The organism is [Phormidium] sp. LEGE 05292 (genome assembly GCF_015207735.1).
GTDB lineage: Bacteria > Cyanobacteriota > Cyanobacteriia > Cyanobacteriales > Aerosakkonemataceae > Floridanema.
The window spans coordinates 1-42,966 of the sequence record NZ_JADEWG010000049.1; the positions used below are offsets into that span (position 1 = coordinate 1).

The window sequence follows — 42,966 nt, forward strand, 5'->3', positions numbered from 1 at the left end:
CTCCCCATCTCCCCACCTCCCCATCTGCCTTTCCAGTCGGAATACTAAAATAAGTCAAATTCACTTTGTAGATTGAGGACTAAGAGTGAAACAATTTTTTAAACAGCTAACCAAAGATACCTTAGCTGCCGTAAATTCCTATTCAACTCGGTTGACTAACAAGAAGGAAGTTGAATTATTAGTACATAAATTACGACCGATATCCTCAGATAAGAAATTGATTCGTTTGGGGCCTAAGGGAGATGGGGGGTATCTGATTCCAGATGATCTTACAGGAATTAAAGCTTGCTTTTCCCCTGGTGTTTCCGACATATCTGGTTTTGAGAAGGATTGTGCAGATCTGGGAATGAGTGTATTCTTGGCTGATAAATCTGTAAAACAGCCAGCGGAGTTCCATGAACGCTTTCACTTCACAAAAAAACATATAGGTATTACGACCAACGATGAATTTATGACTATTGATGATTGGGTAACAACATCTCTTCCCGAATCGCAGGAGGATTTGTTACTACAAATTGATATCGAAGGATATGAATATGAAACATTTATCAGTGCATCGAATCTACTAATGAGTCGTTTTAGGATTATCGTTGCTGAATTTCATGACCTTCACGTACTCTGGAGTAAACCGTTTTTTCGCTTAGCTTCACATACATTTGAAAAAATTCTTCAGACACACACTTGTGTACATATCCACCCTAATAATTGTTGTGCTTCTGTTACTATACAAGGGTTAGAAATTCCCAGAGTAGCAGAGTTTACTTTCTTGCGGAACGATCGGGTGAAAAATCCATCATTTACTACTGTTTTTCCTCATCCTTTGGATGATGATAACCAGGCTAATAAGCCTCATCTTCCGTTACCAAAGTGGTGGTACAATCCCTAGAAATGCAATTATTGAGAATGTTAATTAAAATTGTCGTCGGGAGAAGATTACTGTGGCGATCGCTAACAGCAATACAATATAAACTATGCCATAAAGAAAGTTGAGGAATAAAGTTTGACTATTGGGTAGTAAAGTCAAACCATAAATTGCTTGATTTTTTAAATCTAACCGGGACAAATCTGGCAATATTAAGTATATTCCTTGTGTCACCATTTCCAGGGTCGGGTTTTTGGCTAAATTGCCTAATTTAACTATATCTGGGCTGAGATGTCCCATTAAATAAACAGCAAAAGTTAATAAAGTAGCTATTAAAGAACTAGTAAATACCCCCAAAACAATGGCTACGGCTGTAATTAAAGATAATTCTAACCAAAGGAAAAAAACTGCTGTCAGAATACTCAAAAATGAAAAGCTGGATTGAGTAAATAACAGCGATAACAAATAAATTGCTGACATGGAAATCAACAATGCAGCTAAAATGGCTGATAACCCAAGATGTTCTCCGACAATAAATTCTGCTGGACTAACAGGCTTGGAGATTAATACTAAAACTGTGCGTTTTTCAATTTCTTTATTTACTAACCCAGTGCCTATAAAAATCGCCACAATTAAACCAATAATTCCCATAGCTGCTAAACCAATGTCTAAGAGAATCTTATCTTGTGCGCCAGCAGCGACTAGGGGTAAAAATCCGGCACTTCCAATTAATATAATTGCAAATAAGCCAACTAAATAGAGTACGCGATCGCGAATTATTTCGCGGAATACATGAGAAGCAATTACCAAAATTCTGCCCAGAATACTATCAAATTTTGTCGGTTTATTTTCGTCTATATTCATAATTTTGGAGAATTTTTAAGCTGATTTTGTTCGATGATTTGTTTGGTAACAGATTGGCATTCAATCTTAGCAACTTTTACAGGTTTTGCTGTAATTATTACCTGTGGTGTCGTTGCTACCCTAGCATTATTATTTTTCCTCTCTCGCCTCAACTTAGCTTTAACTGGGGTAGGTTGTCGAGTCACTGCGTTAACTTGACAGACCTTTTTTAGGAAATAACCTTGAGGATTATAACTAGGCCCTTGCCATTCTGCTATCATCAACAAATTATATCCTGTTTTTTGAGCTGTAATTTCTGTGCGAAAATTCCATAAGTGCTTTTCTGCAACACCAGAAATCTCTTTCTTTGCTTCGGTTAGCAGTTTTTCTCGTTGATTGGTATTCTTTAACCAACTCTCAACTACTACCCAAAGTTTACCATCTATTTGTATTTTTAATTGTCGTTCCATTGCATTAAAAACTCTCTCACCTCCACTAATAGGACGAGAAAAAGGTTGAATTTTCACAATGAAATCACTCTGGCTTAAATTATCAGCTAAAAGGCTAGGATATTGCAATACCCAATCTTGAATAATTAAACTAAATTGTATCCAACAACTAATAATTAAGTGGCTTAAAATCCAAATTAACAGTTTGAAACGTTGTTCATTTACTAGATTTTTAATTTTCTTTTGCACGGCAAAGAATTCTGGCCACGCGGCAAAAATTGCTGATAATGCAGGCCAAATCATCCAAATAAATGGGGCAATATCTAGCCACCAACTAGCCACAAATAAACAAACTAATTCTACCCAAATCCAAGTACTTAAAGAAAATCCCTGAACAATTATAGGGTTTTCTAAGGAGAACCAACCAACACCGAAAATAACCGCTAGACATCCTAAGCTAGAGAAGATATTCTGTAATCTTAAATTATCACATCCTAACCCAACTAAAAATGAAATTACCCAGAAAAAAATGCTTATTAAGATTACTGTTTGCCAGCTAAAAATACGAGGTGGTTTAATTAAATTAATTAGCCACGCAAAGCTTTGGAGCAACTTAGTCATTGGTAAATTATGGTAGTTGAATTCATGTTACTATTAGAATTAAAGCAGAAATGAAAATATTACTACTAAAATTAGCCCAAAATGTAGCTTTGAATTTAATTTTATTTAATTGGCTTTCTCGATATTTTTGGAAACGACTCTTTTTATTTTCTGTTGCTTCAGGTTCCTTGCTACTAATTAAGTGCTTAATTTCTAGCTCTTGAGCCGCAATAAAGTTTAATAAAAAATCTAAACCAATTAATTCTATTATTAAAGCAATTAATATTATACAAATTCTAGCTAATAAAAAATAAAACCCATTTTGGAAATCAGAGAAGAGATTCGGAGAGATAAACCGAGCATAAAATACATAACGAATTAATTGTATTTGTAAAGTTTTTAGGGGAATGGATTGAATCAAGAAAAAGCATAACCAGCAAATAAATGTTGATAACAGATTTAGGATTGCTGAATATTCTGTGGCAGTTTTGCGACTAATATTTAAAATTCTTTGTAAAACTACACTTTCTATAGCAATTGATATGAGGAGCAGTAAACTTTGAAACACAACTGCTCGTAAAGGTAACACTAACCATAAATCTTCTATCATTATGATGATACGGAAAATAATAATTGTCGATCGAACAACCGATGACTCACGACTATTAACGATATATTAAATATCTGCAACAACAGCGACGAGAATCAAGCAAAATGACGAGAGTAGGAATAGGTATTCGCACAGCGCAGATGCGTTCGGAACGAATTACGGGACAAATCCATGTTTACGATGGTGCGGGAAAAGGTAAGTCTAGAGCAGCTTTAGGCGTAGTTTTGCGTTCAATTGGCTTAGGAATTAACTCCGGGGCGCAAAATCGGGTGTTGCTGCTGCGGTTTCTCAAAGGCCCCGGACGACAGTATGATGAAGACGGAGCTATAGCGGCTTTACAGCAAGGTTTTCCCCATTTGATTGACCAAGTTCGCACAGGGAGAGCGGAGTATTTTGCCAAAGAGGAGATTACTCGCTTTGACAGAATGGAGGCGCAAAGGGGATGGGATGTTGCTAAAGGGGCGATCGCATCTGGTTTATATTCTGTCATTGTTTTGGATGAACTGAATCCAGTGCTAGATTTAGGTTTGCTCAAAGTAGAGGAAGTAATCCATACATTAAAGAATAAACCAGAGGAAGTGGAAATCATTGCCACTGGGAGAGCTGCACCCCAAGCACTGCTAGATATCGCTGATTTACATTCGGAAATGAAACCTCACGATCACCCAATGTCTCTGGAAAAAGGGCTAGAGGGAATTGAAATTTATACAGGTGCGGGTAAAGGAAAATCTACCAGTGCATTAGGTAAAGCTTTACAAGCTATCGGTAGGGGAATCAGTCAAGATAAGTCTCACCGAGTATTAATTATGCAGTGGCTTAAAGGTGGGAGTGGTTATACTGAAGATGCTGCGATCGCTGCTTTACAACAAAGTTATCCTTCTCTGGTGGATCATCATCGTTGTGGTGGAGATGCGATCGTCTGGCGCGGACAACAACGAGAAATAGATTATGTAGAAGCAGAAAGAGGGTGGGAAATTGCGCGAAGTGCGATCGCATCTGGACTCTACAAAACGATCATTCTCGACGAACTTAATCCCACAGTTGACTTAGAATTATTACCTCAAGAACCGATCGTTCAAGCATTACTAAGAAAACCTCGTGATACAGAAATTATTATCACAGGTCGATGCCTCAATCCTCCCGCATATTTCGATCTTGCTAGCGTTCACTCCGAAATGATTTGTCATAAACATTATGCCGATCGAGGCGTAGAACTCAAGCGAGGAGTAGATTTTTAGGACAAGGGGACAAGGGGACAAGGGGACAAGGAGAGCAGGAAAACTCCTTAACTCAAAACTCTCTCACTCAAAACTTTCTTCCCACTCCCCAATCCCCAGTCCCCATACTTAACTTTCTAACTTTCTCCTTTGTCCTTTGAGCATCAAAGCAAAACTACCCAAGCCAAATGCTAACAAAGTGTTAGCTGTACCAGGTTCGGGAATAGCAATAGCAGAAGTAGGTTTAATTGACTCAACAAGAACTACCAAATCTTGGAAATCGCTATCAGAATTCCCTGGAATACTCCGCAGTAAATCTTCAAAAGCAATGATGAATTCATTATCTGTAAAAACTCCAGGTTGTCTACCTTGAATTTGCAGAGTTGTTTGATTGTTTCCTTGGTAAATTACAGCTTGTTGAGAACCATTTGGATTGCGGCTATTTTGAGTGTAAAATGTTTCTTGTTCAGTTTCTATATAAAACCCAAAAACATTACCAAAACCAGTATATGTTGTAATGCTAGGAGATGGTGCATTTCCTGGCGGAAAACCAATAGTAGAAATAGTTACATTGCCATTCCCTAAAAAGTTTACAGTTGCACCATCTGAAACATCGTTGCTTCCACCAAATAATTGAGCTTTGACACCGCTTTGATTGTAAATACCAAACTTGCTGATAGAAGCCTTGCTAGTTAGTTCAAACATGAAAGTGGCAACAGAACCACTACTGGCAGTGTTCGTAAACAGATCGAAACCTGTTTGAGCGTTTACTGTATCAATTTTGGGGCCATCTACTGTAATAGCGTCCAAAAGTTCTTGTAAGGACTTTTCCTCAGAAGACGGGCCAAAAGAAACTGCTGTTGCTACTTCGCCAGAACCGAATACTGTACCCAAGGCTAGCAGTCCTACTGTAGTAAAGGTGAAAAACCTGCTCATAAATTCCTTTGCTTGTTTAATTATGGTTTATCAGCTAAAAACTGGGAACCTCTACTAAAATTTCGGCAGAGTAAGTTCCGCACACACTATAAGAGATTCAAAACACAACCGTTTTGTTTCGGATTTTTTTAACCCTGTTTTTACTGAATTGTTACCTGTTGCATATAATCTAGAGTCAGCTTGCTTCAGTGTAAATACGTAGTTTTAGCACAATCTCCCAGGCTTGGAGTTAGGCCATCCGTGTAATTGACTGCTTTCTTTGGGGTGCAACTTTACTATACTATTTATTCAAAAAATTTTATTATTCTAGAGCAGATTTATAAAGATGAGGTCAACGGGTAAACATAAGTTTTCTCAACGAATGTAATTTATAATACAAAAATATACTGAAAGTAAAATTGTTAACGATGACGGAAGCAAAACCAATGCAGGAGTCTAGTATTTTGTGGAGACGCTTGGTTGAACAGACTGAGTATGCTCTCAAGTGCGGTGCATTGCAAAGTATTCCCACTAGTTATGAGTTTGTCGAACAAGGGAGAGTTCGGTTTTTGGTGCGAATTTTAGCTAATTTGGTACGGAAAGATGCTGCTAAATCGCCTGCGAAAAAGGATAAAGACTTTAATCCTTTTTTACCTTATGAGGAAGATTTATTTGTGGCAGATATTTCCGATTCTCATGTATGTTTGCTGAATAAGTTTAATGTTGTGGAGCATCATTTGTTAATAGTTACTCGCGCTTTTGCTGAGCAGGAAAGCTGGTTAGATTGGGCAGATTTTCAGGCGATGTGGTTAACTTTAGCAGAAATTGATGGTTTGGCTTTTTATAATTCTGGGGCAATAGCAGGAGCTAGTCAACGACACAAGCATTTGCAGTTAGTTCCTTTGCCTTTGGTTGATGATGGAGAGGAAATGCCGATCGCACCTTTGCTGAAAACTGCTAAATTCGAGGCAGGTATAGGGAAAATTCCCGATTTACCCTTTGTTCATGCCATAGCTAAATTCGATCCTAGTTGGATTAACTCGCCAGATGTTGCGGCAGAAATGACGCTCAAATGTTATTTTAATTTGCAGAAAGCTGTGGGTTTATTAAATGATTGTGAAAAAATTGGCGATCGCCCCAATGGTGCTTACAATTTATTAGCAACTAGAGAATGGATGATGATCGTACCGCGATCGCAAGAATTTTTTCAAGGCATTTCGATTAATTCTTTAGGTTTCGCAGGCGCTTTATTAGTTCGCAATCAAGAACAAAAACAATTGCTTCTGGACACTGGCCCTTTAAACATTTTGACAGCAGTTGCTCAACCTTGGAATTAAGGAAAGTTTTGAGTTTGTAGGGGCGGGTGAGAGCAGATAATTTTGTAATCACAGCAGACTAATTAACAACAAAACACGCCCTTACTCTTCTGCTCAGAGAACTCCCTTCGGTGATGTTAGTTACGGAATTTATTTAGAATGGGTTGCAATATTTAATTTGTGAAAACAATTATTACATATTGAAAGTTTAAAAGATAGGAGTACGATGCTAAAAGGTAAAATGTATTGCTTTCGAGCAGAATGGAAAAGTTCTAAAAACTTCGATCGACAGAACCTTCCAGATTGGTTGTGTTTAGATGCTGATTGGCAAGGGTTTAAAATTGCCACAATTCCAGAGGTAGCAGATGTTGCAGAAATTTTGGGAATTTTGCAAATTAATGACAGTCCAGATCGATGGATCTCTCACTTAGAAAGTTTGGGTTTAAAAGGTGTTACCCAAGTTTGCTGTGAGGAGATGTTCGAGGATAAAGGATACACTTAATTTATCTGTTGCTCTGTCCAGGCGATCGCACTCAAATGCGATTCCTCATGGTTTTTAATGGGTAAATTTCTGGTTAAGGGTGAGTAATTTTTGGATAATTTTTATACCCTACCACTCATTTGGTTTTCGCTCCATACTACGTAGGCGATCGCTAAAGTCATCGGCCCAAAAATCATTAAAATGGTCAGCATAATTCACTCTACTTAATAATAGTTTTTCTGTTGAAGTAGCTTAAGATAATTCTACCCTTACCAAGCCTTTTCTAGCTGTGTGCTAGAAAACATTTGACAGCAAATTAAGGTGTATATCAGCAAGTGCATTTTTAATCTGAATAATCAGCTCTGACATCAATAAAAAAGGGTTCTGAGCAGAGTCGAACTGCTTTCGCTAAATTTTCAAAACCGTTACAGACCCAGTAATTATTATCTCTTTTATCAAAAATTTAGGTAGTGAGGAATACCCTACCTAGTTTAGTATGGTTTTTACACCATTGATTTGTCAAAATAGTAACTGACGGAAAATGTGGAGACTTCTACTATTATTTTACGGTTCTCACCATAAACAATTATTGTTAGTTGGGACATCATAAAAATGTAAATCAAACCGCTAAACAAACAATAGCTAAGGAAAACAAGGAGACGCAGTTATGGCTATTCTTAGATGGAGTCCTTTCATTGAAGTAGAAACTCTCCACCGTCAATTAGATAAAATGTTTGACGACATTGCTGAAATTACTCCTACAAAAAACACCTTATGGAAGCCAGCAGTTGAATTGCAAGATAACGGCAATAACTTAACATTAAAAGCTGAAATCCCAGGAGTAGAAGCGAAAGATTTAGACATCAGCGTTTTGCGCGATGCAGTTGTTATTCGTGGTGAACATAACTACGAAAACAAAACTGAAAAAGAAGGTTTCTTCCGTTCTGAATTCCGCTATGGCAGATTTGAAAGAGTAGTTGATTTGCCTGTAGCGGTGCAAAATGACAAAGTTGAAGCTAATTTCAACAACGGTATTCTCACCCTGACTTTGCCAAAGGTAGAAGAAGCAAAAAACCGTGTGTTTAAAGTGAATTTAGCTGGTAACGAAGACACAAACAACACGGAAACAAATAATACTGAAACCAAGTAATAACGCAAGTTGCTAATTATTAATTCTTTCCTATTCCCCCCTTGAGTAAGGGGGGCTAAGAAAGAGCAGACTTGTAACTAGCAACTTAAATTAATAGTTTGTTTCTGTTTGGCACATCATTAGCTGAATAACTAATAAATATTACCTCTGTAATCTTCTTCCTAGAATTACAGAGGTGATATTTATTATGCAAAATGAACTGATGAATTAGAACATAAGAGAAATTTAGGTTATACTGTTCACCGTGATAGATCGATCTTTTTTTACTCAATAGTACGGGCATTTGCGTAGCCTCCCCTTCAATTAAAAAGAATATTTTTGCCCGTGCAGAGTATACATTCACACTTGGAGAATGGAGGATGGGACAATCATGTTAATGGTGCATCAACTAGATGGAAAAATCAGCCTAATTTTTCCATCGGACTGCAAATTTGAACTTTTTACCATAAATTTGTTTGTAAATTTATTTAATTAATGTAAATTTAAATAAATTAAATATAATTTGGTGAATACATAAGAAAAATAAAGTAAAATTAGATACAAAGTTATATAGTAAAAGTTTTTTCAGTATGCAATATAAGAGAAAATACTTAAATAGAGATAAGAGTATGATGATAGCTTATCGGAGTAATTAAATTAAGAGCATGGCTCAACAAGAAAGCGAAAGAACATCTCAGTTACAAGAAGAAACAGAGGCTGCTTCACTCAGTGCAGAGGAGAGCTTACTGAATCGAATTGCGACTAAAATTCGTCGTTCCTTAGAGTTACCGGAAATTTTAGCGACGACAGCAGAGGAAATCCGCGCTTTTTTAAGTACAGATAGAGTAAAAATTTATTCATTTCATGCTGATGGTAGTGGAGAAGTAATTGCAGAGTCTATCTATCATCATCGTTTACCTTCCTTGTTAGGTCTACATTTTCCCGCTGATGATATTCCTTACCATGCACGTCAGATGTTTTTAAAAGCCCGTCAAAGGGTAATTGTAGATGTAGCTGCTGGACGAAAAATTCTCAGTCAATTAGATTGTCCGAATACAGGAGAAAGCTTAATTTCAGAAGATATTAGTTACTGTCCAGTAGATGAGTGTCATATAGAATATCTATCTACAATGGGGGTGGGTTCTTCGTTAACTGTGCCAATTTTGCACCAAAATCAACTCTGGGGTTTGTTAGTTTCTCACCATGCAAAACCGCGCCGCTATTCAGAGAGAGAGTTAAAAATTATTCAATTGTTAGTCGATCAATTATCGATCGCGATCGCTCAATCTAATCTACTTTTTCGCGCTAGAAATCAAGCAGATCACGAAGCAACAATCAATAAAATAAGCCAAATTTTACACTCACCAATCAACAATTTAAAAATTCGCCAAACCGTCCTCGATCAAGCAGTTAAAGTCCTAGATGGTTCTGGTGGCAGATTATATATTACGCCCGATGGCATAGGGGAATCTGCACAAGTTTTTGTCTGTGGTGAACAAGCAAATATAGCAGAATTGGAAGAAAGTTCGTTTTGGCAAAAAATTATTGGCCTAGACAAAAATAAGCAGGCTGAATATCTTAATCCTGCTATTTTATCGCAATCATGGGGACTCATGAAACCACCGATCGCAACTAATATTTTCCCCAAAAATTCAAGTAAATCTCAAGCGTTAATAAATCAAGACCATCCAGATAATAAGCATCCTGTTTCGCAGATTTATATTATTACCGATATCTACCAAGAACCTCAATTTAAAGAATTAATACCTGCTTTTAAATCCACTGGGATTCGCTCTTTGTTAATTGTACCGCTGCAATATCATCAACAATGTGTTGGGTGTCTCACAATCTTTAGAAATGAAATAGAGACAGCAACATTATGGGCAGGAAGACTCAGAAAAGACAAAAGAAATTCTCGCCCTCGTAAATCTTTTCAAGCTTGGCGAGACATCAGAAAAGGACAAACTAAAGAGTGGAACCAAGATGAAATTAAGTTAGCGCAAGCTTTAGGATTACATCTTTATATGGCTGTAATGCAAAAGCGCGTGCAAGATACAATTAAACATCAAGCTTCCCATGATTTACTGACTGGTTTACCTAATAGATTACTATTTAACGATCGCCTTTCCCTAGAATTAGCTCACCTGCAACAAGGTAGCAAAATGCTGGCGGTAGTGTTTCTCGATTTAGACTTCTTTAAAAACATTAATGATACTCTCGGTCACGCTACAGGCGATCAATTATTACAACAAGTTGCCCAAAGATTGCAAGCTTGTTTACGCGATGGAGACCTAGTAGCGCGTTGGGGTGGAGATGAATTTACTATCTTGTTACCTGGGCTTCAGAGTGCAGAAAATGCTGTTCATATTGTAGAGCGAATTCTGCACGTAATTAGTGCTCCTTTTAATTTCAACGGTCAAGAGTTTTACGTCAAAGCTAGTATTGGAATTTCCTTTGCTCCTTATGATGGAGAAGATGCAGAAACACTGCTAAAGAATGCCGATGCTGCGATGTATAAAGCCAAGCAAAAAGGGCGGAATAACTATCAAGTATATACTCCGGCGATCGGAGATAAAGCCTTAGAACGTATGGTGTTGGAAAATAATTTATATAAAGCCTTACAAAGAGAAGAATTTTTATTATACTACCAACCCCAATTAGATATATTTACAGGTAAAATTGTGGGGATGGAAGCATTAATTCGTTGGCAATCTGTAGAGAAAGGATTAATTCGCCCCGATCACTTTATTCCAGTTGCGGAAGAAACTGGATTAATCTTTCAAATTGGTGAATGGGTGTTAAAAACTGCCTGTCAACAAAACAAACTTTGGCAACAAGCTGGTTTACCACCAATCCGCATTGCAGTAAATCTATCTGCTAAACAATTTCAGCAACAAGATTTAGTCAAAACTATTGCTAAAGTATTAAATGAAACAGGTTTAGACCCAGACTATTTAGAAATAGAAATTACAGAGAGTATTGCCATCCAAGATGTAGACTTTACAATTGCAGTATTGCATTCTTTAAGAAGTATGGGCATTCATGTTTCTATGGATGATTTTGGAATAGGTTACTCTTCTCTGTGGTCGTTAAAAAGATTTCCTTTAGATAAACTGAAAATCGATCGTTCATTCATTAATGATTTTATAAGTCATCCCAAAGATGCGGCAATTATTACTGCTATCATTGATTTAGGACACGCACTAAACTTAAAATTAATTGCCGAAGGAGTAGAAACAGCAGAACAGTTAAAATTTTTGCGATCGATAAATTGTGATGGTATTCAAGGTTACTTGTTTAGTCCGCCTGTCACCGCTAAAGCAGCTACAGAACTTCTCAATAATCAAACTCAAACCTTACTAAAGCCAGATAATTTAAACCCCGATAGTTTGGCATAAGCATAATACAGAACAAACGCACTTATCAAGGTTGACGATCAAATGAACGACCAAGAAGAAAATTTCCAGCAATCAGAAATATTTACTATCCCTGTGGCATCACCAGGGTTTAAATCAGGTTTTATCGGCATTATTGGTCGTCCTAATGTGGGAAAATCTACCTTAATGAATCTGTTAGTAGGACAAAAAATTGCCATTACTTCCCCAGTAGCGCAAACTACTCGCAATCGTCTGCGAGGAATTTTAACTACAGAAAAAGCCCAAATAATTTTTGTTGATACTCCTGGTATTCATAAACCCCATCACCGTTTAGGTGAAGTACTAGTAAAAAATGCCCAAGTAGCCATTCAATCAGTCGATTTATTGCTGTTTTTGGTAGATGCTTCCCAAGAGGCGGGAGGAGGCGATCGCTTTATTGTCGAACTCTTAGAAAAAACCAAAACTCCCATAATTTTAGGATTGAACAAATCAGACCAGCAACCCAAAAATTATCAAGCTATAGATGATAGTTACATTCAAATAGCTACAAATTATAATTGGCCTTTTGCTAAATTTTCCGCCCTGACAAGTGAAGGAATAGAAACTCTCCAAGACTTATTAATTAGCAAATTAGAACCCGGCCCCTATTATTATCCCCCAGATTTAGTTACCGATCAACCAGAACGTTTTATTATGGGCGAATTAATCCGCGAACAAATTTTGCTGTTAACTCGTGAAGAAGTTCCCCACTCAGTAGCGGTGACAATTGAGCAAGTAGAAGAAGCCGCAACAATTACTCGCGTTTGGGCAACAATCCATGTTGAACGTGATTCTCAAAAAGGGATTTTAATCGGTAAAGGTGGCGGAATGCTTAAAGCAATTGGTAGTGCCGCTAGGGAACAAATGCAAAAGTTAATTGCTGGGAAAATTTATTTAGAATTATTTGTGAAAGTGCAACCAAAATGGCGACAATCTCGCCTACGTTTGGCTGAATTTGGTTACAAAGTTGAAGAATAAAAGAGTAGGGACACGGCATCTATAATGTTTACTGAGATACAAAATATTAATGATGCGGTGTTCCTACTACCTGATAGGCAGATGAAGAATTTCGCGGAATTAGTTACTTTTGGCGAAAAATTAGTAAAATCGTAAGGTCAAGTGCAAAGTTTTCCTTAAGTGTGTAAGTTCTGATAAATTATGGCTCAATCTTCTAAAGTTCAGATATTTGGAGAATTCCTAGAAGAAATCCCTGTTAGTAATGACTATCTCACCTTGAATTTTTCTCCTACCTCGGCGGCGCGAAAGCGTCACTGGGAACACAATGGTATTTCGGCAGACTTTTTGGGCGACTATTTCGCTGCTTTTTTTCCTGGTGATGCGATTTCTGAAAACAAAATTAATCGGAAAAATACAATTAAAAGTATAGTCAGTTATATTGCTAATGAGCTTTTGGAGAATGCGGTTAAATACAGCGATCGCTCTGCCAATTTACCGATTACTATTACCCTATATTTGTATGAACAAGAATTGATTTTTATAGTTAGTAATTACGCCCAGGAAATAACTGTGGAAAAATATCAAAAATTTATCCACGAACTGTTAGATTCCGATCCCGATGAACTCTATACCCGCCAACTAGAAAAAACTGCATTGGGAACTGGAGAATCTAACATTGGTTTATTAACTATGATTAATGATTACTCGGCGCGATTAGGTTGGAAGTTTGACTACTTACAGCAAGATTTAAGAATAGTTCATGTAAATGTCATAGCACGTTTTGATATTTAAACTAATTCTTTAATATATAATTTTTAATAACGAAAATATAAAGGCTATAAAAATAGCAAATAAATACTATTACTTTGGTGAGGTGTAGACAATTGCTGGAAATAAAAACAGATGACTACCAAATATGGCATAATCCAGAAACATCAACTGTGTTTTTTCGAGGCTTCCTGCGATTGGCTGGAATGGAGGAATATAGACCAGTAATGGAATTGTTGATGAATGTGATTGAAGAAACTCCTAATTTTACAATTAATTTGCGAGAATTGGAATTTCTTAATAGTTCAGGAATTAGTATGCTTTCTATGTTTGTGATCAAGGTACGAGAAAAAGGTAATGTAAATCTAGTTTTACGAGGGTCAGATAAAATTCTTTGGCAGACCAAATCTTTAAAGAATTTACAACGCTTGATGCCAGGAATTAAACTAGAATTTAGTTAATGCTCGCATGGGAGATAAAAGAGCAGTAGTCAACCTCTCTTACTTGTGGTGGAAAACAGGAGTGGAAGGGGACTGGGGACTGGGGACTGGGATTTAGAGAGGGAGTAAGGAATTCATTAATTAATCAGCTTTACCGATCGCTATTATGTAAGAGAGAGTCAAAAACTCGACTGAGAAATTTCCCGATCGAGAAAAGGGACTGATTGAAGCTTTGGCGCGGATTGGTAGGTGTTTTTTTTCTTGGTTCATTTTTGGCGGCTGAAGTCTTTACTGGGCAAGTGTTTGAGTTTTGTTGTGGTGGCGATCGGTTCCGCGCAAAGTCTGAAATGCTTTCTATGCTTGGATTTGTGGCTTTTGGCTTGTTTCTCTGCTTGACAAGGTAGTGGCTAAAACCGTATTTTAATTATTGACTCGCGCAATTGCACCTCGAAAAGTAAATATATTAAGGTTTCTAGGGTCTTGCTATCGGAATTTCTACTAATCCCTTTCAGGGATTGAAACCTCTGCCTACACCCTTAGAGCAGTGGAACTTACGATCGGAATTTCTACTAATCCCTTTCAGGGATTGAAACAAGTGCAGCCGGAGCGATAACCGCCTTTGATAGTATCGGAATTTCTACTAATCCCTTTCAGGGATTGAAACACCATCATTGAGCAGGTAGTGATTGGTGTAAACGTATCGGAATTTCTACTAATCCCTTTCAGGGATTGAAACCAGCAGTGATTATGATATCTTGCGGCGAATCAAATATAATCGGAATTTCTACTAATCCCTTTCAGGGATTGAAACCTTAAAATCCTACATTCTTTTTTGCAATAATATCATCGGAATTTCTACTAATCCCTTTCAGGGATTGAAACAGGATTTTTATTGGCGAAATATCGATACAGTGCTTCCTCTAATCGGAATTTCTACTAATCCCTTTCAGGGATTGAAACAAGATTTATGGGTTTACCTCCTAATTTTTCAGAATGGATCGGAATTTCTACTAATCCCTTTCAGGGATTGAAACACGACTTGCCAGTGGACGACCAAGGTAAGGCTAGCGCATCGGAATTTCTACTAATCCCTTTCAGGGATTGAAACTTGGGGTAGCTGCCCTTTTTAGCGTCTACCAACTATACATCGGAATTTCTACTAATCCCTTTCAGGGATTGAAACATGAATGTATGCCTCGTGTTGTACTGACATCTAATCGGAATTTCTACTAATCCCTTTCAGGGATTGAAACAGCCACAAAATATTTGTAATATGACTTACATTCCCAAACATCGGAATTTCTACTAATCCCTTTCAGGGATTGAAACTAAAGACCAAAGTAAACATCAATCACTTACTTTGGTCTTAATCGGAATTTCTACTAATCCCTTTCAGGGATTGAAACAATTCCTTCTAAATCTGAAATGGCATTAATAGATAATCGGAATTTCTACTAATCCCTTTCAGGGATTGAAACGTATTCCTCCGGCGCTGCCCTAAATGTAGTTACGATCGGAATTTCTACTAATCCCTTTCAGGGATTGAAACTTTTTACCAAACAACAATTCCCAAGAAGACCCATATCGGAATTTCTACTAATCCCTTTCAGGGATTGAAACCCGGCTCCTGGGCTTCGCTGGCCTTTGCTTTGGGTCTGGGATCGGAATTTCTACTAATCCCTTTCAGGGATTGAAACTATTTTTAGAAATATGACTGAGATACCACCGCAATATAAGGATCGGAATTTCTACTAATCCCTTTCAGGGATTGAAACCATATAAACAGTTTGCGAATTGAACCTTGGTGGATAGGAATCGGAATTTCTACTAATCCCTTTCAGGGATTGAAACTGTGCGATCGCTTTTAAGGCGGCAATCTTTGCTTTTGGATCGGAATTTCTACTAATCCCTTTCAGGGATTGAAACGGCAGTATCGGAGTAAAAGATGTTGGGGCAACAGATCGGAATTTCTACTAATCCCTTTCAGGGATTGAAACACCGGACGACCGTCGCGGCTGTGACCAACATCGGTGGTATTATCGGAATTTCTACTAATCCCTTTCAGGGATTGAAACATTGGCTATACTTCCCATTATTTAGCCGATATGTTCACTAAAATCGGAATTTCTACTAATCCCTTTCAGGGATTGAAACGTAGTAGCCGAAACGAGGGAAGCTTGTGGAAGACGATCGGAATTTCTACTAATCCCTTTCAGGGATTGAAACTGAGAACCCGTGCGATTATCCTGGCGCAAGTTTATCATCGGAATTTCTACTAATCCCTTTCAGGGATTGAAACTGAAGAATTTCCGAATCGACAAGATCTCTAATCTTTATCGGAATTTCTACTAATCCCTTTCAGGGATTGAAACATCGAAATATACACAGTAACAACAAAAGAAACGATTTCATCGGAATTTCTACTAATCCCTTTCAGGGATTGAAACAGAGAGCGAAAGACTTGCTACTTTCCCCTGACGATCGGAATTTCTACTAATCCCTTTCAGGGATTGAAACTTTTAAAGCTTCATTCAATTTTTCTTCATTGTCCAATCGGAATTTCTACTAATCCCTTTCAGGGATTGAAACCAAATCAATGTCATTGAAGTATTCTCTTACTCTTATCGGAATTTCTACTAATCCCTTTCAGGGATTGAAACAAAAATTCATATTTGCGATACAAAGTATTGAGAATCGGAATTTCTACTAATCCCTTTCAGGGATTGAAACTCAAATCAGATAAAGAAAATCTACTTGAACCAGAATCAAATCGGAATTTCTACTAATCCCTTTCAGGGATTGAAACAGATTCAAACCAGATAATCAAACAGCGATGTCTTAGCATCGGAATTTCTACTAATCCCTTTCAGGGATTGAAACGTAGTCGCATCCATTCCCAAGGAAATGGGATGATTCATCGGAATTTCTACTAATCCCTTTCAGGGATTGAAACCAGACGCTCAACCACCCGAAACTAAGATTGATGCCAAATCGGAATTTCTACTAATCCCTTTCAGGGATTGAAACAATTACCACAGGGGGACGGGGCGGGGGGAGGTAAAGCATCGGAATTTCTACTAATCCCTTTCAGGGATTGAAACCTGGTGTTATTTGGGTTTTCGAGTCTGAGTCTAATATCGGAATTTCTACTAATCCCTTTCAGGGATTGAAACCTAATAGCATCCGGGCCCCCATAATCAGGGCTAGCATCGGAATTTCTACTAATCCCTTTCAGGGATTGAAACTGCTATGCTGCGGATGCTCCAACGGGTAGGCCGATCGGTTATCGGAATTTCTACTAATCCCTTTCAGGGATTGAAACATTCCACACCGGGATTGAAGAGGCTTGGGCACCGCTACTCGTATCGGAATTTCTACTAATCCCTTTCAGGGATTGAAACAAAACGATGATTTACTGCCCAATATGCCACAGTAAAATCGGAATTTCTACTAATCCCTTTCAGGGATTGAAACGAATTCTAGGGAGTCGTTTCATTTGTCCATAAACCATCGGAATTTCTACTAATCCCTTTCAGGGATTGAAACGCGATCGCACTTCTCACAGGCTTAAGCTGCGATCGCATCGGAATTTCTACTAATCCCTTTCAGGGATTGAAACAAATATAAGATGCGCTCAGAACTGTACTTTCTGGGTTGCAGATCGGAATTTCTACTAATCCCTTTCAGGGATTGAAACTGGATTTTTGCAATTTTAGCTTATCCAATTATTTGGATCGGAATTTCTACTAATCCCTTTCAGGGATTGAAACGATTTCTTTTACAAACTCATCGATAGACAACGGGAATCGGAATTTCTACTAATCCCTTTCAGGGATTGAAACTTAGCTATTTTTTGTTGAAATGGTTGGGAGCCGCTTTATCGGAATTTCTACTAATCCCTTTCAGGGATTGAAACCTCTCCAAATCACTCACTGGGGAATTGCGATCGAAATCGGAATTTCTACTAATCCCTTTCAGGGATTGAAACTTAAGCATTGAATAACTTATCTATAGCCACAAAATCGGAATTTCTACTAATCCCTTTCAGGGATTGAAACCGTAATAGTTTATGGGTGGCATAAGGTTTTGCAGGGGATCGGAATTTCTACTAATCCCTTTCAGGGATTGAAACCAACTGTGCATCAGAGCCATCGCATCATCGCTTATCGGAATTTCTACTAATCCCTTTCAGGGATTGAAACGCCAAACGACAATCTGAAAAACGTTAAGCAAGTCAATCGGAATTTCTACTAATCCCTTTCAGGGATTGAAACACCTGATCGAATAACTGCATATTTTTTAGAAGAAATCGGAATTTCTACTAATCCCTTTCAGGGATTGAAACCCATGCCGAAAATTCCAAAATGATGAGTCAGGGAAGATCGGAATTTCTACTAATCCCTTTCAGGGATTGAAACTGCAAATTTAAGGATTTATTCTTTGTAGATGCTGATCGGAATTTCTACTAATCCCTTTCAGGGATTGAAACATTTTGCTTACTATGACTATTAGAAAAGATGGACGATTATCGGAATTTCTACTAATCCCTTTCAGGGATTGAAACGACAATTCGGATGAATTAGAAACAGAAACAAGCAACACATCGGAATTTCTACTAATCCCTTTCAGGGATTGAAACTCTTTAAATCCAGGATCTTCAGGAAGCCAAATTATGATCGGAAATCGGAATTTCTACTAATCCCTTTCAGGGATTGAAACAAATCCCTCAGTAACCTAATATTTCCATGCTGATGAATGGCATCGGAATTTCTACTAATCCCTTTCAGGGATTGAAACGAATATCAGAAGCCTGTTCGCTTCAATCAGCAGAATCGGAATTTCTACTAATCCCTTTCAGGGATTGAAACGCTTGATTTTCTTCTTCTACTCTGCGTATGCGATCGAATCGGAATTTCTACTAATCCCTTTCAGGGATTGAAACAAAGTACAGCCAGCGATCGATCTAGATGAAATCAACTTTGATCGGAATTTCTACTAATCCCTTTCAGGGATTGAAACTCATCGAAAGGCCAGGAACTTGATTTTCCAAACTAAGCTCATCGGAATTTCTACTAATCCCTTTCAGGGATTGAAACTTAGGGAGAGGAGAGAAGAGAGAAGAGAGAGCGAGATCGGAATTTCTACTAATCCCTTTCAGGGATTGAAACGGGTGCAATTGCTTTCGCCATAGCTTTTTACCTTATCGGAATTTCTACTAATCCCTTTCAGGGATTGAAACTTACTCCTTCTTCAAGACAAAGGCTGATGAAAGATCGGAATTTCTACTAATCCCTTTCAGGGATTGAAACGAGCGTCTGGACGTGCGTATGGAGAGCCAGTGGAATCGGAATTTCAACTAATCCCTTTCAGGGATTGAAACTAAAGCTTTTAAATCCAAAACGTCAGCAGTGCCTTTTATCGGAATTTCAACTAATCCCTTTCAGGGATTGAAACACCAAAGGCATAACTCTCCCGAACATAAAACACGATCGGAATTTCTACTAATCCCTTTCAGGGATTGAAACGAAAGATAAATCGCGCCCATCTGCTTAGCCCAATCGATCGGAATTTCTACTAATCCCTTTCAGGGATTGAAACTCTTGGCTCCAATGGCTAAAAAGATTGGAAGTAGCAATCGGAATTTCTACTAATCCCTTTCAGGGATTGAAACCCCACGTAGGCCAGGTGCGATTGCTCAATCTCTCGCAAATCGGAATTTCAACTAATCCCTATCAGGGAATGAGGGACAGGGTAAGGGAAAATTCTTTATTTACCCCTTCCCCGCCAAGAATCATAACAGACAACAGAAAATTTCCTGTAAATTGATTAGTTTATTTTGTCTCAGAAAGTGTGAGTAAGAATGCTAAATTTTCCTCAGTTTTTAAAGCGTGGGGAGCATGAGCAGGCATAAACACAAAAACACCTGGTTCTAAAGTAATATCTTCCCCTTCTAAAGTGAGAATTCCCTTGCCTTCAATCACATTAATTGTAGCGTTGCGAGTGGCAGTATGTTCTGAAATTTCTGTGCCACCCGCCAGACAAAACAGTGTGTACTGACAGTTATTGTCCTTGAGCAAAACTTTACTTAATACTCCTCCATTAGGATATTCAATTTGTTCTTTAAGTTGAGCTACAAAAGATGAGGTTGCTAAATTTGTAGAAGTCATAGTTTTTGCCTGTAGTAATTGATGAGTTGCTAGTTAATTTTTTTGAGCGACTAAAACGATGTAACCTAAATCTTGCTGGTATTTTTGAAAAATGCGGTGCATGGCTAGAATTCGTTGGCGAATTTGCGAATTACTTACAACATTCCAAAGAATTTTAGCGGTACTAAATAATCCTTCATCCTGAATCATTCGTCGCAGGTTGAGTAATGCCATACTGCCAGTTTGATGCTGTTTAACTTCTAATCCAGCATTAGCAAAACTAGCGATCCAATTTGCCTGAGATAAAGGTGATGTATTACTTCTGATGACTCTGGCTAATTCTTCATGAATTTCTGTTTCTCTGTTATTAGCTAACATTTCATGAGACAGAAATTTACCACCTGGTTTTAGTTTGTTATAAATTCCATTTAAAATGTTTACTTTTCCGGGTGCTGATTGCATTGATAAGATTGCTTCAGCAAATACATAATCAAACTGTCCAGAAATTGCTTCTAAGTGGAAAATATCTCCTTCAATAATTGTAATTTTATCTGTTAAACCAGCAGCCTGAATATTAGCACGCGCACGGGCTACACTGGCAGGATTTTTTTCTACACCTACTACTTTGACACCAAAGCGTTGGGCAAGTGCGATCGCGCTATATCCAAAACTAGAAGCTAATTCTAAAACAGTCTCATCAGGTTGAAAATTTGCCCATTTAAATAGTTGTTCTGTCGCAGATTTTCCGCCCGGACGCAAAATTTTCTTGCCTGCTGCTGCTAACACCTGATGTCCAGGTGCAGTTTGTAAATTGATTGTTGTCTGAGTCATCTTGGCAACCCTCTTTCTGTCTTAGCTTTAGTTTGCCAAAAACGTACAATTAGATCTTTGACTTAGATCAAGTTTCCTATTCTCTCTGGCAACATTTTCTGCAAATTAATAAATGCCCTAGAATTAAACTCAGATTTTGCAGTAGGGGAGGTTGAACCTCCCTTCTCTCGTTCCCAGGTTGAACCTGGGAACGAAAAAGCTATTCAGGGCGAAGCTGAGTAACACAAAAATTTTCCAAAACATCTGGAAATAGATGATTTACTGTTCCCTCTTCTGTATTTTTAAACAATGCTGTAAACGCACCAGCGCCTAACCTATCTTGAGGAAAAATTCGGTAACAGGGTATGGTGGTTAAGTGCGATCGATAATTCCGTAAATGCTCAACCTCGATCGCCTGAAAATGAGGAAACTTCTTAATTAACCATTGACACACTTCCTCATTTTCTTCCGGCGAATAAGTACAAGTCATATAAGCTAAATACCCTTGAGGTGCGACAATTTTTGTCGAATTAGCAATAATTCTTTTTTGCCTATTCGCACATTGATTAATATTAGCTGGGTGGAAACAACCCACAGCTTTTTCACCTTTCGCTAACAAAGATTGCCCTGTACAAGGAGCATCAACTATCACTAGATCGCTAGTTCGAGCAAAATTTTCTGCTAAAACACTAGAGTCTCTATTCATTACAATAGATGGCTGAATTTGGCAACGTTTTAAATTAGAAATTAACATTCCCAACCGTTTACCAATTACCTCATTACTAATTAATAATTCTGGTTGGAAAACTCGCCAAGCAAAAATTCCCTTTCCTCCCGGCGCAGCACACATATCAAAAACTACCTTTACCGGAGAGGTAATTGTTAACAGAACAGAAGCAGCAAACACCGAAGAAAAATCTAAGCAGTAATAATAACCTTGATTATGTAAAGGAGATTGACCCGGTTTGCTATCTAAAGTTAATCTATCAATAAATTCTGGTTGCCAATCAGTGGGAGTTTCAACCAAAAAAGGCAATTCATCTAGTTTTTCTCGACACCAAAGAATGCAAGGATTAAAAGGTTGAGGTTGAGATAATGCTGTAACAAATTTTTCCTGTAAATTGGTATCTGTAAATAAACGGCGACTAAGTTTAATTAGTAAGTTAGGAGTTTTTTCCATATAGTGACGTTATACAAACTGTCCTATTTAAGTCAAAAACACAGATTAGCTAGTTAAACTAAATCTATGCCAGTTATATTTTAGACTGGAATGTGTCTATAAGAATCTTCTTTTAGTTGGAAAGATGAGATTTTTTTGAACCGCTCCAGGCGCAGAGGACGCAGAGGAAAGAGATGGAGGAGTTTATTATTTATTTAGGATGGTTGTATGGTTTCAGATAAGTTTCGTCACCAGTTACGTCAAGAGGCTAAAACATGGCAAGCTGAGGGGTTAATTAATGAGTCGCAATATGAACTATTATCCCAACGCTATCAATTTAATACCCTTGATACTTCTGCTCGCAATAGATTTATTGTCATTCTCATTGGCTTAGGAAGTCTGCTTTTAGGGTTGGCTGTTATTACTTTTGTTGCGGCAAATTGGCAAGATTGGTCAAGAGAATTGCGGGTTTTTCTATTACTGAGTGTATTTGTAGGGGTGAATATTGCTGGTTTTTATTTATGGCGATATCCTACTGAACAATGGCAAAATCGTTTGGGTCGGGGATTGTTATTTTTAGGGGCGCTAATATTAGGTGCAAATATGGCACTAATGGCGCAAATGTTTCACCAAAGTGGTTCCCCTGCTGGATTATACATAGTTTGGGGAATTGGTGTGTTGGCAATGGCTTATAGTTTGCGTCTAACTTTGTTGGGAATTTTGTCAACTTTGTTAATCGGAATTGGCTATTGGTGGGGATTTTTTGAACTGTCTGGATTAGAAGATTTTTCTTGGTTGAAGTTGGTTTTACAAAATATGCCACTGTTAGCAAGTTTGATGTTTATTCCGTTAGCCTATTGGTGTCGATCGCGTTGGTTATTCGGTATCAGTGCAATCTTAATCATTGTGTCTCTGGAAATAACCTTAACTCAAATCGAGTTTCCCAATAAATTTTTAGCATCGTTAATTAGTACCACTGCTTTTGTTTTACCTCCAGCTTTATTATGGGGATATGATGATAATTTTTGGCGATTTAGATTAATTGATGATTCCTCAAGTAAGCCGTTTCAAATCATAGCAAGGAATTTGACCTTAACTTTTTTGGCAGTGTTATATTATATGTTTTCTTTCCAATTTGTTTGGAATGATACACAGCCAAGTCTAGTTAAACAATTCAATCCAAACGATGTTTTATTACTCATAAATGTCATCTTCTTTTGGGTACTTACAATTTGGCAATGGCTACATTTAGGGCAACGGATGGATCGAATTACTGCGGTTGTTGGTAGCATGATTGCGATCGCAGCATTTGTCCTGTTATTTCATCTCAACATCGCCCCTATTTCCGCATTCGCTATCTTTGTTTTCAACGCTGTTTTATTTATTCTGGCTGCTGGTTTAATTCGCGAAGCTTTAGCAACAGGTGAAAGGCGCGGATTTTGGGGTGGCATAATATTGCTGACATTACAAATTGCTAGCCGAATGTTAGAATATGACACCAATTTGTTATTTAAAGCCTTTGTTTTATTCCTTTGCGGTGTTGGTATTATTGCTGCCGGACTCTGGTTTGAACGTTATCTCAGAAACTTTAATCCTGAACAATAAACTAGGACTTACGCACTGAGATCCCCCAACCCCCTTACCAAGGGGGCTCTGTTAAATTCCCCCCTTGGTAAGGGGGGCTAGGGGGGATCTAAGTTTCAGGCAGAGAGAGGGTAATTCCTATAAACTTAGGATTTTTTTTACCACAGATATCCACAGATAAACACAGATGAACACAGATGAATACTAATAATAATTCGGAAATTTCTCCTACTGTCCGTTCTTGGAGATTTTGGCTACCTTTGGCTTTTCAAACGGCGTTAATAGTGGCTATTCCTGCTCAAGCTATTTTGGTTCATTTAACCGGAAAAACTGCTATTTTGCAAACTGTACCAGTTGATCCTTACGACTTATTACGCGGTTATTCTCAAACTCTGACTTATGATATTTCCCGATCGCAAACTTTGGAAAAGTTACCAGGTTGGAACAAGTTAAATAAGGAAAAAAGGGAAAATTTAAACTTGTATGTGATTCTAGAAGCACCCCCAGAACAAACTTCTTCCGGTCGTCCTCAACCTTGGAAACCTATTGCTGTAAGTGCTTCCCCACCAACTAATTTACCTGCTAACCAAGTTGCTCTTAAAGGTCGATTACGTTACGGTACGATTAATTATGGATTGGAAAATTACTATTTCCCCGAAGATCGGAGGGAACAGTTCAACAAAGATATTAGTCAGGCGCAAACAGGAATTGAGCGATCGCAACGAAAACCTTTACCCTTTGTTGTAGAAGTGAAAGTAGATGCTCAAGGTAACTCAGTCCCTGTTAGTTTGTGGGTGCGCGATCGCAACTACCGTTTTTAAAACTACTCGTCACGCTTCATTTGCCAAGTCGCACCAAGTCCCGCACCCATTCCGGCAATTAACCCTGTACTCATACCTTGGATGGTTGACATCAGAGGACTTTGAGTTATGCACTGTTTGCTGGGCGAATCTGCTAGCCAACAACGATTGCTTTCTGCCCAGCTAGCAGTTCCTCCCAACACCACACCCACTGTGCTGCACGCCAAAATATATAAGAAGAAGCGATTAGCTTTTTTAACTTGTGGGCGTTGCTTTTTTCTATCCATAGAAAGATGTAATTTTTTAAACTACTTGTCTAATTCCGCTTAATATATTCTGCCCTTAAAACTGATAAATGTTATCGTTCTTTTATTAGCAAATCTAAAGTTAACACCGTGAAAAACCGTTTTAATATAAGCAAAACTGATAATTATCTGGTTGAAAACATGGAGGAACGACAAAAATCTAAAGATCAAATCCTTTACTTCTTGAAAATGCAGGGGGCGCAAACTGCCACCACCATTGCCAAACAGCTGGGAATATCGCCAATGGCTGTCCGCCAACATTTACAAGTACTGCGAACTGAAAAATTGGTGACATACTACGAAGAACGCCGCCCTCAAGGTCGTCCGGTTAAGCTTTGGCATTTGACAGAACATTCCACCAGCGAGTTTCCCGATAGTCATGCCGATCTAATGGTCGATTTGTTGCGGGGAGTCGAAACAGTTTTTGGCACTGCTGGATTAGAAAAACTTTTGGCGGAACGCGCTGGGCGACAAATTCAAGCTTACACGGCTAGAAGTGTTGAGATTGCTAAAGGCAAAGATTGGGCGCAAAAGGTAAAAGCGATCGCCCATTTACGAGATCGAGAAGGCTATATGACGGAAGTCATTTCTCAAGCCGATGATGCCTTATTGTTAGTAGAAAATCACTGTCCTGTGCGATCGGCTGCTAGCAGTTGTCAGTTATTATGCCATTCCGAATTAGAAGTTTTTCGCACTTTATTAGGCGCACAAGTTTCTATTCAAAGAGTAGAACATATTTTGCAGGGCGATCGACGTTGTGCTTATTTAATTAAAAAAATCTAGTTTTGGGTAATTGTTAGTGTGGGTAGATTACCAACTACCAATTACCCACTACCCACTACCTCTTAACTAACTAATCAATCCGCAAATTATAAGGTAATCGAGCATAAATATTAAGCGGATCGTTGAGGTTGGATAAAACTTGCAATTCCTCCTTTAAATATTGATAAGTTTCCGCAAAAGGGCCAAACTTCATCACAGTATTTACTGGCTGTTCTTCACTAGAAATACTTGGTGCATAGCTAAACAAATTTTTGAATATTCGTTCTTCTAAAGAACCACTTCTACCAAATTGTTTTAGCTCCCAATCATCACCTAGTTTTGCTTCTTTAGCAGCATATTTAACTGCCTCATTGATGCCACCAATTTCATCCACTAAACCAATTTGTTTTGCTGCTAAACCTGACCAAACTCGTCCTTGGGCAATTTCTTGAACTCTGGTAGGTGGTAGCTTACGGGAATCTGCAACTTTACCAACAAACTGATAGTAAATCAGGTTTACTGAGGTTTGGTAAATTGCTAATTCTTGCGGGTTTTTCGGACGAGCCACAGTTTGGGAATCAGCAAAACGACCAGTTTTTACCACATCCCAAGTCACGCCATTATTATTAGCTAATTTTTGCAAGTTTGGTAAGATTCCAAACACACCAATAGAACCAGTAATCGTGTTTGTTTCGGCAAAAATTCGATTGGCATAAGTGGAAATCCAATAACCACCAGAAGCAGCATAATTCCCCATTGAAACTACTACTGGTTTCACCTGACGAGTTAATTTTACTTCTCTTTGAATAATCTCAGAAGCACTAGCACTACCACCAGGACTATTAACCCGTAAAATTACTGCTTTGACATCTTTATTTTGCCGTAGTTGGCGTAGTTGGCTGGCAATGCGATCGCCTCCCACCTGCCTTAAAGTTCCTTGTCCACTGACAATTTCTCCTTCAGCATAAACAATAGCAATTTTATTTTTTGATGTCCGTTCTTGACCGACTTCGTTAGCCGGAACTCTGGCATAAGTGTTCAGGCTAATTTGGCGAAAAGTTTTTTCATCTTCATCATCACTACCAGTCAGTTTTTTTAAGTCAGTTATTACCTCGTCGAAATAAGCTACTTTATCTACTAGGCGACTTTTTTGGGCTTCTGTCGCTATTAGCAAACTTTTATTGTCTGCGATCGCCTGAATTTGTTGCGGAGTTAATTGGCGACTTTTGCCCACTGTAGCGCGGAAATCACCCCAAATATCGTTTAATAATCTTTGCGTTTGTTGACGGTTCTCTGAACTAAATTCTTTGAGAATAAATGGTTCTACCGCTGATTTATATTTACCAACTCGCAGTATCTGTACTCCAATACCATATTTCTCTAAAGCACCACTAAGAAACATGGTTTCTGAACGCAAGCCATTGACTTCCACCGCACCCATCGGATTAACTATTAGGGTGTTTGCGACTGAGCCTAAATAATAATTTGGTTCATCCCAATCTAAATCATAAGCAATAATCTTTTTCCCGGTAGCTTTGAAGTTTTCTAGTGCTCTTCTCACTTCTTTGAGAGTAGCAAAACCTGAAATTCCTGAGTCTGATTCGCCATTGCCATCTAAATAAATAGCGACAATTCGTTTATCTGCTGCTGCTTTATTAATTGTTTCTAAAACTGTGCGGAGAGTCAGTGCATTGTCTCTTTCTCCTGATACAGCTTTTTGTAAAAATTCACCTGTACCTGAGCCGGGGTTAGTATCAGTAATTTTAGTTGATAAGTCAAAAACTAAAACTGATTTATCTTTTACTTGTGGCCCGGTATCTTTAATTGCTGCTGAAATCAGCAAGAAAATTAATCCTCCAGTACCCAGACCAAAGAATATCAGAATACCAAGGAAACTGGCAAAGGTGTATTTGAAAAAATCACGCATTTTAGTCGTCAATTGTTAGTGATTAGTCGTTAGTTGTTAGTTGTTAGCTGTTTTGCTAGCAACGACTACTACCAACTACTAAACACTATCCTAATCTTTTTAAGGATTTTGAGTGTTTCAAATCTTTGAGAGTAGCATTGCCTGTACAAAACAACACTGTGGTAATCTCTGCGATTAACACCTGCACTAGTTCATGTAATGCTGCTTCTGAGACAGCGGCAGCTTGCAAAAAGGGCATTGCTAGACCTGCGAGATCTGCGCCGAGTGCGATCGCTTTCGCTACCTCCACGCCATCTCGCAAGCCCCCAGAAGCAATCAAAGGTACATCAGGCGCAACATCGCGGATGCTAACAATACATTCCGCAGTAGGGATGCCCCAATCCGTAAAAGTTTGCCCTAAACGTCGCTGCATGGGATCTTTTGCCCTTTCACTTTCCACTTTCGCCCAAGAAGTACCACCCGCGCCAGCCACATCAATGGCAGCTACACCCGCATCAATTAACTTTTGTGCCATTTCTCCAGAAATTCCATTACCGACTTCTTTGGCGATTACAGGTACAGGCAATTTTTTACACAACTTAGCGATTTTGTCTAACAATCCGCGAAAGTTAGTATCTCCTTTCGTTTGGACGCATTCTTGCAATGGATTTAAATGTAAAATTAAGGCATCTGCGGCTAATAAATCAATGACTTTTTCACATTGATCGATGCCATATTTATAGTTTAATTGTACAGCCCCCAAGTTAGCGAATAAAAGTGCATCTGGGGCGTGCGATCGCACCGCAAAAGTTTTCCCCACCTGCGGATCTTCGACCGCTACCCTTTGGGAACCTACACCCATTGCAATTTTATAATGTTGCGCTATTTCTGCCAACCTTTGATTAATTTCCCCCGCAAATTCTGTTCCACCAGTCATCGAAGATATTAGCAAAGGCGCACCTAACTTTTTACCCAAAAAATTAGTTGTTAAATCTATTTCATCTCGATTAATTTCTGGTAAACAACAGTGAGTAAATTTATATTTTTCCAGACCATTAGTTGTTTGCTGAAATTGTACAGATTCTTCCAGACAGATTCGCAAATGGTCTGCTTTCCGTACCTGAGTTTCTGCCATAAATTTAGCTAATGTAATTACTATATAGCATCATTATAATTCTGATTCCCTTAAAATTTTTACTCAGGCTCTAAGGTTTTATTAAATCTACCCCATCCTTACCATCCAACTCTTGCACATAAACTTTCACCTGTTCTTCTTTAGCAGTTGGTAATTGTTTGCCAGTAAAATCCGGTTGAATGGGTAACTCCCGATGTCCCCTATCCACCAACACAGCCAAAAAAATTGATTCTGGTCTACCATATTCAATTACTGCATTTAATGCAGCACGAACAGTTCGCCCCTTGTAAATTACATCATCTACAAGTACGATCGTCTTTCCCGAAACATCAAAAGGAATCTCAGTTTTCAAAGGAGCTCGCATTCCAATCCGATCCAAATCATCCCGATAAAAAGTAATATCCAAAGCACCCACAGGCACTTCTATTTGTTCCAATAAATTAATTTGCTTCGCCATCAAATGCGCCAAAGGCACACCCCCAGTTTGAATCCCCAACAAAGCCAACTTAGACAAATCAAGACACCTTTCCACCACCTGAGAAGTCATGCGGTTAACAGTGCGTCTTACCTCTTCCGCCGAAAGTATTTCAATTACCTTACCACTCATTGAGCACTCCTATTAGAGTTGTAAACCTCTCCTTCTCTTCCCTCTGCGTCCTCTGCGTCTCTGCGGTTTCAAAAAATTTATAAAAAACCTCCTCTTCTCCTTTTTCTTCGTGTCCTTCGCGTCTTACGCGCTACGCGCACGCGGTTCAAACAAATTAAAAATTTAGAGGTTTCTAAAACCTCTAAATTTCCACTAATTCCGCAATTGCACAGGCATAATCAAATGAGTAGCTTTTGCACCACCCAAAGGCTGTAAAACCACCGGACTAGTAGCAGTATTCAACTGCATTTGCACCTCCTGAGTACTAATATTTCGCAAACTTTCCATCAAATACTTCACATTGAAAGCAATCTCCATACTGTCCCCTGAGAACTGAATCGGAATCGTTTCTCTCCCACTACCCACATCCTTAGCTTCAATAGATAAAGTCATCTTTTGATTATCAGCATCCAGAGTAGCCTTAACAATTTGATTTTTCGGGTCAGTCAAAACTGAAATCCGTTCCAAAACGCTTAAAAACTGCTTTCTTTCCACAGTTAAAGAATTACTAAAACCTGGAGGTAATAACTGACGATAAGCTGGATATTGTCCCTCAAGTAAACGAGAAGTAATCCGTTGTTCTAACCATTCAAAAACTACTTGACCTTGACCAAAATGGAGAGAGACAAGCTGTTCAGGAGTTTCAGAATTTCCTGATTGTTTCATCCGTAAAATTCTTTCTAATTCCGCCAAAGCCCTAGCAGGAACAGTAGCATTTAAATCTAAATCTTCATCATCTATATCTGCTGCTTCTTCCAGTTGATTAAAAGTCTCAACCATTGCTAATCTATGACCATCAGTAGCAGCAAATTCTAAACCTTCATTACCAAAAGTTAAATGAACTCCGGTTAATACTTGTTTAGTTTCATCGCCACTAGTAGCAAAGAGAGTTCCATGTAAACCTTCGATTAAAGTTTCTCCTGATAAATTAACAGTTTGCCCATCTTCAATAGAGGGTAATTCAGGAAATTCTTCTGCACTCATTCCGCGAACTTGGTAATTTCCAGAAGCGCAGGTTAAAGTTGCGATCGCAAGTGTCTCATCATCACTTACCGTCATCTCCCCATCCGGTAAACGGGAAACAATATCATTCAGCAACTTAGCAGGTAGCGTAATAATCCCATCTTCCGCAACTTGGGCTACAAAGCTAGTCTTAATCCCCAAAGTCAAATCAAATCCAGTCAAGCTAACTCGCTGCGTTTCCTTGTCTGCTGTCAACAAAACATTTGCCAGTACAGGATGTGTCGGGCGCGAGGGAACTGCACGACTGACTAAGGAAAGGTGGTTATTAAGGTCATTTTGAGAACAAATGAATTTCATTGCCGTTCAGATTTTCAAGTGCAGTAACTCTGGCAAACTTTGCTCAGAAGGAGATCCTATCATTTTCAGGCGATCGTTGCCGCTTCCGAGTCGTTAGACATCTCCAGAAATTAAAGGTGCGCTACCACCGAACTCTTGTAGAGACGTTGTATACCAACGTCTCTACAATCTTTGAAAGGAGATGTCTATTCAGCTTTCAATCAACAACTTTCAGTCCATTTTAATGGACTTGAGCTATTAGCCCGGAAATTGATTTCCGGGCTAATAGCTCCCAACGGCAGGTGCAAGATCTCAGCAAACCTAGCCATCAATATTTTTGTATTTTTATATACTTTATTAACAATTTTGTTATCAAGCCTGTGGAAAATGTGGAAAAACACTGAAAATAACTGCCATATCTGTTTTTCAGATTTATCATTCTGTGGAAAACTTGTGGAAAAAACCCCTAAGTTTTCCACAGAGTATTTGTACTCAAAGCTTTTTAGTCTAACATCCCGACTTTTTCCCAAATTTCCCCCAGAATAAATTACGGGCGAGTTTAGCCTTATTTGTTAACAGCCCACGAATAAAATTGATATCATGTCCGGCTAATGAGCGGCATCCTTAAATCCAAAACCTTGTACAGACGTTATACCCATCCCATCCTGTAGAGACGTTGTATACAACGTCTCTACAGGATGGAATCAAGCGGACATGATATGAAATCAAAACCTACATCCCTGATAAACTTCAACCTACCCACCATCTCGCTATGACTCGCATTACTCGTCGCCATCTCCTACAATCAGCTGCTTCAGCATTAGCAGCCCTTGGCATTAATCAGTTATTATTCCAACAGCAAGCGCACCGCTATGGACAAGCCTTGGCTCAAAGTACCTCGCGTAAACTAGGATTAATTGTTGACATTCTCGTGATGGTGGGAGGAATGTGTTAGTTTCCTCTGATGAAACAACATATCAGCAACAGTGGTTATCGCGGTTAAATATGTCGCCAGAACAGTTTGTTAAAGGCTACCGCACAGGTGTTGCTAAAGGTGTGGTATTAGCGGCAACTGCACCTAACCAAGTGGCACGAGAAATTAATATTAATGGGTTTAAAGCGGGTATATTTAGTTATTTACTTACCCATTACTTTTGGCAGGAAAATAGCAATATTGAGCAAATATTTCCGAAGATTCTGCCAGAAATTCCGAAAACTTTTAATCAACAGCCTCGTTATGAAGTGAAAGTGGGAACTACCTATCAGCAGAAACCTTTGTATTTTATTAATTCTCCTAATTCGGCAGCACAGGCGGTGGTGACGCGAGTTAGTGGGGATACTGCTAATTTGTGGTTAGGGGGAGTTGATTTGCGAAAGGTGAATGCGGGAACGGTTTTTACTGCGGTTAAGGGGACAGGACAAGTGAAAGTTTTGTCTCGCAATGGGGTAGTTGCACAGGCAAAGATTGAGAAAGCAGTAACCGAAGGAACGCCTTTGCGTTTGATAAGTTAAATAGATATCTCCAAAAAAGATTGTAGAGACATTGTATACAACGTCTCTACAAGGGTTATTTCTCGTTCCCAGGTTCAACCTGGGAACGATGTCTGGGAGGTTCTACCTCCACTGCTCCAAAATCTGAATGTGATTTGCTCATTGATAATCTATTTTTTAGGTAAAAAATATGACTCAAGAAATGCGTCAAGAAATCGTTAAGTTAGCCAGAGAATTACCTGATGAACTGTTAACAGAAGCTTTGGTATTTTTACAGACTCTCACACAAGAAGCACAGAAAACTCACCCGGATAATTCGGCAACTATTGAACAGTCTGAATTTGAAAAGGCAATGCAAATTTATAAACAAGGGAGTGAGAAGTATAAAAATGCGTTACGAGAATTAGCTTAATGAATGAACCGTTATGGATTTCTGAAGAAATTGTGCGAGTCATTCATCAGGATCAAATTCAGCAGCATGGTGGCAGTTTAGGGATCAGGGATGAAAATTTACTGGCTGCAAGTTTGGCTAGACCAAAACATTTATTTGCTTACGATGAACCTGATTTATTTGACTTGGCTGCTGCTTATGGTTATGGTTTGGCGAAAAATCATCCATTTATTGATGGTAATAAACGCACAGCTTTTATGGTGATGTATGTTTTTCTTGGATTAAACAGGTATTTGATAGAAGTTCCTGAAAAGGAGGTCGTGCAAATAATGGAACGGTTGGCAACTGACCAAGAAAATCAGGAATCTTTAGCCCAATGGTTAAGGAAAAATTCTGGATTAATGTAAGTTGCTAGTTATGAGTATAGGCGTTGTTGATCCCCCTAAATCCCCCTTAATAAGGGGGACTTTGAATTCCGGTTCCCCCCTTATTAAGGGGGGTTAGGGGGGATCAAAGCTGGAACTAACAACTTGAGTTATTAGCAGAATGATGTTAATGCTTGCTCAGGGTAATGGGTAAAAAAATGAACAGAAAAACAAGTCAGAACAAATTGGTTTTTGCTTTTCTCAAGGGCGTTTCAGTATCGGGAATTATCCTTGGGGCGTTGTTATCGGAGTCGGTAATAGCCACTTCCAAAACCTCAGATATTGGGTTTCTTCTAGGCATATCTAATGACCAACCAACTGAACTCAAGAAACCCGTTTTCTTACCCCATCAAAACACGATCATCGCTCAAAACAGCAGCAACTCAGAAGCGGATAGACTGTTGCAAGAAGGCTTCCAACTATTTCAGCAAGGAACAGCAGAATCATTACGGGCAGGTTTGGAAAAGTGGGAAGCCGCCCGTCAACTCTATCGCGCTGCTGGGGATAAAGGAAAGGAAGCCTTAACGCTGCTGTTGATCGGCAGAATTAATGACGACTTGGGAGAAAAGCAGCAAGCCCTAGACTACTACAACCAAGCTTTACCCTTAACACGGGCGGTGGGGGATCGAGGGGGGGAAGCCGCAACTCTCAGCAATATTGGCAGTGTGTACAACTCTCTGGGAGAAAAGCAGAGAGCTTTAGACTACTACAACCAAGCTTTACCTTTATTACGGGCGGTGGGGGATCGAGGGGGGGAAGCCACAACTCTCAACAATATTGGCAGTGTGTACAACTCTTTGGGAGAAAAGCAGAAAGCTTTAGACTACTACAACCAAGCTTTACCTCTATCACGGGCGGTGGGGGATCGAGGGACGGAGGCCAAAACTCTCAACAATATTGGCAATATGTACTACTCACTGGGAGAAAAGCAGCAAGCCCTAGACTACTACAACCAAGCTTTACCCCTATTCCGGGCGGTGGGGGATCGAGGGGGGGAAGCCGCAACTCTCAACAATATTGGCAGTGTGTACTACTCTTTGGGAGAAAAGCAGAGAGCTTTAGACTACTACAACCAAGCTTTACCTTTATTAAGGGCAGTGGGGGATCGAGGGGGGGAAGCCGCAACTCTCAACAACATTGGCTTTGTATACGACTTACTGGGAGAAAAGCAGCAAGCCCTAGACTACTATAACCAAGCCTTACCCCTAAGAAGGGCGGTGGGCGATCGCGGGGGGGAAGCCACTACTCTCAACAATATTGGCAATGTATACGACTCACTGGGCGAAAAGCAGCAAGCCCTAGACTACTACAACCAAGCTTTACCCCTATTCCGGGCGGTGGGGGATCGAGGAGGGGAAGCCACTACTCTCAGCAATATTGGCACTGTGTACAACTCACTGGGAGAAAAGCAGAGAGCTTTAGACTACCTCAACCAAGCTTTATCTCTAAGACGGGCGGTGGGCGATCGCGGGGGGGAAGCCACTACTCTCAACAATATTGGCAATGTATACGACTCACTGGGAGAAAGGCAGCAAGCCCTAGACTACTACAACCAAGCCTTACCGATATCACGGGTGGTCGGGGATAGAGGGGTGGAAGCCACTACTCTCAGCAATATTGGCACTGTATACGACAACCTGGGAGAAAAGCAGAAAGCCCTAGACTACCTCAACCAAGCTTTATCTCTGAAACGGGCGATGGGGGATCGAGGGGGGGAAGCCACTACTCTCAACAATATTGGCAATGTGTACTACTCTCTGGGAGAAAAGCAGAAAGCCCTACACTACTTAAACCAAGCCTTACCCAGATTACGGGCGGTGGGCGATCGCGGGGGGGTAGCCCTAAATCTCTATAATTTTGCCTACCTCAAACGCAGCCAAGGCAACCTCACCGAAGCCCTAACAGACATCGAAGCCGCCGTTACCATTGTCGAAGACCTCCGCACCAAAATCGGTTCTCAAGAACTTCGTCAATCCTACTTTGCCACCGTTCAGGATTATTACCAGTTCTACATCGACCTGTTAATGCAACTGCACCAACAAAACCCCAACAAAGGATATGATGGTCAAGCATTGTACATTAGCGAACGCGCCCGTGCCCGAAGTCTCCTCGAACTCCTCACCGAAGCTACTGCTAACATTCGTCAAGGTGTTGACCCCAAACTGTTAGAACAAGAACGCAATTTACAACAACAACTCAACACCTTAGAAAATCGCAAATATCAACTACAAAGCGGTCAATATAGCGAACAAGAACTAAATGAAATTAAACAAAAAATCAATAATCTTCTCGAACAACTCAAACAACTAGAAGCCCAAATTCGCATCAATAGTCCCCGCTACGCTGACCTGAAATATCCCCAACCTTTAAATCTCCAACAAATTCAACAACAGGTACTCGATGACGATACTTTACTTTTACAATATTCCCTTGGTGAAGACCGCAGTTTTCTTTGGGCAGTCACCAAAAACAGCATTACCAGTTACGTACTTCCCAAACAAAGTGAAATCGAAGCTGCTGTAAAAACTTTCCGCGAATCTGTCACTAAAAATAATACCGCAACTCTCGATACCGGACTGCCACTGAGTAAAATACTTCTCGCCCCTGTCGCCAATCAATTGGGTAATAAACGCTTACTAATTGTAGGAGATGGAGCATTACAATTTGTTCCCTTTGCGGCATTACCTCTCCCCAATTCTCCCACCAATCCGCTATTAGTCCAAAACGAAATTGTCACTCTTCCTTCTGCCTCAACTGTTGCCATTCAACGTCGCCAACTGCAAAATCGAACACCTGTCGCCAAAACTGTCGCCGTGATTGCCGATCCGGTTTTTAGTCCCAAAGATTCTCGGATTACAGGCAATTCACCCGCACCAACTAACAATACATTATCCGAGCTTAGTTTGAATCGCGCTGCTCGTAACTTAGGTTTAGGGGAAGATGGAGGTGGGAGAATTTTCGATCGTCTGAAATTTACTCGCACTGAAGCTGATAAAATTCTCGCCTTCGCCCCACAAGCGCAACGTCTGCAAGCTTTTGATTTTGATGCTTCTCGCCAAACAGCAACTAATCCTGATTTAGCCCAATATCAAATTATCCATTTTGCCACTCACGGTTTACTCGATCCCGTCAATCCTGAATTATCAGGAATTGTGCTGTCTCTTTATGATAAAAATGGCAAATCTGAAGATGGTTTTTTGCGCCTGCAAGATATCTTTAATTTGAATTTACCTGCGGAATTAGTAGTTTTAAGTGCTTGCGAAACTGGATTGGGTGAAAATGTCAAAGGTGAAGGTTTGGTGGGCTTGACAAGAGGCTTTATGTATGCAGGTGCAAGGCGGGTGGTGGTGAGTTTGTGGAGTGTGAATGATGCGGCTACTTCGGAGTTAATGGCGAAATTTTATCAGAAGATTTTGCAAGGGAGGGAGAATCCGGTTCAGGCTTTGCGAGAGGCACAATTGGAAATGTGGAATTCTCAGGATAGGCGTTCTCCTTATTATTGGGCGGCTTTTACTGTGCAGGGGGATTGGCGGTAATAAATACTTGGTAAATTAGTGTAGGGGCGTTCGCGTAGCGTGCCCCTACGATATTTCGATATTTCGATATTTCGATATACAGCGATTTGCGCTGTTATGAGGTACACCTAATATAGTGGTAATGGCTGTAAGGAATAACTTTGGTAATTGCTGAATGTACCTCATAACAGAGGGAACTGCTGTAAGTTTTATCCGCGACTTGCTAAGTTAATGCGATCGCTCAACTGCCGCAAACTCTGTGCCATACTCGGATCGCTATCTCGCAACTGAGCAATTTTGTCACAACTATACATCACAGTTGTATGATCTTTGCCTCCAAATTCTTCACCAATTCGCGGTAAACTCAATTCAGTATGTTGACGCATCAAATACATTCCAATTTGTCTTGCTACACTAATTTCCCTTCTGCGAGAATTACCTTTTAAATCATCAATAGGCACATTAAAAGCATCAGCAATTACAAGTAAAACTGCTTCTGGAGTTACCATTACTTTCTCAGTTGGTGGATTTAAAATCGGCGCAATATTTTCCACCGTCATCGGTAATCCAGAAATTGACATATAAGCCACAGCCCGAATTAATGCACCCTCTAATTCCCGGATATTAGAAGTATAATTAGTAGCAATATATTCAATTACCTGACGAGGCAATCGCATATTTTCATATTCGGCTTTCTTTTGCAAAATTGCCATTCTCGTTTCTAAATCCGGGGGTTGAATATCAGCAATTAAGCCCATAGAAAAGCGGGAACAAAGCCTTTCTTGTAAACGAGGGATTTGATTTGGGGGCCGATCGGACGCTAGAACCACTTGTTTCCCAGCTTCGTGTAAAGTATTAAAAGTATGAAAAAACTCTTCTTGGGTATATTCCTTACCTTCAATAAATTGAATATCATCGACTAAAATTACATCAGCCGCCCGATAATGTTCCCGAAAACTCTGCATACTATCCTTACGAATTGCCGCAATTAAATCATTAGTAAATTGCTCAGTAGAAACATAAAATATTTTAGAATCAGGGGCAATTTCTAAACGGTAATGACCGATCGCTTGCATTAAATGAGTTTTTCCTAAACCAACTCCACCACAGAGAAACAAAGGATTAAACTCTCTTCCGGGAGATTCCGCCACTGCTAAAGATGCAGCGTGAGCCATGCGATTATTTGGCCCAACTACGAATCGGGAAAAAACGTGCTTAGGATTGAGAGTGTTTGGTTTTGGTCGATGTCTCTCTAGATTTTCGGAAGTTTTAGCCTCGTCTGGTAGAGGCCAAAAAATTTGTGTGTCAGCATTAATAGAAGTTTCCTCACCTTGGTCAACAGTGAAGTAAATTTCTACTCGATGACCTAAAATGTCTTGTACCACATCTGCGATCGTCTTGATATAGTACTTCTGAAGCCAATTTCGCGCAAATGGATTAGGTGTCCGAATCACCAAACAATTATTTTCCAGCTGTTCAGGCGATGCGGTTTTAATCCAAGTTTCAAAAGTGGGGCGGCTTAATTGTACCTGCAACCGTTCCAATACTTGACTCCAGAGACTCTCAAGACCAACGTCCACAAGCTTTTCCCCTAGTGCTAACAGGCAAAACTCAATTATGTCATCAGCTTAGCAACTCTACAGTCAGAGATCTAAACTAAGCAAGGTTAATCGTGTTCGTGCAGTATAAGAATTAGATGCTTGATTTACTAAAACCATGACCTTGGCCAATTTTTCGGGAAAAAAACCAACTATTCATCGGGTGTTGCTAGTCTTAGTGGCAGGAATAGCATTTTTCACAGGCTGTTCTCAGCCTTCTGCTAAAAAGAGTGAAAGTGATTCATCAAACAATGAAATTCAAAATACTCCCATTCCTGTTTCCCAAACGAGTCCCCGAACTTCTAATTTTGTGGTAGAAGCGGTGGAAAAAGTTGGCCCAGCAGTGGTCAGAATTGACTCTTCCCGCAATATCAAGACAGATATAACCGAGGGATATGGCGATCCATTTTCTCGCCGCTTTTTTGGTGCTCCTCCACCTTCTCAGAGAGTGCAACGGGGAACGGGATCGGGTTTTTTGATTAATGCTGAAGGACAAGTTCTCACAAATGCTCATGTGATTGATGGTGCGGATACAGTTAAGGTAACGCTTAGTGATGGTCGTAGTTTTTCAGGTAAAGTTTTAGGTGAAGACAAAGTAACTGATATTGCAGTGGTAAAAATTAATGCTAATAATTTGCCTACGGTTGCTATAGGTAATTCGGAACGGTTACAACCAGGAGAATGGGCGATCGCAATTGGTAATCCCCTTGGTTTAGATAAAACTGTTACTGTGGGTGTAATTAGCGCCACTGAAAGAAGCAGTTCCCAAGTCGGTGTTCCCGACAAACGCATTGGTTTTATTCAAACAGATGCTGCCATTAATCCTGGTAATTCGGGAGGGCCTTTGTTAAACTCTCGTGGTGAGGTAGTTGGGATTAATACAGCAATTATTGGTGGTGCTCAAGGTCTAGGTTTTGCCATTCCAATTAATCGAGCCCAACAAATTGCCCAACAATTAATATCCAAAGGGAAAGTTGAACATCCTTTCATCGGCGTGCAAATGGTAGATTTAACTCCCGAAGTTAAAGAAAGGTTGAAAGCTGCTAGCGATGGCAAAATTAATATTACTGCTAATCGAGGAGTTTTAGTTATTCGGACTGTACGTAATTCTCCCGCAGCTAGCGCAGGAATCAAGCCCGGAGATATAATTCAAAAAGTTGGCGATCGTACTGTCACCAAATCCGACCAAGTACAGGAAGAAATCGAGAAATATAAGGTTGGCGATCGTTTACCAATCCAACTCCAACGCGATAACCAAACTCAGAATTTACAAGTTCAGCTTGGCACTCTTCCTACTGCCACAACAATGGATGAGGAACCTTAAACTAATAGTTAGTTACTATATTAATTATAAGTTGCTAGTTATACGTTTAGACGTTTTTGCTCTCCCGAAATCTTTCCTAAAAAGGGGAAATTGGGGGTTATGGGTAATTAACCGACAATCTATATAGCTAGCAACTTGAGTTATCAGTTGCAGTTTTCTTAATCCCAAATGTTGAATCACCATGTTTGAAATTTTACAAATCTCCCAACTTGGTAATCCTATCTTACGTCAACAAGCACAGACGATTCATGATGTTCATGATGAACGAATTCAAAAACTAATTGATGATTTAATTAATACTGCCGTATCTGCAAATGGCGTTGGGATAGCTGCACCCCAAGTAGCAGAATCATATCGTCTATTTATTGTTGCGTCTCGTCCCACTCTCAGGTATCCCAACGCTCCCTCAATGCCTCCAACAGCAATGATTAATCCTCGTATTGTCGGACATTCAACAGAAGTAGTGAAAGATTGGGAAGGTTGTTTGAGTGTTCCGGGAATTCGCGGTTTAATCCCTAGATATCAAGCAATTGAAGTTGAATACACTACTAGAGATGGCAAGTTAGAAAAACAAGAATTAACCGATTTTGTCGCCAGAATTTTCCAGCATGAATACGATCATCTCGACGGTATGGTATTTTTAGATCGCCTAGAAACCACCAAAGATATTATCACCGAACAAGAATACCAAAAAATCATTTTCTAAAATAGGTTCGTTGTAACGACTTCAGTCGTCCCGTTCTTCAAGAGGAACACTGAAGTGTTCACAACGAACCTCATGATTTACATCCTTTCCAATACTTGAATTCCTAATAAAGATAATCCCAGCTTAAGAGTTCTAGCAGTAATATCGCAAAGAATTAACCGCGAACTTCTTTGCGGTTCTTCTGCTTTCAATACCGCACATTCTTCATAAAACTTGTTAAACTTCTTGCTCAGTTCATACAAGTACTCACAAAGACGATTAGGTAACAAATCTTCCTCAATATTTTTCAGGACTTCGCTAAGTTGTAGCAAATGTTTTGCTAACACCAATTCTTCCTCTTCTTGCAATAAGACTTTAGCATCTTTTTGTAATCGCTCAAAGTCTATATTACCCTTACGTCCAATGCTACGAATCCGCGCATAAGCATAAAGTAAATAAGGTGCGGTATTCCCTTGCAGAGAAAGCATTTTATCGAAGCTGAAGACATAATTGCTATTACGATTTTGGCTTAAGTCTGCATATTTAACTGCACTAATACCAATTACTCGAGCAACATTAGCAATAAACTCTTCAGATTCTTGGCGATTATCATTTTGTAGTCTAGCTTCTAAATCGGCACGGGCGCGATCGATCGCTTCGTCCAATAACTCTTTTAACCGTACCGTTTCCCCGGAACGGGTTTTTAACTTCTTGTTATCTTCACCCAGTACCAAACCAAAAGAAACATGAACTAATTCTACAGCATCAGGAATCCAACCAGCCCGTTTTGCTACTTGGAAAAACTGTGCAAAATGATTCGCCTGCCCTGCATCAGTAACATAAATAATTCTCTCTGCATGATCTTGAAAAATCCGATAACGTAATGCAGCTAAATCCGTAGTTGCATAGTTATAACCACCATCAGATTTTTGCACAATCAAAGGCAAAGGTTGACCTTCTTTGTTACTAAATCCTTCAAGGAAAACGCATTTCGCACCAGCATCTTCTTCTAGTAATCCTGTTTTAGCTAAATCTTCGACAACATCTGGCAACAAAGGATTATAAAAAGATTCACCCCTTTCAGTTAAATTGACATCTAACCAATCATAAATTAATTGAAATTCCCGTCGTGACTGTTCGCAAAGTAACTGCCATGCCCGACGCGAATCTTCCGCACCAGACTGTAGTTTGACAACCTCTTTCCTTGCCGTTTCTTGGAAAGTTTCATCTTCATCAAACCGCTTTTTAGCTTGCTTGTAAAAGGTAACTAAATCACCTAAATCAACGGCATTAGCGGTAGTCAAAGCTTCTGGGCAAACCTCTCTCAAATAAGCAATCAACATTCCAAATTGAGTTCCCCAGTCTCCCACATGATTCAGTCTGAGAACATCTTCTCCTTGAAATTCTAAAATTCGGGCAATACAATCACCAATAATTGTTGAACGTAAATGTCCAACGTGCATTTCCTTAGCAATGTTAGGGCTAGAAAAATCAACAATTACTCGTTGGATATTTTTAGTTGGTGAAATTCCTAAACGAGGATCTGTTTGAATAGCATTTACTTGCGCTTCTAAATATTCCGGTTTAATTGTTAAGTTAATAAAACCAGGCCCAGCTATTTTTGGAGTTAGGCAGATTTCTCCTATTTGCAGATGCTGAATTATTGTTTCTGCGATCGTTCTTGGTGCTTGTTTCAGTTGCTTGGAAAGCCCCAATGCAGCATTAGATTGATAATCACCGAATTTAGGATTGCTAGCAGGTACTAACATCGGATCTACTTCAGCATAATCCGAGCCAAAAGCGGCAATCAAGGCTTGCTGAAATTTCGTTTTTAGTTCTTCAATAGTGGAATTCATGGGAATCTTTGCTTACAAACTAAGCAGGTGATCTTTTAATTCATGGTATTCATATCCAGCTTCATACTCACATCTAACCAAGTAGAACGAGTAATAGGTGCGCTGGTGGAGATATAGTCTATCCCAGTTTCGGCTATTGCACGAATATTCTCCAAAGTAATGTTGCCTGATGCTTCAATTTTGATCCGATTACTACACTGACGGATAATCTCTACCGCTTGGTACATAATTTCTAGTGGCATATTATCTAACATGATAATATCCGCACCATGTTCTAGAGCTTCTTTGATTTGATTAATGTTTTCAGTTTCTACTTCGATTGTTAGCGGAAACGGCATTTGAGCGCGAATCCTAGCGATCGCATTTCCAATTCCACCAGCCGCCTGAATATGATTATCCTTGATCATCACCGCATCATCCAAACCCATGCGATGATTCACAGCGCCTCCTACTTGCGAAGCATACTTTTCCAATAATCTCAAACCAGGTCTAGTTTTGCGAGTATCCACCAATTTTACGGGTAAATCAGCAATTTTATCAGCATATTGCCGAGTCAGACTCGCAATCCCACTCAAGTGCATCACTATATTTAACGCTACCCGTTCTCCCATTAATAACGCATCCGCAGGGCCATGTATTCGCGCAATTACATCCCTTTTCTCGCACCAAGTTCCCTCAGCAACGATCGGCACAAAGCGAACTTGCTGACTCATCAACTGAAATACCCTAGCTGCGATAGGTAAACCTGCAATAATCCCTACTTCTTTAGCAATCCACTCTGCCCTTCCCACTCGCACCTGTCCTGATAATAGACTCTGCGTAGTGCGATCGCCCCGCCCCAAATCCTCCAACAACCAATTCTGTAGGATAGAATCCAAAACCAACCAAGATGGCAAAACAGGAGTTCCACTAACCACTGAAATTTTTTCCTTATGTAACTTTGAGCCTTCTGGAGATAACTTAACTCAAAACCCTCTCTAAAAGAGCGTTCTAACCTTACCAAAATTTTTTTTGCCGAAAAGCTTGACAAAGCGTATTAGGGTTGATAGATTAGTAAAGCGGTCGAGAGGAAGCCGAGCGAAAGTGAAGCACTCAAGACGCGCCCGAACCTAGAAAAAAGTATAGT

At 39.5% G+C, this 42,966-nt stretch carries 35 protein-coding genes and 1 CRISPR repeat array; of the genes, 19 read left to right on the forward strand and 16 right to left on the reverse strand.

What is annotated here, in order from left to right:
- Positions 1-85 precede the first annotated feature (85 nt).
- Positions 86-886: an FkbM family methyltransferase gene (locus IQ264_RS15320; protein ID WP_193981661.1), complete on the forward strand. Its 801-nt coding sequence runs from the start codon at positions 86-88 to the stop codon at positions 884-886.
- 24 nt (positions 887-910) lie between these two features.
- Here IQ264_RS15320 and IQ264_RS15325 read toward each other — a convergent pair whose 3' ends face one another.
- From IQ264_RS15325 to fraC, 3 genes are read right to left on the reverse strand one after another with little or no spacing between them, the layout of a single operon-like run.
- Entirely contained in the window at positions 911-1,726 is an 816-nt protein-coding gene (locus IQ264_RS15325; RefSeq protein ID WP_193981662.1) for an ABC transporter permease subunit, read from the reverse strand.
- Positions 1,723-2,775, reverse strand: a complete 1,053-nt coding sequence (locus IQ264_RS15330) for a DUF5357 family protein (protein ID WP_193981663.1) — start codon at positions 2,773-2,775, stop codon at positions 1,723-1,725. Before IQ264_RS15330 ends, IQ264_RS15325 begins: the two co-directional genes overlap by 4 nt.
- A 22-nt stretch (positions 2,776-2,797) precedes the next feature.
- Positions 2,798-3,364 carry a filament integrity protein FraC gene (fraC, locus tag IQ264_RS15335; protein ID WP_193981664.1) on the reverse strand — a complete coding sequence of 189 codons (567 nt, stop codon included), beginning with the start codon at positions 3,362-3,364 and terminating at the stop codon, positions 2,798-2,800.
- 104 nt (positions 3,365-3,468) lie between these two features.
- On the opposite strand from fraC, the gene IQ264_RS15340 reads away from it, so the two are divergent.
- Positions 3,469-4,602 (forward strand): cob(I)yrinic acid a,c-diamide adenosyltransferase, encoded by a 1,134-nt coding sequence (locus IQ264_RS15340; RefSeq protein WP_193981665.1) that lies wholly within the window; start codon positions 3,469-3,471, stop codon positions 4,600-4,602.
- 108 nt (positions 4,603-4,710) lie between these two features.
- On the opposite strand, the gene IQ264_RS15345 is transcribed toward IQ264_RS15340, so the two are convergent.
- Positions 4,711-5,517, reverse strand: coding sequence for a DUF4114 domain-containing protein (locus IQ264_RS15345; protein ID WP_193981666.1), 807 nt, complete (start codon positions 5,515-5,517; stop codon positions 4,711-4,713).
- A gap of 407 nt (positions 5,518-5,924) precedes the next feature.
- Between IQ264_RS15345 and IQ264_RS15350 the strand changes: the two genes are divergently transcribed.
- The 7 genes from IQ264_RS15350 to IQ264_RS15380 all read left to right on the forward strand — a co-directional run bounded on the left by IQ264_RS15350 (position 5,925) and on the right by IQ264_RS15380 (position 14,024).
- Complete coding sequence (locus IQ264_RS15350; protein ID WP_193981667.1) at positions 5,925-6,833, forward strand: ATP adenylyltransferase family protein; 909 nt, start codon at positions 5,925-5,927, stop codon at positions 6,831-6,833.
- A 205-nt stretch (positions 6,834-7,038) separates the two neighbouring features.
- Positions 7,039-7,314: a hypothetical protein gene (locus IQ264_RS15355; RefSeq protein WP_193981668.1), complete on the forward strand. Its 276-nt coding sequence runs from the start codon at positions 7,039-7,041 to the stop codon at positions 7,312-7,314.
- A 646-nt stretch (positions 7,315-7,960) separates the two neighbouring features.
- Complete coding sequence (locus tag IQ264_RS15360; RefSeq protein WP_193981669.1) at positions 7,961-8,443, forward strand: Hsp20/alpha crystallin family protein; 483 nt, start codon at positions 7,961-7,963, stop codon at positions 8,441-8,443.
- Between the two features lie 644 nt (positions 8,444-9,087).
- Positions 9,088-11,820, forward strand: coding sequence for an EAL domain-containing protein (locus IQ264_RS15365; RefSeq protein ID WP_193981670.1), 2,733 nt, complete (start codon positions 9,088-9,090; stop codon positions 11,818-11,820).
- A gap of 42 nt (positions 11,821-11,862) precedes the next feature.
- Positions 11,863-12,816 (forward strand): GTPase Era, encoded by a 954-nt coding sequence (gene era / locus IQ264_RS15370; protein ID WP_193981671.1) that lies wholly within the window; start codon positions 11,863-11,865, stop codon positions 12,814-12,816.
- Between the two features lie 180 nt (positions 12,817-12,996).
- Positions 12,997-13,587 (forward strand): slr1658 superfamily regulator, encoded by a 591-nt coding sequence (locus tag IQ264_RS15375; RefSeq protein ID WP_193981672.1) that lies wholly within the window; start codon positions 12,997-12,999, stop codon positions 13,585-13,587.
- Positions 13,588-13,682: 95 nt separating this feature from the next.
- The gene (locus IQ264_RS15380; protein ID WP_193981692.1) at positions 13,683-14,024 is read left to right on the forward strand and encodes a slr1659 superfamily regulator; all 342 of its coding nucleotides are present in this window, start codon (positions 13,683-13,685) and stop codon (positions 14,022-14,024) included.
- 120 nt (positions 14,025-14,144) lie between these two features.
- On the opposite strand, the gene IQ264_RS33445 is transcribed toward IQ264_RS15380, so the two are convergent.
- From IQ264_RS33445 to IQ264_RS15395, 4 genes are all read right to left on the reverse strand, one after another.
- Positions 14,145-14,273 carry a hypothetical protein gene (locus IQ264_RS33445; RefSeq protein ID WP_265583050.1) on the reverse strand — a complete coding sequence of 43 codons (129 nt, stop codon included), beginning with the start codon at positions 14,271-14,273 and terminating at the stop codon, positions 14,145-14,147.
- Positions 14,274-14,488: 215 nt separating this feature from the next.
- A CRISPR array of direct repeats spans positions 14,489-19,749; the repeat unit is 37 nt; unit sequence ATCGGAATTTCTACTAATCCCTTTCAGGGATTGAAAC.
- Positions 19,750-19,834: 85 nt separating this feature from the next.
- Positions 19,835-20,170, reverse strand: a complete 336-nt coding sequence (locus tag IQ264_RS15385) for a cupin domain-containing protein (RefSeq protein ID WP_193981673.1) — start codon at positions 20,168-20,170, stop codon at positions 19,835-19,837.
- 33 nt (positions 20,171-20,203) lie between these two features.
- On the reverse strand, positions 20,204-20,980 hold the full coding sequence (locus IQ264_RS15390) for a class I SAM-dependent methyltransferase (protein ID WP_193981674.1): 777 nt from the start codon (positions 20,978-20,980) through the stop codon (positions 20,204-20,206).
- A gap of 199 nt (positions 20,981-21,179) precedes the next feature.
- Positions 21,180-22,139: an RsmB/NOP family class I SAM-dependent RNA methyltransferase gene (locus IQ264_RS15395; RefSeq protein ID WP_193981675.1), complete on the reverse strand. Its 960-nt coding sequence runs from the start codon at positions 22,137-22,139 to the stop codon at positions 21,180-21,182.
- Between the two features lie 207 nt (positions 22,140-22,346).
- Between IQ264_RS15395 and IQ264_RS15400 the strand changes: the two genes are divergently transcribed.
- Positions 22,347-23,723: a DUF2157 domain-containing protein gene (locus IQ264_RS15400; protein WP_193981676.1), complete on the forward strand. Its 1,377-nt coding sequence runs from the start codon at positions 22,347-22,349 to the stop codon at positions 23,721-23,723.
- Between the two features lie 176 nt (positions 23,724-23,899).
- The gene (locus tag IQ264_RS15405; RefSeq protein ID WP_193981677.1) at positions 23,900-24,523 is read left to right on the forward strand and encodes a GDYXXLXY domain-containing protein; all 624 of its coding nucleotides are present in this window, start codon (positions 23,900-23,902) and stop codon (positions 24,521-24,523) included.
- Between the two features lie 2 nt (positions 24,524-24,525).
- Here IQ264_RS15405 and IQ264_RS15410 read toward each other — a convergent pair whose 3' ends face one another.
- Positions 24,526-24,789, reverse strand: coding sequence for a hypothetical protein (locus IQ264_RS15410; protein ID WP_193981678.1), 264 nt, complete (start codon positions 24,787-24,789; stop codon positions 24,526-24,528).
- Positions 24,790-24,897: 108 nt separating this feature from the next.
- On the opposite strand from IQ264_RS15410, the gene IQ264_RS15415 reads away from it, so the two are divergent.
- Entirely contained in the window at positions 24,898-25,590 is a 693-nt protein-coding gene (locus tag IQ264_RS15415; protein ID WP_322744699.1) for a metalloregulator ArsR/SmtB family transcription factor, read from the forward strand.
- Positions 25,591-25,660: 70 nt separating this feature from the next.
- Here the strand turns inward: IQ264_RS15415 and sppA are convergent, their stop codons facing one another.
- From sppA to dnaN, 4 genes are all read right to left on the reverse strand, one after another.
- A complete protein-coding gene (sppA, locus tag IQ264_RS15420) occupies positions 25,661-27,496 on the reverse strand; it encodes a signal peptide peptidase SppA (protein ID WP_193981679.1) in 1,836 nt (611 codons plus the stop codon).
- Between the two features lie 85 nt (positions 27,497-27,581).
- On the reverse strand, positions 27,582-28,610 hold the full coding sequence (fni, locus tag IQ264_RS15425; protein ID WP_193981680.1) for a type 2 isopentenyl-diphosphate Delta-isomerase: 1,029 nt from the start codon (positions 28,608-28,610) through the stop codon (positions 27,582-27,584).
- 70 nt (positions 28,611-28,680) lie between these two features.
- Positions 28,681-29,217 carry a bifunctional pyr operon transcriptional regulator/uracil phosphoribosyltransferase PyrR gene (gene pyrR / locus IQ264_RS15430; RefSeq protein ID WP_193981681.1) on the reverse strand — a complete coding sequence of 179 codons (537 nt, stop codon included), beginning with the start codon at positions 29,215-29,217 and terminating at the stop codon, positions 28,681-28,683.
- Between the two features lie 192 nt (positions 29,218-29,409).
- On the reverse strand, positions 29,410-30,576 hold the full coding sequence (dnaN, locus tag IQ264_RS15435) for a DNA polymerase III subunit beta (protein WP_193981682.1): 1,167 nt from the start codon (positions 30,574-30,576) through the stop codon (positions 29,410-29,412).
- A 751-nt stretch (positions 30,577-31,327) separates the two neighbouring features.
- Here dnaN and IQ264_RS15440 point away from each other — a divergent pair.
- The 5 genes from IQ264_RS15440 (at position 31,328) to IQ264_RS15460 (ending at position 36,398) form a co-directional block, all read left to right on the forward strand.
- Complete coding sequence (locus tag IQ264_RS15440; RefSeq protein ID WP_193981683.1) at positions 31,328-31,510, forward strand: hypothetical protein; 183 nt, start codon at positions 31,328-31,330, stop codon at positions 31,508-31,510.
- Positions 31,504-32,067 (forward strand): hypothetical protein, encoded by a 564-nt coding sequence (locus tag IQ264_RS15445; RefSeq protein WP_228061567.1) that lies wholly within the window; start codon positions 31,504-31,506, stop codon positions 32,065-32,067. Before IQ264_RS15440 ends, IQ264_RS15445 begins: the two co-directional genes overlap by 7 nt.
- A gap of 169 nt (positions 32,068-32,236) precedes the next feature.
- Positions 32,237-32,458, forward strand: coding sequence for a hypothetical protein (locus IQ264_RS15450; protein WP_193981684.1), 222 nt, complete (start codon positions 32,237-32,239; stop codon positions 32,456-32,458).
- Positions 32,458-32,844, forward strand: a complete 387-nt coding sequence (locus tag IQ264_RS15455) for a type II toxin-antitoxin system death-on-curing family toxin (RefSeq protein ID WP_193981685.1) — start codon at positions 32,458-32,460, stop codon at positions 32,842-32,844. The genes IQ264_RS15450 and IQ264_RS15455 overlap by 1 nt, the downstream gene beginning before the upstream one ends.
- Positions 32,845-33,020: 176 nt before the next feature.
- On the forward strand, positions 33,021-36,398 hold the full coding sequence (locus tag IQ264_RS15460; protein WP_193981686.1) for a CHAT domain-containing protein: 3,378 nt from the start codon (positions 33,021-33,023) through the stop codon (positions 36,396-36,398).
- A gap of 188 nt (positions 36,399-36,586) precedes the next feature.
- On the opposite strand, the gene dnaA is transcribed toward IQ264_RS15460, so the two are convergent.
- The gene (gene dnaA / locus IQ264_RS15465) at positions 36,587-37,957 is read right to left on the reverse strand and encodes a chromosomal replication initiator protein DnaA (RefSeq protein ID WP_193981687.1); all 1,371 of its coding nucleotides are present in this window, start codon (positions 37,955-37,957) and stop codon (positions 36,587-36,589) included.
- 136 nt (positions 37,958-38,093) lie between these two features.
- Here dnaA and IQ264_RS15470 point away from each other — a divergent pair, with 136 nt between their 5' ends.
- Both IQ264_RS15470 and def read left to right on the forward strand, forming a co-directional pair.
- Positions 38,094-39,299: an HhoA/HhoB/HtrA family serine endopeptidase gene (locus IQ264_RS15470; RefSeq protein ID WP_193981688.1), complete on the forward strand. Its 1,206-nt coding sequence runs from the start codon at positions 38,094-38,096 to the stop codon at positions 39,297-39,299.
- A 181-nt stretch (positions 39,300-39,480) separates the two neighbouring features.
- On the forward strand, positions 39,481-40,005 hold the full coding sequence (def, locus tag IQ264_RS15475; protein WP_193981689.1) for a peptide deformylase: 525 nt from the start codon (positions 39,481-39,483) through the stop codon (positions 40,003-40,005).
- 77 nt (positions 40,006-40,082) lie between these two features.
- On the opposite strand, the gene argS is transcribed toward def, so the two are convergent.
- Positions 40,083-41,840 carry an arginine--tRNA ligase gene (gene argS / locus IQ264_RS15480; RefSeq protein WP_193981690.1) on the reverse strand — a complete coding sequence of 586 codons (1,758 nt, stop codon included), beginning with the start codon at positions 41,838-41,840 and terminating at the stop codon, positions 40,083-40,085.
- Between the two features lie 35 nt (positions 41,841-41,875).
- Positions 41,876-42,757, reverse strand: a complete 882-nt coding sequence (gene nadC, locus IQ264_RS15485) for a carboxylating nicotinate-nucleotide diphosphorylase (protein WP_193981691.1) — start codon at positions 42,755-42,757, stop codon at positions 41,876-41,878.
- Between the last annotated feature and the right edge of the window lie 209 nt (positions 42,758-42,966).

Excerpts from the sequence above, each read along its gene's own strand:
- IQ264_RS15470 (WP_193981688.1), top strand. The coding sequence starts at position 38,094 with ATGACCTTGGCCAATTTTTCGGGAAAAAAACCAACTATTCATCGGGTG.
- def (WP_193981689.1), top strand. The coding sequence starts at position 39,481 with ATGTTTGAAATTTTACAAATCTCCCAACTTGGTAATCCTATCTTACGT.
- sppA (WP_193981679.1), bottom strand. The coding sequence starts at position 27,496 with ATGCGTGATTTTTTCAAATACACCTTTGCCAGTTTCCTTGGTATTCTG.
- pyrR (WP_193981681.1), bottom strand. The coding sequence starts at position 29,217 with ATGAGTGGTAAGGTAATTGAAATACTTTCGGCGGAAGAGGTAAGACGC.
- IQ264_RS15375 (WP_193981672.1), top strand. The coding sequence starts at position 12,997 with ATGGCTCAATCTTCTAAAGTTCAGATATTTGGAGAATTCCTAGAAGAA.
- IQ264_RS15330 (WP_193981663.1), bottom strand. The coding sequence starts at position 2,775 with ATGACTAAGTTGCTCCAAAGCTTTGCGTGGCTAATTAATTTAATTAAA.
- IQ264_RS15345 (WP_193981666.1), bottom strand. The coding sequence starts at position 5,517 with ATGAGCAGGTTTTTCACCTTTACTACAGTAGGACTGCTAGCCTTGGGT.
- IQ264_RS15450 (WP_193981684.1), top strand. The coding sequence starts at position 32,237 with ATGACTCAAGAAATGCGTCAAGAAATCGTTAAGTTAGCCAGAGAATTA.
- IQ264_RS15455 (WP_193981685.1), top strand. The coding sequence starts at position 32,458 with ATGAATGAACCGTTATGGATTTCTGAAGAAATTGTGCGAGTCATTCAT.
- fraC (WP_193981664.1), bottom strand. The coding sequence starts at position 3,364 with ATGATAGAAGATTTATGGTTAGTGTTACCTTTACGAGCAGTTGTGTTT.
- IQ264_RS15395 (WP_193981675.1), bottom strand. The coding sequence starts at position 22,139 with ATGGAAAAAACTCCTAACTTACTAATTAAACTTAGTCGCCGTTTATTT.
- IQ264_RS15400 (WP_193981676.1), top strand. The coding sequence starts at position 22,347 with ATGGTTTCAGATAAGTTTCGTCACCAGTTACGTCAAGAGGCTAAAACA.
- IQ264_RS15390 (WP_193981674.1), bottom strand. The coding sequence starts at position 20,980 with ATGACTCAGACAACAATCAATTTACAAACTGCACCTGGACATCAGGTG.
- fni (WP_193981680.1), bottom strand. The coding sequence starts at position 28,610 with ATGGCAGAAACTCAGGTACGGAAAGCAGACCATTTGCGAATCTGTCTG.
- IQ264_RS15365 (WP_193981670.1), top strand. The coding sequence starts at position 9,088 with ATGGCTCAACAAGAAAGCGAAAGAACATCTCAGTTACAAGAAGAAACA.
- IQ264_RS33445 (WP_265583050.1), bottom strand. The coding sequence starts at position 14,273 with ATGAACCAAGAAAAAAAACACCTACCAATCCGCGCCAAAGCTTCAATC.
- IQ264_RS15385 (WP_193981673.1), bottom strand. The coding sequence starts at position 20,170 with ATGACTTCTACAAATTTAGCAACCTCATCTTTTGTAGCTCAACTTAAA.
- IQ264_RS15360 (WP_193981669.1), top strand. The coding sequence starts at position 7,961 with ATGGCTATTCTTAGATGGAGTCCTTTCATTGAAGTAGAAACTCTCCAC.
- IQ264_RS15350 (WP_193981667.1), top strand. The coding sequence starts at position 5,925 with ATGACGGAAGCAAAACCAATGCAGGAGTCTAGTATTTTGTGGAGACGC.
- IQ264_RS15410 (WP_193981678.1), bottom strand. The coding sequence starts at position 24,789 with ATGGATAGAAAAAAGCAACGCCCACAAGTTAAAAAAGCTAATCGCTTC.
- dnaN (WP_193981682.1), bottom strand. The coding sequence starts at position 30,576 with ATGAAATTCATTTGTTCTCAAAATGACCTTAATAACCACCTTTCCTTA.
- IQ264_RS15405 (WP_193981677.1), top strand. The coding sequence starts at position 23,900 with ATGAATACTAATAATAATTCGGAAATTTCTCCTACTGTCCGTTCTTGG.
- era (WP_193981671.1), top strand. The coding sequence starts at position 11,863 with ATGAACGACCAAGAAGAAAATTTCCAGCAATCAGAAATATTTACTATC.
- IQ264_RS15440 (WP_193981683.1), top strand. The coding sequence starts at position 31,328 with ATGACTCGCATTACTCGTCGCCATCTCCTACAATCAGCTGCTTCAGCA.
- IQ264_RS15340 (WP_193981665.1), top strand. The coding sequence starts at position 3,469 with ATGACGAGAGTAGGAATAGGTATTCGCACAGCGCAGATGCGTTCGGAA.
- IQ264_RS15325 (WP_193981662.1), bottom strand. The coding sequence starts at position 1,726 with ATGAATATAGACGAAAATAAACCGACAAAATTTGATAGTATTCTGGGC.
- IQ264_RS15355 (WP_193981668.1), top strand. The coding sequence starts at position 7,039 with ATGCTAAAAGGTAAAATGTATTGCTTTCGAGCAGAATGGAAAAGTTCT.
- argS (WP_193981690.1), bottom strand. The coding sequence starts at position 41,840 with ATGAATTCCACTATTGAAGAACTAAAAACGAAATTTCAGCAAGCCTTG.
- IQ264_RS15460 (WP_193981686.1), top strand. The coding sequence starts at position 33,021 with ATGAACAGAAAAACAAGTCAGAACAAATTGGTTTTTGCTTTTCTCAAG.